A 55,500-nucleotide genomic window follows, 5' to 3' on the forward strand; every position below is an offset into this window, starting at 1 on the left:
GTGGCCGTAGAGGGCGTCGAGGCCGAGGCGGTCACGGTCGAGTTCGTGGGGCGCAACATGCCCATGGGACTGCACCGCTTTCCGCTCAAGGACGTGGGGCCCGGCACCTTCGTGGGAGAGGGGCAGATCGGCCTGTGCACCGAGGCGGTGATGCCCTGGCGGGCTCAGGTGGTGGTCGAGACCGACTCGGCACGCCTGGGCAGCTGGTTCGACTTCGAGGTGGCACGGAGGCGCTGACAGGACGCCTAGGGTGTAGCGCCCGAGAGGGCATCATCGCGGCGCCGCTGATCGAGGCCCTGCTGCTCGAGGTCTGGCATGGTGAGCCTGACAGCGGCCGAGGCCGCCCGAGCGATCGAGTGTTCGCCCTATGACGACGGGTCGCCCAGGGCGGCCCGTCGTCATTTCAGGTAGGCCATGGCAGCGTGCGGTTCAGCGCTCGGTTTCTGCGCTGTCGGTCTGGGCGGTACCGGAGTGGTCAGTCTCGGCCTGGCCGCTGAGCCGATGCACCATGCCCATCAGCCCCTGGAGCTGCTCGCCGGCTCGGCTGTCATGGCGAGGCTCGGGCTGCCAGAGACTCTCCTCGTAGCCCCACCAGTCCCAGCACCCCTGCGGGTTGGCGAGACTCGACGTGGCCTGGGGGTAGAGCACCACCAGACGGTTGGCCGCCGCCCAGCGGTTGAGCCCCGACCGGCGCACGAAGGCCTCCCCGATGGCCTCGGCGTGCATCTGGCAGCCGTGCAGTACCACCACCAGGCCACAGGGTGCGCCTTCCTCGCAGGCCTTGGGTACATAGAGGAAGCCCTGTTCGGCCATGTCGTCGTCGAACGCCGTCTGGTCGAACGTCCAAAGCATGCCGCTAGCGGTATCGTCGGGTGTCTTCAGGTCTTCATACAGCCAGGAGAGGGCCTCGCCGGCACCATCGATGCCGCAGTCGAGCAGGTAGGGCGCGCCTCCCTCCCGGCAGTCGGCGAGCGGGGGCAGTGCGTCCTCGGCGGTGACCTCGGGCAGCGTGCCGGCATCGACCGGCCAGCCGTGACCGGCCTCGTCCTGGCGCACGACCTTCAGCTGTGTTTCGGGGTCGGCCAGCCAGCCCCGGTACTGCGCGGCGAGCCTCTCGCCAAGGGCAGGAGCCACGGTGGCATCCGCCTCGCCATGCCAGAGATAGACCCGCTGCTCGCCTAGGGACGCGGCGCTGCCGACCAGGCTCTCCTCGCGGTAGGCCGCCAGGCGCTCCTCCAGCGCATCACGCTCGGGCAGGCCGCGCCGGGTGGCCATGCACTGGCCGAGGGCGCGACTCAGCTCGCCCCGGGCGCAGCCCCAGGGGCCGGCGGCGAACACGGCGAGACCCTGGAAGCGTTCGGGGTGCGCCACGGCGAGCTGGGTGGCCATGTAGCCGCCAGAGGAGATGCCCATTACGCTGATGGCGGCGGGATCGAGGGTGAGAACCGGAAGGGGAGAGGGGGAGTCGTTGGCGGCCAGCGCCGGGCCCGAGAGGCCCAGCGCCAGTGCGGCCGCGAGGGAGACCGTCTTCATCGCGCCATCAGGAGTCGGCGGCGTCGACGTCGAGCAGCTCGACCTTGAAGATCAGGGCCTCGTTGGGGCCGATGGGGCCCTGGCCGCGGCTGCCGTAGGCGAGATCGGCCGGGATGTAGACCATCCAGCTGTCGCCGACACTCATCATCTTCAGGGCTTCCTGCCAGCCCGGGATGACCTGGCCGACCTGGAAGCTGACCGGCTCGCCGCGCTCGTAGGAGCTGTCGAAGACGGTGTCGTCGAGCAGCTTGCCTTCGTAGTGCACCTTGACGGTATCACCGGCACTCGGGGTGGCGCCGTCACCGGCTTCCAGCACCTTGTACTGCAGGCCGGAGTCGGTGGTGGTGACGCCGTCCTTCTCGGCGTTCTCGGCCAGGAACTGCTGGCCGGCTTCCAGGTTGGCGGTGGCCGCGGCCTGGGCGGATTCCTGACGCTTGGCCATGGCCTGCTGCTGGAACTGCTGCAGCGACTGCGCCATCGCCTCCTCGCTCATGGCGAGATCGTCGCCGGCGTAGACATCCTCGAGGGCCTGGGTGAAGGCCTCGAGATCGAGATCCTCGACGTCCTGTACCAGGCTCTGGCCCAGGGTCACGCCCAGGCTGTAGCCGAGCTTGGCGTCGTCGGTCTCGGGGGCGGCCAGGGCATAGGGCGCGGCTGCGGTCAGCAGGGCGCCGAGCGTGGCGGCTTTCACCAGTGTCTTCATGAAGGGTCCTTGCAGTCTTGAGGATGGATACCGAACCCCTCGGACTCTACCAAGCCTGATCGGGTTCCGCATCCAGTGGAAGGGGCGGCGGGCGGCGGGCGGCGGCACAGGGGCAGGCCAGCCACCAGGTTAGGCCCGTCACTAGGTTAGGCCCGTCACCAGGTTAGGCCCGTCACCAGGTTAGGCCCGACGGCGTCAGACCACCAGGGTCGGGCAATGAGCCTGACTGGCCACCCGCTGGGAGACGCTGCCGAGGAAGGAGGCGCTCTTCTCGCCGCCGGTGCCCTGGGAGCCGATCACGATCAGGTCCACCTGGCGCTTCTTGGCGAAGCGCACGATGGTGCTAGACGGGCGCCCGCCCTTGACGAAGGCGCGGACCTCGCCGGCCCCCATCTCGAGGGCTCGGTTCTTGGCATCCACGGCGACCTCGGAGGCATATTCCTTAAGGGCATCGTCGGGCAGGTCCAGCCTGGCCGGGCGGACCATCGACAGCGACGCCTCGATCAGGCTGTGATGCTTGAACACGCACAGCACATAGAGCTCGGCGCCGGTGAGCTTGGCGAGCTCCACGGCCCTGACCAGCGCCTCGAGGGCGCCTCGCGAGCCGTCGACCGGGACCAGAATCTTCTTGAACATGGCGGTATTCCCTCCGTCAGGGTCAGTCGGCGAAGGCGATATCGCGCAGGAACAGGGCGATCTGCGGGAACATAATCAGCAGGGCCGCCGCCAGGATCAGGATGAAGATGAAGGGGGGCGTCCCCTTGATCACATCCAGATAGGGCCGCTTGAAGATGGCGATGGCGGTGAAGATGTCGCAGCCGAAGGGCGGTGTCGCCGAGCCGATGGCCACCTGCAGGGTGATCAGGATGCCGACCAGGACCGGGTCGAGGCCGGTGCTCTCGATCGCCGGGGCGAAGATCGGCGTCAACACCAGGATCACCACGATCGGGTCGACGAACATGCAGGCGACGAAGAAGGCGATGCAGATGGCGATCAGCACCCCGGTGGGGCCGGCCTCGTTGATGCCCACCGACTCGAGGATCGCCTGGGGAATCTGCGCGAAGGAGATGATCCAGGAGAAGCCGTTGCCGACCCCGACCAGGATGAACACCACGGCGGTGATCAGGCCGGTGGACTTGGCGATGGTGTAGATGTCGAAAAGCTTCAGCGAGCGGAAGATCACGAATTCCAGCAGCACCGCATAGAGCACACAGGCCGCAGCGGCCTCGGTGGGGCTGAAGACGCCACCATAGATGCCGCCGACGATGATCACCGGGAAGCCCAGCGGCCAGAGGGCCTGCTGAACGGCACTCAGCCGCTCGCGCCAGGTGGCGCGTGGCTCGGTGGGCACGTCCTTGATCACCGCATAGAGCACGCAGTAGAGCGAGAACATCAAAAGGATCAGCAGGCCCGGGCCGATGCCGGCGATAAACAGTTCACCGATCGAGGTACCCGAGATGACGCCGTAGATGATCATGCCGATGCTCGGCGGGATCAGGAAGGCGATGTCACTGGCGTTGATGATCAGGGCCAGGGTGAAGGAATCCGAGTAGCCGGCCTTGAGCATCTTGGGGCGCAGCGGCGAGCCGACCGCCACCACCGTGGCCTGGGTCGAGCCCGAGACGGCGCCGAAGAGCGTACAGGAGGCGGCGGTGCTGACCGCGAGCCCGCCCTTGATGTGGCCGATGAAGGACATGACCATGGCGATCAGCCGGTTCGCCGACTGCCCCCGGGTCATGATGTCGGCGGCCAGGATGAACATCGGCACGGCAATCAGCGAGGCCGGACGGATTCCCGCCAGCATCTGCTGGATGAAGGTCTCCATCTGCCCGAAACCGTTGAACATCATGAAGAAACCGATGACGGCCGCGGTAATCAGCGGGATCATCATCGGGAAGCCCAGCAATAGCAGGGCTATCATGGTCGATACCATTATTGTCGTCATCGCGCGCTCCTGCGAGTTAGCCCTGTGTCAGACTTCCGTTTCCGTGTCCTTGTACCCGTCCACCACCGAGGTCGAGAGGTAGACGTCCCGCGTGCGGAAGTTCTTGATGCCGGTCAGGAGATATTGGATGCCGGTGATCAGAAAGCCGATCGGCACCCAGATGTAGATGATGAAGATGGGAAAGCCCAGGGCGGGCAGGATGCGCCCCTTGCCGTAGAGATCGATGATGTAGAGCACCGAATAGTAGAGCAGGAAGAACATCACCAGGGCGGTGAAGAACGAGATGCCGATCATCAGCGCCTTGCGGCCGCCCACGGGCAGGGCGTCATAGATCGCCGACATGCGAATATGCCGGCCATGACGGGCCGCATAGCCGATCCCGGCGAAGGTGATCATGATGATCAGGATGCGATTGATCTCGCCGGAGAAGAAGATGCTCTCGCCGAACACGAAACGGCCGACCACGTTGGCCACGGTATTGATCGCCATCAGCAGGACGCCGAGGGCCAGGATGACGGCCTCCAGGCGGCTGATGCCGGTATCGATCAGGCCCAGTACTCCGGGAAGCCCGGAGGTATAGGCTCTTTCTTCCTCGTCGGACATGCACACACTCCCTTGAACGGGTTCCCCGAATCCAGGCGCCCCTTGCGTCAGGCTACAAGAAACCCGCCTCGGCGGTAGCGACCTGATCTCAACGCTGGGTGTACGTTGGGGAAGCGGAAACAACAAGGGGGCAGCCGTGGCCGCCCCCTTGGCGTGGTGAGATCTGATCTCTTATTCCTTGACGGCCTCGAGATCGGCGTGGAACTGCTCGAGCAGTGCCTTGCCGCCGTCGCCGGTCATCTTGATGAAGGCTTCCTCGACCTGCGGGGCGCGTTCCTTGAAGGCGGCGATTTCCTCATCGGTGAGGCGGGTCACGGTGACCTTGTCGGATGCGGCCTGAATCTTCTCGAGCGAGGCGTCGGCGAGGCCCTGAATGTGCTCGATGGTCTTGGCGTAGGCAGCGTCCTTGGCGTTCTGCACCAGGGTCTTGTCTTCTTCGGAGAGATCTTCGTAGAAGTCCTGGTTGGCCATCATGGCGGTAGTGAACCAGCCGTGACCGGTGAAGATCAGGTTCGGCGAGACCTCATACAGGCCACCGGACTCGATCCAGAAGATCGGGTTTTCCTGGCCGTCGATGATACCGGTCTGCAGGGCACCGTAGACCTCGCCCCAGGGCAGCGGCGTCGGCGTGGCGCCGAAGGCGCTGTAGGTCTCCGACAGCAGCGGGTTGGTCATCACGCGGATCTTCTTGTTGTCGAAGTCCTCCGGCGTGCGGATCGGCTCGTCGGCGGTGACCACCATCTCGCCTTCCGGGTACATCTGCAAAAGCTCGAGGCCCTGTTCGGCATAGAGCTCCGGGAACATCTCGTTGATGGCCTTGCTCTCGTCGAAGAACTCGAGCACCTGCCCCATGTCGGTGGGCATCAGGTAGGGGATGAAGAAGATCTGCGCTTCCGGGATCAGCGAGCCGGTGAAGCCGGGCGACTGGTTGACGAACTGCAGGATGCCGTTCTGGGTCTGCTCCATGATGTCGTCGGACTCGCCGAGCTCACCGAAGCGATAGATCTGCAGGCTGTGATCGGAATTGGCTTCGATGTAGTCCTTGAAGGCCACGGCGAAGACGTCCTGCACATCGCCTTCATATTCCTCGTGTGCATAGCGCCAGTTGTCGGCGAGGGCCGCGGTGGACAGCCCAAGCATCAGCGCGCCCACACTGGCAGTAGTCAGCAGTTGTTGCACCTTCATTGTTGTCATCCCCTTAGCCAAGGCTTGGCGTTGGATTGGTCGTAGCATTCGACCGTAACATTCAGCCGTAACACGGCGAATTTAATAAGGTCTTCCTACTAAAACACTAGTCCGATGGAGTGGGGGGGTCAAGCCGTGCCTGCAGGCGGCACAGGGCCCGCAGGTGGGGAAACGTCGGGGCCGGCAGCCAGGCGCCGAGGCGTCTGGCGAGGCCCGGGTCCCCCTCGCCCAAGGGCCTGATGCCCTGTCCCGCGGAGGCGATGGCCTCCAGTCGCGCAAGCGCCTCGCGCTCGGAGAGCAGCTCGGCATGCTTGATCGTCTCGCGTAGCTCGGCGATGGCGGGGTTGGCGAGGGCTTGCTTCTTGAGGGCTCGGCGCTGGCGGCGCAGGGGGAGGGTGATCTCGCGTTGCCAGGCCCTTAGCTCGGTCCACAGGGGATGATCGTCGTTGGCAAGCTCTGCCTCGGGCGTCAGGTCATGGGCATCGAGCCAGCAGGCCCACAGCAGGGCGTTGACGTCCAGGCCGGCGCCGTCCTGCAGCGTGAGGCAGGCGGCCTCGATGCCGGGCCGGGCGTAGAAGGCCAGGGCGAAGTCCCATAACGACAGCCGCCAAGGGGGCGTGGCGTCATCGTGTCCATTTGGGGCCCGCAAGTGTCGGCGCAATTCGGTAGAATTCATGCTCATGGTGTCGTCGCCGCCTGAGGGGTTGACCGAAGGGTGGGGCGCAAATTTTTTGAGACTCCGGAGTCAGGCATGATTGCACTGCGTCAACTCAGTCTGCAACGCGGGACCCAGACGCTGGTCGAGGATGCCGACCTGACCCTGCACGACGGCCACAAGGCCGGCATCGTCGGCGCCAACGGCGCCGGCAAGTCGAGCCTGTTCAAGCTGCTGCTCGGCGAGCTGGCCCCCGACAAGGGGCAGCTGGAGATGTCCGGCGGCCAGCGTATCGCTCACATGGATCAGGAGATCGAGTCGTTGGACGGCGCTATCGTCGACTATGTGCTCGATGGCGATCATGAGCTGCGCTCCACCGAGCGGGCCCTGGCCGCGGCTCAGGAAAGCGGGGATGTCCATCGTGAGGCCGAGCTGCACGGCACCATCGAGGCGCTGGACGGCTATAGCGCCCGGGCACGGGCTTCACAGCTGCTGGTCGGTCTCGGCTTCGATCAGGGCGATCTGGAGCGTCCGCTGTCGGATTTCTCGGGCGGCTGGCGGATGCGGGTGAACCTGGCCCGTACCCTGTTCATGCCCTCCGATCTGCTGCTGCTCGATGAGCCGACCAACCACCTGGACCTCGATGCCCTGCTGTGGCTCGAGCAGTGGCTCGCCCGCTACCCCGGCACCCTGTTGCTGATTTCCCACGACCGGGACTTTCTGGACGCGGTCTGCGATCACATCGTGCACTTCTACCAGCAGCGGCTGACCCTGTATCGCGGCAACTACTCGACCTTCGAGCGCACCCGTGCCGAAAAGCTCGCCCAACAGCAGGCCGAGGCCGCCAAGCTCCAGGCCCGCCGCGCGGAGATCGAGCGGTTCGTGGCGCGCTTTCGCGCCCAGGCCACCAAGGCCCGTCAGGCCCAGAGCCGGCTGAAGATGCTCGAGCGCATGGGCACCGTGGCTCAGGCGCATGTGGATTCGCCCTTCCACTTCACCCTGCCCGCCGCCGACAAGACCTCGCACCCGCTGCTGGTGCTCGACGAGGCGCGGCTGGGTTATCGCACCGAGGACGGCGAGCGGGTCCAGCTCGACGACGTCAAGCTGACCCTGCTGCCGGGGCAGCGCATCGGCCTGCTGGGGCCCAACGGCGCCGGCAAGTCGACCCTGATCAAGTCGCTGACCGGCGAGCTTGCACCACTCGCCGGCAAGCGCGTCGCCGGCGAGCACCTGGCCATCGGCTACTTCGCCCAGCATCAGCTCGAGGGGCTGGATCTCGCCGCCACGCCCTTCCTGCACGTGCAGCGGCTTTCGCCCACCGCCAGCGACCAGGAGATTCGCAACTTCCTCGGTGGCTTCGGCTTTCGTGGCGATGACATCTTCGCCCGGGTCGGCAGCTTCTCCGGGGGCGAGAAGGCGCGGCTGGCGCTGTCGCTGGTGGCCTGGCAGAAGCCCAACCTGCTGTTGCTCGACGAGCCCACCAACCACCTGGATCTCGAGATGCGGGAGGCCCTGACCGAGGCCCTGGCGGGCTTCGAGGGCACGGTGATTATCGTCTCTCACGATCGCCACCTGTTGCGGGCCACCGTCGATGAATTCTGGCGGGTGGCTGACCATCGCGTGACGCCCTTCGATGGTGATCTCGACGACTATCGCGCCTGGCTGAAGCAGCGCCTCGAGGACGATCGCCGCGAGGCCCGGGCCGACAAGGCCGAGGACAGTGCCACCAGAGCCGCCTCAAACGGCGTGCAGAAGGATGACCGCAAGGCGCAGCGTCGCGCCGCGGCGGAGCTGCGCGAGAAGCTGCGCCCGCTCAAGCGCGAGTGCGATAAGGCCGAGAAGGAGCTCAATCAGGTCGTCGAGGCACTCACGGCGCTCGAGGCGGAGCTTGCCGATGCCGAGCTCTATACCGATCCCGCACGCAAGGATGAACTGGCCCGGAAGCTTTCCCGTCAGGCCGAGCTGACCAGCCGTCAGCAAGACCTGGAGGAGCGCTGGATGGAGGCGGCAGAAGCCATGGAAGCCCAGGAGCAGGCACTGCTGGCCGATGCCTGAGCACTCGGCCGCGATCAGGTTTCCAGCAGGAAGGTCACCGGCCCGTCGTTGGTGAGCTCGACCTGCATGTCGGCGCCGAACTCGCCGCAGGCGACCCTCGGCCAGCGCGTGCGGGCCGCCTCGACCAGGTAGTGGTAAAGGCGCTCGCCCTCGGCGGGGGGCGCGGCGCGGGAGAAGCTCGGCCGCAGCCCCTTGCCCGTGTCGGCGGCCAGGGTGAACTGGGAGACCAGCAGGAGCCCACCCTCGACCTGTTGCAGGTTGAGGTTCATCTTGTCGTCGGCGTCGCCGAAGACCCGGTAGTGCAGCAGCTTGTGCAGCAGCTTGTCGGCCCGCGCCTCGTCGTCGTCGCGCTCGACGCCGACCAGCACGGCAAGGCCCTGGTCGATGCTCCCGGTCTCGCGACCGGCCACGCTGACGCGAGCGTGGCTGACGCGCTGAATCAAGGCTCTCATGGCGGTTTCCCCCTTGGCTTGATGAACGAGGGGCAGCCTAGCATGGCGCCGGTTCAGCGCCCCAGCAGGGCGTCGCGGAAGTCATTCCCGAGCGGCGCGTCGCCGAGCCAGATGCCGAACAGGGCATTGGCCAGGGGCAGATCGCCGTCCCTAAAGAGCGTCTCGCCATTGAGCGCCAGGCCGAGGGTCTCGCCATCCCAGCTGAGGGTGTAGCGATCGCCCGGGGCGACGTCCCGATACTCACGGCTGAAGGCCTCGACCCGGCGGCGAATCTGTTGATAGGCGTCGTTGCCCAGGGTGTCGCGCAGGGTGTCCTTGGTGACCTCGGCGAAGTCCTCGGCGTCGATGGCATGGAAGTAGTGAAGCTCCAGGCGTCGCGGTACCTCCGATTGAGGCGCCGGCGTGAGGGCATCGCTGGCCTGGTAATAGGCGCCGGCGTAGGCATCCCAGATCAGGTAGCGAAACAGGCCGCTGCCGACCAGCCGATACGCCTGTCCCTGCTGCTCGAGCTGCAGGGGAAAGGCGACGCCTTCTACCTCGACCTGCTCCTGGGCAAGGGCGGCAGGGGCGAGGGCGACAGGAGCAATGGCTATGGCCAGCAGCCATGCCGTCAGGGGGCCAGATCGGGACAGGGGGCGTGGCATGCGACTCTCTCCAGCAGGGTGTTCACCCTGTACAGACACGAGGACCCTGGAAAGGTTCTGTCACAGGCCGAGGGCGGGCCGACGCACCTGGTAGCCGTACTGACGGTCTTGCGTGCTTCCGTACGTATGAACGTAGGCGCTTACCAGGCGCGACAGACCATCACGTCGCAGTGGGGCTCGGCCATCAGCCGTTCGCTGAGCTGGCCCCTGGCCTGCCACTCCCCGCGGCTGCCCAGCGCCAGCAGGTCGGGCGGCTGGCGGCGCAGGCGGTTCATCAGCACCTCCTGGGGGCTGCCCTGCTCGAGCTCCAACTCCAGCTCCGGCACGTCGTCGAGCTCCGCCATCAGGGTCTCGATCTCGGCCTGCAGCTGGCGGTGCAGCTGGCGCACGCGGGTATCGCGCCACTGGGCGTAGTTCGGCGTCGAGCCGAGCTCACGCTCGCCGGGCAACTCCCAGGCATGCAAAAGGGTCAGGTGCGCAGAGGGAAAGCGCCTGAGGGTCTCGCGAAGGGCGTTGCGACAGGTCAGGGAGAAGTCCACCGGCACCAGGATGTCGCGCCAGGTCTGGGTGGGCGGATGGCTGACCGAGACCACCGGGCAGGGCGCGCCGCGCAGCACCCGGGCCAGGGTGGTGCCGACGACCAGATCGGGCTGGCCACGCTTGCGATGGGCGCCCATCACGATCATCTCGACCTCGCGCTCGTGCGCCTCGCGGATGATCTCGGCATAGGGCGCGCCGGTCACCGTCTGGATCAGGCACTCCGGAGCGGGGAGCGCGTAATCCTCGCGGATGTCGGTGAGCATGCGCTCCATCTCGGCGATCACCGCCTGCTCCAGGTCGTGCAGGGCCGCATGGGGCAGGTAGGGGTCGAGGACATGGATCACGTCGAGGCGGGCGCCGGTCTCCAGCGCCAGGCGGATGGCCCGGCCGAAAGCGGCGCGGTTCTCGGCGGACAGGTCACAGGCGAACAGCAGGGTGTGAGTCATGGTCTCCCTCCCTCATCGTCTCGCGCATCGACCGGCGCGGGGCAGGCAGGTTTCAGCATGGTGGTAGTTGCTGGTCCCTGCAAGGCGGATCAGGGCGCCTGCCGCTGATCTTGCCGCTGCCGCGCGTGCGCTCGGCAGCGGCTGCCCTCGCCTCACCACCAGGCGTGGAAATGGTGCACCGGGCCGCGCCCCTTTCCGACCTGCAGGCGATGGCTGGCCGCCAGCGCGGCATGCAGCCAGCGCTTGGCCTCGCCGATGGCCTCGACGATATCGGCCTCGGGCGCGCCGCCCGGCAGACGCGCCAGCCGGGCGGCGATCGCCGAGGAGAGCGTGCAGCCGGTACCGTGCAGGTTGTCGGTGGCAAGCCTGGGAGCCGGTAGCCAGGCGCTGCCGGTGGGGGTGGCCAGCAGGTCCGGACAGTCGGTGCCATCGAGATGCCCGCCCTTGAGCAGCACATAGGGCGCCTTGAGCGCCTTGAGGCCGGGCAGCATCGCCTCCATGGCGTCGGGGCTCTTGGGCACCTCACCATCGAGCAGCACCGCGGCCTCGGGCAGGTTGGGGGTGATCACGTCGGACAGCGGCACCAGCACCTCGCGCACCGCCTGGATGCCGGCGGCATCGACCAGGGGGTCGCCGCTCTTGGCCACCATCACCGGGTCTAGCACGATCCAGCGCGGCCGGTGGCGCCTGAGCGCCGCGGCGATGGTCTCGGCGACCTCCCGGTCGGCGACCATGCCGATCTTGACCGCGTCGATATGCACGTCGTCGAGCAGGGTCGCCAGCTGCTCGGCGATCACCGGCGCCGGCACCGGATGCACCCCGGTGACGCCCCGGGTGCTCTGGGCGGTGAGAGCGGTGACCACGCTGGTGCCGTAGGCACCCAGCGCGGAGAAGGTCTTGAGGTCGGCCTGCAGGCCGGCGCCACCGCTGGGATCGGAGCCGGCGATGGTCAACACATGGGGAATCGAGGGCACGGCAGAGGAGTCGGTCATGGCGGTACAGACAACATCGGAGTGGACGGGAGCGCCTAGCCTACTGCACGGGCGGGGCGGGGCGCCATGCTAGGGCTCTTCCTGGTGGCGCTGGCCAGCGCCACCCTGCTGCCCGGGGGCTCCGAGCTGTGGCTGGCCCGGCTGTGGTGCCAGGGTGATCCGCCACTGGCCTTGTGGAGCCTGGCGACCGCCGGCAATACCCTGGGCAGCCTGATCAACGTGGCTCTGGGGCGCTATGCCCGCCACTATCAACACCGGCGCTGGTTTCCGGCCTCCCCCAAGGCACTGGCCCGGGCTGAACGGGGGTATCGGCGTCTCGGCGAGGCGAGCCTGCTACTGGCCTGGATGCCGGTGATCGGCGACCCGCTGACGGTGCTGGCCGGCCTCTTCCGGCTGCCCTGGTGGCGGGCCACGCTGTGGATACTCCTCGCCAAGGGCGGGCGTTACGCCCTGCTGCTATGGCTGGCGGAGCGCTTCCTGGCGCCGCTGTGTGCGGGATGAACGAGGCATGAGGCGAGCTGCCGAGCACAAAAAAGGGCCACCCGTGGGTGGCCCTGATCGATCCGGCGCTCGCCTTACTCGGTGGTGTCGCCCTCGGGATTGCGGGCGTTGTAGTAGGCCTGCTCGGAGATGGCGTGGTAGTTCACGACCTTATCCTGGAAGCTGGTGTAGGAGTCGTAAATCTTCTTGGCCATGTCGCTGGACTCGCCAAGCTCCGCGACCACCCCGGCGGACAGCTCCTTGGCCTTGGCCAGGACATCGTCCGGCAGGCGACGCAGTTCGACGTCATGCTCGTTGAGCAGTGTCTCGAGGGCGTCGTTGTTGCGCGCGGTGTACTCGTCGAGCATGTCGCCGTTGACGTCACGAATCGCGGTCTTGAGGATCGCCTGCAGGTCGGCCGGCAGTGAGGCCATGGCCTCCTCGTTGACGATCGCCTCGAACATCACGGTCGGCTCGTGCCAGCCCGGGTAGTAGTAGTAGTCGGCGGCCTGATAGAGGCCGAAGGCCAGATCGTTGTACGGGCCGATCCACTCGGTGGCATCGATGGCGCCGGACTGCAGCGAGGTGAAGATCTCGCCGCCCGGCATGTTGACGATGGCCACGCCCATCTGGTCCATGACCTCGCCGCCGAGGCCCGGCATGCGCATCTTCAGGCCCTCGAGGTCGGCGGTGGAGTTGATCTCCTTGTTGAACCAGCCGCCCATCTGCACGCCGGAGGCGCCAGCGACCATCACATCGACCCCGAACGGCTCGTAGAGCTCGTTCCACAGTTCCATGCCGCCGCCGTAGTGCAGCCAGGCGTTCATTTCCTGGGCGTTCATGCCGAACGGCACGGCGGCGAAGAACTGGGCGGCCGGCGCCTTGCCCTTCCAGTAGTAGGAGGCGGAGTGGCCCAGTTCGGCGGTGCCTTCGGACACGGCATCGAACACCTCGAAGCCCGGCACCAGCTGGCCGGCGCCGAAGACGTTGATGGTCAGGCGGCCGTTGGACATTTCATCCACCAGCTTGGCGAGGCGCTCCGGCCCCTGGCCGACGCCCGGGAAGTTCTTCGGCCAGGAGGTGACCATCTTCCATTCGAAGGTTTCCTGAGCCTTTGCGGTGTTGTCCACGCCGGAGACCAGGAACAGGCCGGAGGCAGCGGTGCCGAGTGCCACGGCGGCGACGAGTGACTTGAGTTTCATGCGACTTCCTCTCGTTGTTGTGCGCATCGTTGTGCGAATTGTGTTGCGAGAGGCCCGCCGAGGCGGACCGGCATGCGAATCGGGCCGGGGCCCGAAGCCGGCACCCGAGGGTGCCGGGGAGACTTCATGATCTTCTTATATGGTGTTAAGCATCGGTCAGAATTGCGCCGGCAGCCAGGTGGCGAGCTCCGGGAAGAAGGCCAGGGCGACCAGCATGGCCAACTGCAAGGCGATGAACGGCATGACCCCGCGATAGATGGCCGAGGTCGGCACCGACTCCGGCGCCACGCCGCGCAGGTAGAAGAGCGCGAAGCCGAAGGGTGGCGTCAGGAACGAGGTCTGCAGGTTGATGGCGATCATGATGCCGAGCCAGATCGGGTCGAGGCCCATGGCCAGCAGGATCGGCCCCACGATCGGCACCACCACGAAGGTGATCTCGATGAAGTCGAGGATGAAGCCGAGCAGGAAGATCACCACCATCACCACCAGAGTGGCGCCCACCACGCCGCCGGGCATGTTGTTGAAGACCTCGTGGATCAGTTCCTCGCCGCCGAAGGCGCGGAACACCAGCGAGAACAGCGCCGCGCCGATCAGGATCAGGAACACCATGGTGGTGACATGCGCGGTGGAGCGCAGGGCATCCTTGAGGGTCTCGAAGTCCAGCTGCCGGTAGGCCAGGGCCAGCACCAGGGCGCCGAAGGCACCCACCGCCGAGGCCTCGGTGGGGGTGGCGAAGCCGCCGAGGATCGAACCCAGCACCGCGATGATCAGCACGATCGGCGGTACCAGCCCCTTGAGCAGCAGCGTGAACAGGCTGCCCTGGTGGCCCAGCTCCGCCATCAGCTCCTCGCGATCGGCGGGCGGCGCCGCCTCGGGCTTGAGCCAGGCGATGAAGGTGACATAGGCGATATAGAGCGCCACCAGGATCAGGCCGGGCACCAGGGCACCCATGAACAGATCGCCCACCGAGACGGTCTTGGGGCTGAAGATGCCCATCGACAGCTGCGCCTGCTGGTAGGCGGACGACAGCACGTCGCCGAGCAGCACCAGGGCGATCGAGGGCGGGATGATCTGGCCCAGGGTGCCGGTGGCGCAGATGGTGCCGGTGGCCAGCGGCATGCTATAGCCGCGCTTGAGCATGGTCGGCAGCGACAGCAGACCCATGGTCACCACGGTGGCGCCGACGATGCCGGTGGAGGCCGCCAGCAGCATGCCGACCAGGGTCACCGAGATGCCCAGCCCACCGCGCATCGAGCCGAACAGCAGCGCCATGGCGTCGAGCAGGGTCTCGGCGACCTTCGACTTCTCGAGCAGGACCCCCATCAGCACGAACAGCGGCACCGCCAGCAGGGTCTGGTTGGTCATGATGCCGTAGAGGCGGTTGGGGAAGGCCGAGAGGAAGCCGCCATCGAAATGGGCATCGATGCCGACTGCCTCGAGGCCCATGCCGAGCCCGGCGAAGGCCAGGGCGGTGCCGGCGAGAGACAGGGCGACCGGGAAGCCGAACATCAGCACCACGCAGATGACGGCGAACAGGATCAGGGGCATGAATTCCAGCATTACAGCAGTTCCTCGGCGTCGTCATCGTGGGTCGGCGCCAGGCGCCCGGTGAAGATCATGGCGTTGCGCACCACCTCGACGAGCCCTTGCATCAGCATCAGGCCGGCGAATAGCGGAATCAGCGTCTTGAGCAGGAAGATGCCTGGGATGCCGCCGGACTCCGGTGAGCCCTCGAGGATCGCCCAGGACTTGCCGACATAGCCCAGGCTGGTCAGGATCACGAAGACCATCACCGGGACCAGCAGGAAGAGGGTGCCGAGCAGGTCAACGAGCGCCTTCTTCCGCGCCGTCATGGCGCGATAGAAGATATCCACCCGCACATGGCCGTCGTGCTTCAGGGTATAGCCCGCGGCCAGCATGAAGACGGTGGCGTGCATGTACATCACCGATTCCTGCATGGGGATGCTGTTGAAGTTGAAGGCGTAGCGCAGCACCACGATCAGGAACTGGATCAGCATCATGATCAGGATCAGCCAGGACAGGCTTCGGCCCAGCCAGTCCGAGGCCTGGTCGAGCCTGGCAACGATGCCCGGCAGCGTGGATGAAGAGGGCATGGGAGTCTCGCTCTGGGTGTCCAACGGGAGTCATCGCCATGGGCGCGCCAGCGAGGTCGGCCATGGCGGGTGGTCGGTACCACTATGGTCGGTGAGTGTACGTGATTTGCGCAAGCGCTGTTATGCCAAGGACTTATCCATTGGTCGAACGCATTGGTCTTACCTATTGCCCAGTGAGGCGAAACAGGCTTCCGGCAGGCGCACATCGACGGCGATGGGCAGGTGGTCGGAGAAGAGGCGGTCGAGGACGCGGACCTCGTCGGCCTTGAGGGAGGTGGACAGCAGGATATGGTCCAGTGCCCGGCGGGGCTGCCAGGAGGGATAGCTCAGCGGGGGGCGCACCGGATGCAGCGGCAGGGACGAGCAGAACCGCGAGTGGGCATGCAGCTGGTCGGGTGTGCAGTTGAGATCCCCCATCACCACCACATGGCGCAGCGGCGTGATGATATCGCTCAGATAATCCAGCTGACGGGCACGGGTCCGATAGCCGAGCGCCAGGTGGGCGACGAACAGGTGCAGGGCATCGGGCCCCGCGCCGAACTGGGCATGGATGGCGCCCCGCCCGGGCAGGGTGCCGGGCAGGCGATGTTCCTCGAGGCGCGTGGGGGAGAGCCGCGAGAGCAGCCCATTGCTGTGCTGGGCGACCCGGCCCAGGTTGCGGTTGAGCTGCTGATAGTGATGGGGAAAGCCGGCCTGCTGAGCCAGGTATTCGACCTGATTGACGTGGCCGGAGCGAAAGCTGCCGCCGTCGACCTCTTGCAGGCCGACGAGGTCGAAGTCCCTTAAGACCTCGCTCATCATCGCCAGGCGGTCGAGGCGACGCGGGTGTGGCAGCAGGTGCTGCCAGCTGCGGGTCAGGTAGTGGTGGTAGGCCGAGGTCTGGATGCCGACCTGCAGGTTGAAGGTCAGCAGGCGCAGGTGATGGCCACCCGAGTGCGGCGGGTGGCCCTCGGCGCTGGACAGGGCACGACGCTGAGCAAGGGTCATCGCAGGGCTCTTCGCCAGGTCATCGTGTGCCATGACACTGCCTTCTCGCTCATGAGGCGTCGTCGCGTGCCTCGCGGACCTGATCGACCAGGGCGCCGGCGATCTGCGGCATGTTCTCGAGGCTGCCGGCGCTGGACGGGGTGATCACGTAGCGACCGTCGACGATCAGGGCCGGGACCCCCATCAGGCGCATGGCGCGCATGCGGGCGTGTGCCTGGTTGACCTGGCTCTTGACCCCGAAGGAGGTCAGCGCGCTCTGGGCTTCCTCCTCGCTGACACCATAATCGCTGAAGAAGTCGGCGATCTCGTCGGTATCGGTCAGTTGCTGGCCACCCTCGTGGATCGCATCGAAGAAGTCGTCATGAATCTCCTCCTGGATGCCCAGCTGCTCGGCGGCGTAGAAGGCCACCGCATGACGATTCCAGGTGCCGCCCATGGTGGCCGGCATGCGCTGGAAGCTGACGTCATCGGGCAGTTCGGCGACCCAGGCGTTGAGCGGGTCCTCGAGCTTGTAGCAATGCGGGCAGCCATACCAGAAGGCCTCGGTGACCTCGATCTGGCCATCCTCGACGCGGGTCGGTACCGGCTCATCCAGTACCTCGTAGTGTTCGCCGGCGACCGGTGGGGCCGCCAGGGCCAGCGTGGACATGCTAAGGCCTAAGAGGGCAACGCTGAGGGTCTTGAACATGCGAAAAAATCTCCGTGAAAGGCTGGCTCGGATCGCGAATCCGACCGTAATAGCCACAAAGGTAACAGGAAATGCCGGTGGGGTGAGCCCCGGCCACTGGCTTTGAACCCGACCGGTCGACAGGGTTCCATTAGCGATGCCCCCTGAAGTGCTGCCCTTGAGATGAAGCCTCGAACCGCCGTCCCCTGACATGCAGAGGACGGCCCGAGGGCCGCCCTCAGTATATCCGCTTTCGGGGCAGGTGGTGGGCGGCAGCTCAGTGGAGGCCCAGCACGTACTGGGAGACCGCCTGCATGTCGCGATCGCTCATCTTGGCGGCGATGGTGCGCATGATGGCGCTGGGGTCGTTGGCGCGCTCGCCGGCCGCGAAGTCCTGTAGGGTGGAGACGAGATAGTCGGTCTTCTGGCCCGACAGCGCCGGATAGACCGCCGTGCCGATGCCCTGGCCGGTGGGGCTGTGACAGGCGGCACAGGCGGGAATGCCCTTGGCCATGTCGCCGGCCCGGTACAGTTCCTCGCCCCGGGCGATCACCTCGTCGTCGGCCTCGACCTGACCGAGATTCGGCGTCATGTTGGCGAAGTAGGCGGCCACGTCGGCGGCGTCCTGATCGGAATAGTTGTCGACCTGCCCGGCCATCTGGGCCACGACGCGCTCGCCGTCGCGAATGTTCATGATCTGCTTGGTCAGGTAGGAGGCCTGCTGGCCGGCGAGGTTCGGGAACATGCCCACGGCACTGATGCCTTCGGCACCATGACAGGCGGCGCAGCTCTGCGCCATCTCGCGGCCCGCGGCCGGATCGCCCTCGAGGTCGGCGTGAGCGACGCCGATGGCGCCCAGGGTCAGTGCCAAGCTTGCCAGTAACTTTCTCATCGCGTATCCACTATGCCGGTACATGATTGGCCGGTACGACCCCTGAGGGAACGCCACGACGCGGGCGCGGCCTTGCAGGGCACGGCTCGCGATCGGCGAGAGCGCGGTGGTACACTAGCCTGCCCCAGGACGCAGTCATAAGCCACTGCAGTATATCCCCTTCCATTGACAACTTGAATTGACCGATCGTCGCCGTCAAGCCTCAGGACACCCATCGCCCATGCCGCGTCTCAACTATCAGACTGCCCGCTTTCTCACCAGTGCGCCGACGCTGGCCAAGTGCCCGCCGGACACGGGGGTGGAAGTGGCCTTCGCCGGCCGCTCCAACGCCGGCAAGTCCAGCGCCATCAACGCCCTGACGCAACAGAAGGCACTGGCGCGAACCTCCAAGACGCCGGGACGTACGCAGCTGATCAACTTCTTCGGCCTCGCCAATGGCGAGGAACGCCGTCTGGTGGACCTTCCCGGTTATGGATATGCCAAGGTGCCGGAGCAGGTCAAGCTCGAGTGGCAGCGCCACCTGGCCGAGTACCTGCAGGAGCGCGGCTCGCTCAAGGGCCTGGTGCTGCTGATGGACGTGCGTCATCCGTTGACCGAATTCGATGAAATGATGCTGGGCTGGGCCGACGACAAGGACATGCCGGTACGCATCCTGCTGACCAAGGCCGACAAGCTGAAGCCCGGCGTGGCCAAGAACGCCCTGCACAATGTGCGCGGCCGGCTGCGGGAGTGGGAAGATCTGGTGACGGTGCAGCTGTTCTCCGCCCTCAAGCGGCAGGGCGTCGATGAGGTGCATCAGCAGCTGGATGATTGGCTGGTGGGCGACGAGACGGACTGATCCGACTCAATGCGCACCGCGGGCCTCGTCCGGTCGTGCGTCGTTGTGTGCCTTCTCGCCGTGGGGCGAGTCAGCCCCCTGACCAGAAGCCCCCTAGCTAGAACTCTAGGTTAGAACACCCAGATCGGGGCCGCCTCGCGGTGATGCTCCAGCAGCTGCAGGCGCAGCCGCTTCAGGCACTCGTGACCGCAGGCGGCGGCTTCGGCCGGGTCGCGCTCGGCCTGACCGTGCCAGCTGCCATCCCCTTCCGCCTGCCCATGCCGCCAGACGCTTGACCCCTGCGTGGTGTCTGCCGGGTCAGTCGCCGGGCGCAGCGAAGCCGATATCGGCGCGATACTGGACGCCTGCCCGGCCAGGGACGTCGGGTAGAGGGAAGGGGCTCCTGCCGGGCTCCCGCCCAGCGTCAGGGCAATGACGAGGCTCGGGGCCAGGGCGGCCCTGGGCCAGGTGCCGCAATCTCGCAGGTGCATGAGGGCTGCCTCCTGTACATATGCTGTACAGGAGTATGGTGTCGAGTCGTGATTTGTACAAGGCGGTCGCGGCCTTTCACCACACTAGCGGCTCGGCGCTTCTCAGTGCCCCCTCAGCGATCTCCCGTCGCCAGGCGTTCGATCAGCGCCTGCAACTCCCGTACATGCGTCAGCCGGTACACGCCTGACAGGCTCGCCGGTAGCCCCACGTCACGTTTGTCGATCCAGGCCACCCGCATGCCCAGGCGCTGAGCCGGCAGTACGTCTTCATCCCAGGAATCTCCCACATGCAGCGCCTGGGCGGGCGTCGCCTGCAGGCGTGACAGGGCGGCCAGGAAGGGTCGGGCATCGGGCTTGGGGGCCTGCAGCTCGCCGGCGGCGATGCGCACCGGGAAGTGATGCGCCAGGGGCAGCCGGTCCAGATCGACATTGCCGTTGGTCACGGCGGCGAGGCGAAACTGCGTGCCCAGTCGCGTGAGCAGCGGCTCGACCTCGGGGTAGGGGGTCAGGCGATGACGCAGGGTCATGAACTCTTCCATGGCGGCGGTGGCCCAGCGCCGGGCCTCGGCCGCCTCCAGCCCATATTCGATCAGCAGCTCATAGAGGCTCTGCTGGCGAATCCAGGTGAAGTCGCCCCGCCGAAGCGGATTGCGCGTGGCCAGCTCGCCGCGGCGTTGCTGATAGGCGGTCAGCGGGAAGCGCTCGCCGAAGCGCCCCAGAGTGCCGAGCCGGGCGCCGTGCCAGGTGGTCAGGGCCGCGTCGAGCCAGGCGTAGTGGCCGGTCTCGGTATGGGCCATGACCTGGCCGTTGTCCCACAGGGTGTCATCGAGATCGAAGGTCAGGGCCGTGAGCGGCCGGGCATGGGTCATGGGAGTCCCTCGTCGGACGGCGGGCGGCGCCGCGCCCGCGGGTGAGCGGCATCATAGCTGGTGGCCAGGTGCTGCCAGTCGAGGCGGGTGTAGACCTGAGTTGTCGACAGGTGGGCGTGGCCGAGCAGCTCCTGCACCGCGCGCAGGTCCTGGCTGGATTCCAGCAGGTGACTGGCGAAGGAGTGGCGCAGCCGGTGCGGGTGCAGGTGCTCGGCGAGGCCGCGCTCCCGGGCGAGTGTCGCGAGACGTAGCTGAATGGCGCGATGACCGAGCCGCGCGCCTCGCCGGCTAACGAACAGGGCGGGCTCTCCGCCTGCGGCCCACTGACCGCGGACCTCGAGCCAGGCGGCCAGGGCCATGGCGGCGCGTCGCCCTACCGGTACCTGACGGGGCTTACCGCCCTTGCCGACCACCCGCACCCGGGCGGACTCGAGATCGGTGAGATCCAGCGCGGCCAGCTCGGCCAGGCGCAGGCCGCTGGAATACAAAAGCTCCAGCATGGCCTGGTCGCGCCGCGCCAGCGGGCTCTCGTCATGGGGGGTGTCCAGGAAGTGCGCCAGCTGGTCGACATCCACCGGGCGTGGCAGGTGCTGGGGCTGGCGCGGCGAGGCGGTCAACGCGACCGGGTTGTGGGCGAGCACGCCGTCGCGTCTCAGTGCCTCGGCGAAGCGCGACAGGGCCGCCCGGCGCCGGGCGAGGCTCCTCGGTGCCAGCCCACGACTGCGTTCCTGGCCAAGGAAGCGGCGCACCATGCCCGCATCCAGCGCCGACCAGGAGGCGAGCCCGGCGTCCTCGGCGAAGGCGCGAAAGCGGGCCAGGTCGCGCCGATAGGCATCCACGGTGGCCGGGCTTGCATGGCGTGCCAAGGTCTCGAGGAAGGCCGTCAGCGGCGCCTCGAGGCCCGGCTCAGGCATGGCGGGGCGGTTCATGAGGTGGTGGCGCGTGGCGGACCAGCAGTCGGGCCACCACCTCGCCCAGGTATTCGGTGAACAGGGTGTCGAGGCTCGCCTTGAAATGATCCGGGTCGGGGCTCGCCAGTACCAGGTAGCCCAGCGGCTCGCCCAGGGCCAGGCGGGCCAGGGCGCAGGAGCCGCCCTGGCCGGATGCCTGGGCATGGGGCAGCAGGCGCTTCCAGTCGGTGGCCGAGAGGCGCGTACAGCGGCTGGCGCGGCCATCGAGCAGCGCCGAGAGGCGCGCCTCGGCGGCGCTGTCGAGCACCTGGCGCGGCGCCTGGGGCGGGGTGGCTTCGCCGTCGCTCAGGCTCGCTGGGCTCCACAGCGCTACCGTCGGCGTCTGGAAGCGCTCGCTGAGCTCCCGGGCCAGTGCCTGGCCCAGGTCATCGTTGCTCTCGGTCTCCAGCAGCGCCAGCACCAGTTCCCGGGTGCGCCGGTACTGAGCCTCGTTGTGGCGCGCCGAGTCCAGCAGCGTCTCGAGGCGCCATTCGGCGGTCTCGGCGCGGCCGCGCAGGTCGTGAACCAGGCGCTCGAGCAGCGAGGTGGCACCCCGGGCCTCCGGGTGCGGCACCTTGAGCTGCTGCAACAGGCCCTCGCGCCCCTCGAAGAAGTCCGGGTGGCGCGCCAGCCAGTGGGCGACCATCTCCGGGTCCAGGGTCTGGCGCGGTTCGGGGATCTTGGCACCGGCCATGGGGCACTCCTTCTGTCGTCACGTTTCGCCATGCTCGTCTTGCCAGCCCATCGGGATGGCGGCGCGGGATCAGCTTAGCGCGACCCGTCCGTCGAAGACACGCACCGCCGGCCCGGTCATGACCAAAGGCGCATCAACGCTCGGCCAGGCGATGGTCAGGTCGCCGCCGGGCAGGTGCACGGTGACCGGGCTCTCGAGCCGGCCCTGGCGGATGCCGCAGGCCACCGCCGCGCAGGCGCCGGTGCCGCAGGCCAGGGTCTCGCCGCTGCCGCGCTCGAAGACCCGCAGGCGGATCTCGTGGGGCGAGACCACCTGCATGAAGCCTGCGTTGACTCGACGCGGGAAGCGCGGGTGGGCTTCGATCGCCGGCCCCAGGCGGGCAACTGGCGCCGTGTCGACGTCCTCGACCGCGAGCACCGCATGGGGGTTGCCCAACGAGGCCACACCGATCTCCAGCGTCTCGCCATCGACATCGAGGCGATGGCGCAGCCGGTCCTCGTCGGCCTCGAACGGCAGGCTCTGGGGTGTGAAGCGCGGCACGCCCATGTCGACGCTGACCCGGCCGTCGCTCTCGACCTTGAGGGTCAGGGGGCCGCCGCGGGTCTCGACCCGGATCTCGTGCTTGTGGGTCAGGCGCTGGTCGCGTACGAAGCGGGCGAAGCAGCGGGCGCCGTTGCCGCAGTTCTCCACCTCGCTGCCGTCGGCGTTGAAGATCCGGTAGCGGAAGTCCATGTCCGGGTCCAGCGGCGGTTCGACGATCAGCAGCTGATCGAAGCCGATGCCGAAGTGGCGATCGGCCAGCTCACGGATCTGCTCGTCGCGCAGCCGGGCCCGCTGGGTGATCAGGTCGACGACCATGAAGTCGTTGCCGAGCCCGTGCATCTTGGTGAAATGCAACAGCATCAGCATGCCTCCGGGCCATCGGGAAGCAGCGCCTCGCCGGTCCACAGCTCTTCGATGTGCTCGCGGCGGCGCACCAGGTGCATCGCCTCGCCGTCGACCATGACCTCGGCGGGGCGCGGACGGCTGTTGTAGTTCGAGGCCATCACGAAGCCGTAGGCGCCCGCCGAGCGCACTGCCAGCAGATCGCCCGGGGCGATGGCCAGCTCGCGCTCCTTGCCGAGGAAGTCGCCGGTCTCACAGACCGGGCCGACCACGTCATAGGTGGCGCTCTCGCGAGCCTGGCGGGTGTCCACCGGCAGGATCGCCTGCCAGGCCTGGTAGAGCGCCGGGCGGATCAGGTCGTTCATGGCCGCGTCGACGATGGCGAAGTTCTTGGTCTCGCCGGGCTTCAGGAACTCGACCCGGGTCAGCATCACCCCCGCGTTGGCGGCGATCGAACGGCCCGGCTCGAACAGCAGGGTCAGCGAGCGGCCGCCGTGGCTGGCCAGGCGCTCAAGCAGTGCGGAGGCATAGGCGAAGGGCTCGGGCGGACGCTCGCCCTGGTAGGGCACGCCGAGGCCGCCGCCGAGATCCAGGTGCTCGACTCGGATGCCACGCTCCTCGAGGCGACCCAGCAGGACCAGCAGGCGGTCGAGGGCATCGAGGAAGGGGGCGAGTTCGGTGAGCTGGGAGCCGATATGGCAGTCGACGCCGACCACCTCGAGGTGGGGCAGGGCGGCGGCGCGCTCGTAGGCGGCCAGGGCCTCGTCCACCGGGATGCCGAACTTGTTGTCCTTGAGACCGGTGGAGATATAGGGATGGGTGCCGGCGTCGACGTCGGGATTGACCCGCAGCGACACCGGCGCCACCTTGCCGAGCCGGCCGGCGACGGCGTTGAGGCGCTCGAGTTCGGGCAGCGATTCGACGTTGAAGCACTTGATGCCGAGTTCCAGGGCTCGGGCCATCTCGTCTTCCTGCTTGGCGACGCCGGAGAACACCACCTTGGCGGGGTCACCGCCGGCAGCGATCACGCGCTCGAGCTCGCCCCGGGAGACGATGTCGAACCCGGCGCCGAGGCGGGCCAGCACGTTGAGCACGGCCAGGTTGGAGTTGGCCTTGACCGCATAGCAGATCAGGTGCGGATGGCTGCCCAGCGCCTCGGCGTAGGCGCGGAAGTGCCGCTCCAGGGTGGCCCGGGAGTAGACGTAGCAGGGCGTGCCGAAGCGCTCGGCGACCGTGGCCAGGGGCACGTCTTCTGCGTGCATCACGCCGTTGCGGTAGTCGAAATGATCCATGCTCAGCTCTCGTCTTCGGGTGCGTCGGGGGCGGCGTCGTCGCGAGTCTCGCCGCCGGGCGAGACGGCGGCGTCATTGGTGGCGCGGTCTGCGGGCAGGTACAGCGGGCCCTTCTGACCGCAGCCGGCGAGCAGCAGGGCCGCGAGCGCGAGGGTTGGCAGGGCGCGCATCTCGGTTCTCATCTCAGCCCTCGCTCCGTAGGGCGGCCAGGGCCTCGCGGGCACGCTGGGCGGCGGCGCGGACCTGATCCGGGGCGGTGCCGCCGATGTGGTTGCGGGCGGCCACCGAGCCCTCCAGGGTCAGCACCTCGAAGACGTCGTCGCCGATGATGTCGGAGAACTGCTTGAGCTCATCGAGGGTCATCTCGGACAGGTCCTTGCCTTCCTTGAGCCCGAAGGCCACCGACTGACCGACGATCTCGTGGGCATCGCGGAAGGCCACGCCCTTGCGCACCAGGTAGTCGGCGAGGTCGGTGGCGGTGGAGAAGCCCTTGCGCGCGGCTTCATACATGCTGTCGGCCTTGGCCTCGATGGCCGGCACCATGTCGGCGAAGGCCTTGAGGCAGCCCTGGACGGTGTCGAGGGTATCGAACAGCGGTTCCTTGTCTTCCTGGTTGTCCTTGTTGTAGGCCAGCGGCTGCGACTTCATCAGAGTCAGCAGGCTCATCAGGTGGCCGTAGACACGCCCGCTCTTGCCGCGTACCAGCTCCGGCACGTCCGGGTTCTTCTTCTGCGGCATGATCGAGGAGCCGGTGCAGAAGCGGTCGGGCAGGTCGATGAAGTCGAACTGGGCGCTGGTCCACAGCACCAGTTCCTCGCTCATGCGCGACAGGTGCATCAGCAGCAGGCTGGCGAAGGAGGTGAACTCGATGGCGAAGTCGCGATCGCTCACGGAATCCAGGCTGTTCTCGCTGGGCCGCTCGAAGCCGAGCAGCTCGGCGGTGACGTGACGGTCGATGGGGAAGGTGGTGCCGGCCAGTGCCGCGGCGCCCAGCGGCATCACGTTGACGCGCTTTCGGCAGTCGAGCAGGCGCTCGTGATCCCGGGCCAGCATCTCCTGCCAGGCCAGCAGATGGTGGCCGAAGGTCACCGGCTGAGCGGTCTGCAGGTGGGTGAAACCGGGCATGATGGTGTCGGCTTCACCGGCGGCCAGCTCGATCAGCCCTTCACGCAGGCGGCCAAGCTCGGCGCTCACCGCGTCGATCTCGTCGCGCAGGTAGAGGCGGATATCGGTGGCGATCTGGTCGTTGCGCGAGCGCCCGGTGTGCAGCTTCTTGCCGGTGATGCCGATCTTCTCGGTCAGTCGCGCCTCGATGTTCATGTGCACGTCCTCGAGCTTCACCGACCAGGCGAAGCGGCCCTCGGCGATTTCCTGCTCGATCTCGCCAAGGCCCGCGAGAATGGCGTCGCGCTCCTCGGTCGTCAGCACGCCGACCCGCTCGAGCATGGTGGCGTGGGCGATGGAACCGCGGATATCGTGATGATAGAGGCGCTGGTCGAAATCCACCGAGGCGGTGAAACGCTCGACGAAGGCATCGGTGGGCTCGCTGAAGCGACCGCCCCAGGACTGATTGGTAGACGTCGTCATCGGACTGGCAATCCCGCTGTGAAGTAGCATGAGAGTATGACTCCGGAGTGTACCAGAGTCGGCGGGGCTGGCCACGCCGCCCCTCGCCCCCCGCCGGGTGCGCCGAGGGGCGCATTTTTCCTGCCCCGGCGGGTGCTTTATGATGTCGATATTGCCGGCGTGGGCCCCTCGCCCCGCCACCGCCCCGATTGGAGATCGCTGTGTCCGCCACGACATCCCTACGCATCGCCACCCGCAAGAGTCTCCTCGCCCTCTGGCAGGCCGAGCATGTGCGTGACCGCCTGATGGCCCTGCACCCCGGGCTCGAGGTCGAGCTGGTCGCCATGTCCACCCGCGGTGACAAGATCCTCGACACACCGCTGGCCAAGGTCGGCGGCAAGGGCCTGTTCGTCAAGGAGCTCGAGGACGCCATGCTCGACGGTCGCGCCGACATCGCCGTGCACTCGATGAAGGACGTTCCGATGCACTTCCCGGAGGGGCTGGGACTGTCGGTGATCCTCGAGGGCGCCGAGCCCACCGATGCCTTCGTCTCCAACCACTACGCCTCGCTTGCCGAGCTGCCCGAGGGCGCTCGCGTCGGCACCTCGAGCCTGCGGCGCGGCCTGCAGGTGCGCGAGGCGCGCCCGGACCTCGAGGTGCTGAGCCTGCGCGGCAACGTCCAGACGCGGTTGCGCAAGCTCGACGAGGGGCAGTTCGATGCCATCATTCTCGCCACCTCCGGCCTCAAGCGGCTGGGGCTTCAGGACCGCATCGCCCAGGACATGCCGCCCGAGATCAGCCTGCCGGCCTGCGGCCAGGGGGCGCTCGGCATCGAGTGTCGTACCGACGATGCCGAGCTGGTGCGGCTACTGGCGCCGCTGGACGACCCCGATACCGCCGCCCGGGTGCGCGCCGAGCGCGCCATGAACACCCGCCTCGAGGGCGGCTGCCAGGTACCGATCGGTGGTCATGCGGTCTTCGAGGACGGCGGCCGCACCCTGTGGCTGCGTGCCCTGGTGGGTAACCCCGAAGGCACCGAGGTGCTTCGCGCCGAGGGGCGGGGCTCGGCGGAAGAGCCCGAGGCGTTGGGCATCCGCGTCGCCGAGGACCTGCTCGAGCAGGGTGCCGGCGATATCCTCGCCCGAGTCTACGGCGACGCCTGATGACGATGCTGCCGCGGGTGCTGATCACCCGCCCCGGTGAGCGGGCCAGAAGCCTTGCCGCCTCGATCGAGGCCATCGGTGCTGTGCCCGAGCCCCTTGAGGTGATGCGGCTGGAGGCGCTGCCCGAGACGCCCGAGCAGCGCGGCGTCTGGTTGGACATCGACCAGTTCCGGCGCGTGGTGGTGGTCAGCCCCTTCGCCGCCGAATGTCTGGCCGAGGCACTCGATCGCTACTGGCCTCAACTGCCGGTGGGCGTCGATTTTTATGCGGTAGGCGCCGCCACCGCCGCTATCCTGCAGGAACGGCTCGGCGTTCGCGTCCACGTGCCGGTGAGAAACGAGGTCGGAGCAAGGCACGCATCAGGGGCGCAAGCGCAGGGCGATACCAGCGAGGCGCTGCTGGCGCTGCCTTCGCTGCAGGTGCTTAATGAGCAGAAGGTGCTGGTGGTGGCCGGCGAGGGCGGCCGGCCCCTGCTGGCGGAGACCCTGGCGGCGCGGGGCGCTCGCCTGACCCGCCTGGCGGTCTACCGGCGCCTGCTCCTGACGCCCGAGGCGAGCATGCAGCAGCGATTGGCCTCCGGCGACTACGCCGCGCTAGTGGTGAGTAGCGGCGAAATCCTCGAACATCTGGCAGGATGGTGCCAACCGGCAGCGTTGAACCAACCGCTAATCGTGTCCAGTCAGCGCTTGGTTACACTGGCAGGCAGCCTGGGTTTCGCGCGGTGCCGCGCGGCCGCGGGCGCCACGCCAGACGCTCTGGCGGCGGAAGTCGCCAGGGCCTGCCAACTGGATGGTGCCGATGTCGATCATGACGATCTTGAAAAGGGCTAGCGACAGATGAGCAAGCAATCACACGATCAGGACGAACCGCAGCAGGCGCCGGGCACTTCCGCCTCGGCCGCCGCTGCTCCGAATGACACCTCATCGTCGGGCGCCGCGTCGTCGACCGCAGAGGCGTCGGAGGCCGGCTCATCGGGCGCCTCCAGTGCGAGCGAGGCAGGCAAGCCCAGCAACCGGGGGCGGCCTCGCGGACGTCGCGGCGGCAAGGGGCGCCACCCGAGCCCTCGCGACAGTGCGTCGTCCGAGGCCGCGACCGACACGGCCGCGGCGAGTGCCGGTGCCGACCGGCCGGCCGCCAGCAAGAGCGCTGATAGCGGGCTCGCCGAGGCCAAGAGCCCGGAAAGCAGCAAGGGGGCTGAGAGCCAGAGCCCCGATAGTCAAAGCTCCGCTACTAAGAGCCCCGAGAGCAAGAGCCCTGAGAGCAAGGCGTCCGGTGACAAGAGCGCCGGCGCGAGTGGAGGGGCCAAGGCCTCGACCGGCGCGTCACCCTCAAGCGCGTCGGCCGCCACGTCATCGGCCTCCAAGACATCTTCTTCCAAGACATCCTCCGCCACCCCTTCCTCCGCAGGGAAGGGGGCGTCCGGTGGCGCGGCCGAGACGTCGACGTCGGACGGTAACGGTGGCGGACGCAAGGCAGGCATCGTCGCCCTGGTGCTGGTGATCCTGCTGGCCGTGGGCGTGGTGGTGGCCGGCTGGTTTGGCTGGCAGCGCCTCGAGCAGCAACAGCAGCGTCTGGCCCAGGTCGAGTCCAACCGCGAGGCGGTGAGCGCGCTAGAGACGCGCTTCGAAGAGGCCGAGCAGGCCCGCGCCTCGGCGCTGGATGAGGCCGTGGCGAGCGTCGAGGGGGAATTCTCCGACTATCGCAGCGAGGTCGACCAGACCCTGGATCGCGTGCTCGAGGAGCTCAACAGCCAGCAGCAGACCGACGAGCGGGAGTGGCTGCATGCCGAGGTCGCCTACCTGCTGCGCCTGGCCAACCAGCGGCTGCAGCTCGAGCGCGACGTGGGCGGCGCCATGGCCCTGCTCGAGACCGCCGATACGCGCCTCGGCGAGGCCAACAACCCGGCGCTGTTGCCGGTGCGCCGGGCCGTCGCCGAGGAGCTGGCCAAGCTGGATGCGGTGCCGAACGTCGATCGCACCGGCCTCTACCTGTCTCTCAACGCCCAGCAGGAGCAGCTGGCCGAGCTGCCGCTCAAGCAGGACGTGGCCGAGATCGCCGCCGAGGGCAGCATCGAGACGCCGCCCAGCGGCGACTGGCAGCAGCAGCTTGAGCGCTTCGGCAGCGAGCTCAAGGATCTGGTCACGGTGCGTCGCCATGAGCAGGCGCTGGAGGCCCTGATCACCCCCGAGCAGGAATCCTACCTGCGCCAGAACGTGCGCCTGGTGCTCGAGCAGGCACAGCTGGCGCTGCTCAAGGAAGAGCCCGAGCTTTACCGGGCCAGCCTCGACAAGGCCGTGACCCTGATCGAAGGCTACTACAATACCGAGCGCGAAGGCGTGCAGGCCTCCCTGGCGCGGCTTGGCGAGCTGCGCGAGGTCACCATCCGTCCCGAGCTGCCGGACATCAGCGGTTCCCAGCAGGCCATGGCGCATTTCATCGAGAAGCGCTTCGAGGCCGGTGCCCAGGGAGGTGACGCATGAGGAAGCTGATCCTGCTGATCGTCCTGGGGCTGGCCGTCGGCGCCCTGTTCGGCCAGCTGATGCAGTCGCTGCCCGGCTACTGGCTGGTGCGGGTCGGCGACACCTCGGTGCAGACCTCCTTCTGGTTCGGCCTGGTGCTGCTGCTGGCGGTCTTCCTGGTGCTGCACTTCGCCCTGCGCCTGCTGATGCGTATGCGTCGCCCGGTGAGTCGCCTCAAGCTGTGGAGCAGCCGCAATCGCAACCGCAACGCCATGCGCCGCACGGTGCGCGGCCTGGTGGCCCTGGCCGAGGGACGCTGGAAGCGGGCCGAGAAGTCGCTGGTCAAGGCGGCCGATGATTCCAGCACGCCGCTGGTGAATTACCTGTCCGCGGCTCTGGCGGCCCACTATCAGGGCCGCTACGAGCAGGCGGACACCTTGCTCAAGCGGGCCCATCTTTCCACCGAGGGCGCCGATACCGCGGTGGGCATGGTGCAGGCGCAGTTGATGCTCGATCGCCAGCACTACGAGGAAGCCCTGGCGACCCTGACGCGTCTCGACAAGCAGCTGCCCGACCATCCGCAGATCCTCAAGCTGCTCAAGCAGGCCTACCTGAGCGTCAGCGACTGGGACGGCCTGCGCCGGCTGATGCCGCGGCTCGCCAAGCACCAGCTGATCGCCGAGGACGAGCGTCAGCAACTCGAACAGCGTGCCTATCGCGAGCTGATCCTGCAGGCCTCGCGCAATCCCGATGACATCGAGCGGGTGCGCAACCTGTGGGCCGACATGCCCGATCATCTGCGCAGCAATATCGAGCTGGTGGGGCTGTATGCCGAGGCGCTGGTGCGCGGCGGCGAGGAAGGCATCGCCGAGCGCCTGTTGCGTCATTCGCTGAAGGATCACTGGGATTCGCGGCTGGTGATGCGCTACGGGTTGCTCAATGTCGATGCGTCCCGCCAGCTGGTGTATGCCGAGAAGTGGCTGCAGGAGCGTCCCAACGACCCCGACCTGCTGCTGACCCTGGGCCGGCTTTCGCTGCGCAACGCCTACTGGGGCAAGGCGCAGGAATACTTCGAGTCCAGCCAGCGCCAGCGCCCCAGCGGCGTGGTCTGCGCCGAACTGGCGAGGCTCTTCGCCAACCTTGGCGAGCACAACAAGAGCCAGCTCTACTATCGCCAGAGCGTCGAGCTGCTCGACCGCTCGCTGCCGGCCCTGCCCCAGCCGAGCGATGCCAATCGCTGAGGCGACGTCTGATTTGCTCTTCCGGGCGCCCTTGTGGCGCCCTTTTTTGTGTGCCTGACCCGTCCTGAATAGAGTTGGTGAGCGTCGAGGGCCCTACCGCGGGGGCGTGCCGAGGCTGTTCTCTTCCTGCCATGCACCGTGGGCCGGTTCCGCAAGGCGAGCACGCCGGTCGGCGGCGAACGGGGCGTCTGTGCGTACTTCGTTCCCCTTAGGCAGCGTCGAGAGGTGCCGCCAGGGCGGGTGCCGTCGAGGGGGAGGGGTCGAGTGGTCGGACACAAAAAAGGGCCGCCCGATGGCGGCCCTGAAGGGATCCGGGGACGTCGGCCCGCGGATCAGGTCTCGTCGTTCTCGCCCCGGTAGTCCACCGCCGGGATCGAGCGTTCGTCACTCTTCAGCGGCTCGGCGTCGTCGGCCGAGGCGTCCTGCGTCTGCGTGGCGCGCTGGCTGGCGCGGCCCTCGAGCACGCGGACGTTGCCGGCCGGCGCCGAGCCGTCCTTGTCCTCGCCGAAGTACAGCGTGGTGTGCGGGAAGGGAATCTCGATGCCTGCCGCGTCGAAGTGCATCTTGACCAGCCGGTTGTAGGCGCGACCGGTGGCCCACTGGGTGCCCGGTGTGGTCTTCAGACGCACGCGGATGTTCACCGAACTGTCGGCCAGGGCGACCACCCCGGCGACTTCCAGCGGAGCCAGCAGGTTCTGCTTGTGGTCGTCGCTGGCGGCCAGTTCCTCGAAGGCTTCCTTCAGGCACTCGATCGCCTCATCGATGCTCTCGCGGTAGGCGATGCCATATTCGCCGACGTGATAGGCGAACTCGCGCATGTAGTTGGACACGGTGTCGACGCTTGAGAAGGGCACGATGTGGTAGGTGCCGGACAGATCACGGATGCCCACCGAACGAATGCTCAGGCGCTCCGCGGTGCCGGTGACGCCGCCCACGGTGACCACGTCGCCGGTGTTCATGGCGTTCTCCACCTGGATGAACACCCCGGTGATGATGTCCTGCACCAGCTTCTGGGCACCGAAACCGATAGCCAGACCCAGCACACCGGCACCGGCGATCAGCGGGCCGATGTTGATGCCGATCTCGGACAGCACAACCATCACCGTCATGGCGATGATGGTAATGGCCAGGGCGTTGCGGAACAGGCTCAGCAGGGTCTGGGCGCGGGCCGTAGGCTCGCCGTCGCCGGTCTCCGGGTTGAGGCGATGCTCGATCAGGCTGGCCAGCCCCACCCACAGGGCCATGGCCATGGTCACGATCACCAGCACGCTGATCACCTTGGCGACCAGGCCGCGGCCCAGGTCGGTGGCGTACCAGCCGCCCAGGTCGAAGAGGCCCCAGGCGCCGGCGGTGATCATAACCACCACGATCAGGATCAGCGCGCGGATCACCCGCAGCAGGTTGGGCACATAGGCGTTGAGACGGGTCTCCAGAAGCGGCAGCTTGCGCTTGAGATCCTCGGACAGGTGGATGCGCCGGCCGATGGTCTGCGTCAGCAGGCGAGAGAGCAACATGCCGGCACCGACCACGGCTAGCGTCTGCAGGGTCGCCAGCATGACGAAGGGCAGGGCGTCCTCCGGGCGGGTGAAGGTCAGCACCAGCACCATCAGGAAGTAGGCGATCGCCAGCAGGTGCCAGATCCGCGCGAACAGCTTCAGGGACACCCGGGTGGCGGCCATGCTGGCCTTGGCGGCCTGGGCATCGAGGCCATCACGCAGGCGCTGGCGGTTCTTGAGCACCACGCCCACAGCATACACGAAGGCGCCGAGCATGATCAGGGTGCCCATGCCCTGACCCAGGGCGGGTGACAGGTAGTAGTTGAGTAGCGGGACCACCACCATCAGGCCGTAGCCCACCAGGCCGATCAGCCGGGCGAGCCAGCGGTTCCAGTAGCTGGCCTCGGTGGCCGTGATGGGCAGCAGGCGCAGGCCCTCGTAGCGTGAGGCGAACAACATGCGCACCCCGGCCTTGAGCAGCTCGATGATCAGGAAGGCATTCAGGAACAGCGAGGCCCGGGTCGAGAGCTCGCCGCTCTCGCCGATGGCGAAGGTGGCCAGCAGATTGCCACCCACGTAGGCCAGCGCGACCACCAGCACATCGATGACGGCGGCGATGGCCACCGCCACCACCAGGCGCAGCACGGGGGTCATGCCCTGGCCGCTCAGAGACCAGCGACTGGTGGCGTCGAAGGCCGGCCGTGCCAGGCGGCGGAAGACGAAGAACAGGGCAATGGTGGCAGCGATCACCAGGCCAAGGTTCAGGGCCGCCGAGGTGAAGGCGGCCATGTCGAAGGCCTGGCCGGGGCCTGTGCCCTTAAAGAGTCCGCCGAGGGCGCTTGCGAGCCCCTCGAGCTGGCTGCCGATCTGACTGGCGATGGTGCTGGTCAGTTCGGCCAGCTGGCGCGGCAGTGAGGCGGCGTCGGCCTGCTGGCCGCTCGGCGCCGCCTCGGCGGCCGACGACGTGGCGCTGTCTACGGTCGAGGCGGCAGCGGCCTGACCATTGGCCGCCAGGTCACGCAGCTGTCCTATCAGCTGGCTGCGGGAGGCCTCGTTCTCGAGCAGATCCGCGAGGGTCGAATAGGCGGGCCCGTCAGCGGGAGGGCCCTCTTGGGCCTGGGTCGGCAGGCCGACGAGCATTAGTGCCGTCAGCAGCCAGGCCATCAGGGGTAGCAGTCTCGATCTCTGCACACGTGCCTCCATGTCATGTTTTGGTCGGGGTGAAAGGCGCTCGGGGCGCTTTGCCTGGCATCACAGCATGCGGCGATCTCCTGCCACAAGTCCTTTCCTGTCATGCCGGGGCCATGTCGTTTCGGTACAAGGGGCTCGGGCATCGAGCCCCCCTAAAGCCGGCGGAGTCCTTCAGCGCTGCGCTTTAGTTGTACAGATATTGTACATGTAGTGCGTTATAGTGCACCATGCTAACAGAAGTCGTCGACGCAGGAAGCGTGCGGCAGGTCATCAGGAGGTAGGCGGTATGTTGGAGGTTCGACTGGAGCTGGAATGCTCGCTCTGTGGGGCCCAGCACTTTCGCATTCCCACCGGCGAGACGGATCAGGCGATGGTCAGCTGCGCGCGTTGCCATAGCGTCACGTGCCGGGCAGACGACCTGGAGTGGCGCATGGCCGAGGCCAGCGCGATGCGCCGGGAGGCCATCAGGCAGGCCGGCTGAGGACGTGAGCCGCCCCCGGCTACGGATGTTTGGCAAGCAGGCAGTACCCTAGCAGTATCTTTGACCACCCTTGGTCGGGTGGTCTTTTTATGGCTGTCAGTTTATGGCTGGCCCGGACCGTCGCGAGGCCAGCGACTGTGTACTGGCCCCGGCTATTTGATGTCCTCGTAGGGTACCGTCGACGAGTCTTCGTCGCAGACCGGGTCGGTCAGAAAGGTCTTGTCGACGTCCAGCACGCCGAGGTGGCTGATGGTGCGGCGACCGAGCAGCAGCGGATAGTTCATCTCGCTGCGATCGCGCAGGCTGAAGTCTTCCTCGTAGAGCGTGTCGCCCAGGCAGATCGTCATGATGACGGTGGGGCGGCGGGAGGTGCCGCCGGCGCCGCGCAGCAGCAGGTTGCGATTGACCGGCCGCTCGAGGCGCTTCTCGAGCATCTCGCCGGTGTCCTCGTCTTCGAGCGCGAGGCGAAAGCGCACCCATTCCTCGCCGTCCTTCTCGAAACGCTCGATGTCGCGGGCATCCAGCGACGAGGTCAGGGCGCCGCTGTCGAGCTTGGCCTTCACCTCGACGCCCCAGGGCTCGACGAGCGCCTTCTCGACCCAGCCGAAGACCGGCCTGTCGGTGGTGTCCTGCGCCAGGGCGGGTGTCAGGGTGGGAGTGGCCAGCAAGGCGACCAGGGACAGGCGACGGATCAATGCCAACATTGAGCCTCCTCGGTGGGGGTCTAGATGCGGTGAGAGTATTGGAACAGGAGATGGTTCCACTGACGGCGCCCGAGGGCAAGCCTCGGGCCCTGGCCGGCAAGCGGCCCACCCTCGGCAGGGGAAGGAAGCCAGGGCCTCGCTCTTGGAAGAACGGGCCCTGCCCGGTCTTGCCTAGACCGGTCTCGTGTGTAGCCCTTTCTCGCTAGGCGGAGGTCGTCAGAACGCCCTGCAACTGGTCCAGGGGCATGGGCCTGGCCAGCAAATAGCCTTGGAAGATGTCGCAGCCGAAGCGGGTCAGGTACTGCAACTGCTCCTCGGTTTCCACGCCTTCGGCGACTACCTCGAGCCCCATGTGGTGCGCCATCGAGAGCGTGCCCTGCACGATGGCGCGGTCGCTTTCATCCACCGCCAGGTCGCGGATGAAGCTGCGGTCGATCTTGATCTTGCTGACCGGCAGCTGCTTCAGGTAGCTCAGGCTGGAGAAGCCGGTGCCGAAATCATCGATGGCCACGCCGACGCCCAGCTCGCGCAGGGCATGCAGGATCGAGATGGCCACGTCCTGATCTTCCATCAGTACGCCCTCGGTGACCTCCAGTTCGAGCCAGTGGGGCGGAATCCGATGCGCCTCCAGACGCTGCTGCAATTGATTCAGGAAGTTCGGGCGCTGGAATTGCATGGGAGACAGGTTGATCGCCACGCGGCTGTTTCGGGCGCTGAGCTGACGCAGGCGCGGCAGATCCCGGCAGACCTGGGTCAGTACCCAGTCGCCGATGGGCACGATCTGGCCGGTGATCTCCGCCACCGGGATGAAGCTGGCCGGCGAGATCGGGCCCTTGACCGGATGCTGCCAGCGGATCAGGGCCTCGTAGCTCAGCACTTCACCGGCACGATTCATCAGGGGCTGATAGTGCAGCGAGAACTGCTCCTGCTCGATGGCCTCCTGGATATCCTTGCGCAACTCGACCCGCCCGGAGGACGACTGGCCGGGCTGATAGCGATACCAGTGGGCGGTGTTGCCGCCTTGTTTCTTGGCCGCGTACATGGCGCCGTCGGCCCGCACGATGAGCTGCTCCGGATGCTGTAGTGATATCTCGCGACTGGAGGCCATGCCGATGCTGGCCGAGAGGCGGAAGGCGTGATCGTCGATCTGATAGGGGCGCGAGAGCGCGGCCAGCACCCGCTCCACGATCGCCTGTGCCTGGCGCTCGTGCGCAAGGTCCGGTAGCAGCACCAGGAATTCGTCGCCACCGAAGCGTCCCAGGGTATCGTCGGGCCGCAGCGCCTCGCTAAGCCGCTCGGCGACGGCCATCAGCAGACGGTCGCCCATGGCATGCCCGAGGGTGTCATTGATCGGCTTGAAGTCGTCGAGATCGATGAACAGCACCACCAGCAGTGTGTCCCCCTGCCGGGCACGCTCGGCCTCATGGCACAGGCGCTGCTCGAACATGGTCCGGTTGTAGGCGCCGGTGAGGCTATCATGACTCGCCTGGTGAGCCAGCGTCGCCTGATCGGCGATGCGCTGAGAGACGTCGCTGATCACGCCGATGTAGTGGGTGAGCTCGCCCTGGTCGTTGCGGACCGGCGAGATGTGCAGGTCATTCCAGAACGGCTCGCCGTTCTTGCGGTAGTTGCAGAGGGTTACCTGCGTGTCCCGCTCGGCGGCCAGCCCGCGCCGAAGCTCCTCGACGGCCTCGGGGGCGGTATCGGGGCCCTGCAGGAAGCGGCAGTTGCGGCCCTTGATCTCCGCGTTACCGTAGCCGGTGATGCGACTGAAGGCATGGTTGGCGAAGATGATCGGCATGTCAGGCAGGGTCGCGTCGACGATGATCACGCCATTGACGCTGGCCTCGACGCTGCGTTCGAGGACCCGCAGCCGGGTTTCATCCGCCTTGTGCGCGGTGATGTCCTTGGCGATACCGAAGACCCCGGTGATACGGTCCCCCGTCAGCATGGGAATGGCGGTGACATCCAGCGCATGGCGCTCGCCCTGTGCATCCCGGCTCTGCAGTTCGTAGCGCAGGGCGTGGCCGTCCCGGGCACTCTCGAATAGCGCCTGCCCCTGAGACATGTCGGTGCTCTCGACGAAGCACGAGAAATGCTGGCCCAGCATCTCGTTGGTCGGCACCCCGGTGAGCTCGGCGGCCCGCGGGTTCAGGCTCAGGAAGGTGCCGTCCAGGTCCATCGAGAAGACCGCATCTGGATGGTGGGTGAACAGGGAGCGGTAGCGCTGCTCGCTGTCGACCAGGGCCTGACGGTCTCGGTGCCGTTCGATGGCCAGCACGACGAGGTCGGTGGCCTTGATGGCCAGCTGGCGCTCCTCGTCGTCGGGGACGCCGGGCGTGGTGCGGTAGAGCGCCATAGTGCCCAATACCTGCCCGCTGGACGCCACTAGGGGGAAGGACCAGCAGGCGGCAAGCCCGTGGCGTTGCACTAGCTCGCGATACTGCTCCCAACGCCGATCGGTCGCCAGTTCCTCGCAGATGACCGGCTTTCGCGTATGGGCGGCGGTGCCACAGGCGCCAATGCCCGGGCCGATCTCGACCGACTTGAGCTGTTCCAGGTAGCCGCGAGGCAAGCTGGGGGCGATGGCGTCCTTAAGGACGGTCTGGGTGTCATTGCACAACATGATCGAGCAGTAGACCCCCGGCAGCTGACGCTCCAGCATCCGGCAGACCGTCTCCAGGGATGTTTCACAGGCACTCTCCCTGGCGATCAGCGACTGCGCTCGATACTGCAGCTGAAGTTGCTGGTGGGTGTGATCCAGCTGGCGTGCCCGCGTCTGACTCAGTCGCATGAGGCCGAAGCTGAAGGCCAGCAGGTAGCTCAGGATCAGGCTGCCGGCCCCTACCCCGGTGGAGAGCAGCGCCGACGCCGACCAGGGAGATGGCGGGCCCCCGAAGAGGGTCATGCCCAGGACATGGCCACACGCAAAGTCGATGTCACGTGTGGCCAGCGGCTGCAGTGCCCCGGGGCTCGCCTCGTGCTCATGATCCCCGGGCGCCACCTCGGCCACGGTCACCCCATCCTGGCTCAGGTGCAGGTCATGGTCGAGCAGTTCGGGGTGCAGTGCCCCGGTCAGCAGGAGGTCGATATCCACTCGGGCGATCAGCCGACCCGGTGCCTGGGCCGGAAGCATGATCGAAATGAAGGCTTCCAGCGGTCGGGTCGGGTCGAGGAAGACCCACTTGATCGTTTCCTCTTGTGTCAGCAGCCGCTGCCGCATGTCATCGTCGAGGCTGGTTTCCAAGCGTGTCAGCGCCGCGACGTCTCGCGCCCGATGCCAGCTCAGTTCTCCCTGGCCGTCGATGAAGGCGAGCCCCTGCAGGCCCAGGTGATCCCGCAGGTAGCTGTCGGCCTCCTGAGTCTGCAGCGAGGCGTCGGGCAGGCCGCCCAGCACCGCCCAGCGCTCGGCCATGCGCTGCATCAGCTGTTCATGGCGACCGATGACCGTCTCACTGGTCAGCTCGATCACGTCCGCGACATGGCCGGCCTGCCGGGCTTCGACCCGGTGCTGCTGCCAGCCGATCAGCAGCCAGCCGAGCGCGCTCAGGGTGACGCCAATCACCGCCACATCCCGATGCCGCCGACTGAGCGCCAGGGGGAGGCGCGGCTGGTTGTCGGCCACATAGCGCATGGCCAGCCCGAAAGACAAAAGGAAACCGCTCGGCAGGGAGGCGCTCAGCTCCTTGAGCTCGCGCCAGAGGCCGTGGTGTTCGAGGGACAGGTCCACCAACAGAGTCACCAGCCCCACCCCGAAGAGGCCGCCACCGATGGCCTTGAAGAGGCCTCGCCGGAGAGTGCCTCGCACGCCAAGCCCCAGGCTGGCGGTGAGCATTAGCACCAGGACGGCCGGGGCAATGCCATGCATGGCATGTTCCGCGTCGAGGCGTGGCGCGGTGATGCCCATCGATTCCGCCAGCAGGGCCAGGGCGAACCCTGCCAGCAGTATCGACAGGCTTCGCCGCCACATCAGGTGCTGCTGGACGAGGGCCAGCAGGCCAAGCCCCGCCAGCAGGCTGAATAGCGCACTGCTCAGGGTGATGCGCAGACCGATCGGCAGATGAAGCTCCAGCCCCAGCAGGCTGAAGAGGGTCCCGAGCCCCCCGATGGCGATGCTGCCGGTGATCAGGACCACCAGTGCGGTATCCCCGGCGAGGTGATGGTGTTTGGTTGAGGAATCCATGACGAGGGCACCGATGAAAGATGAGCAGCGGAGGTTATTAATACTTTTTCGGCAATATTGCCATAACCTAAAGGAAGGAATAGCCGGTGTGGCACCAGAATAGGGCGATTTCGACCAAAGGAGAGGTCGTCTGCCTGCTCCCGGTCAGGGGGCGGGAGATCAAGGGGCTCGGCGAAGGCAGAAAATCGAGGTGTGAGTGACGCCGTCTTGGTCAGGGCGCTTTCAGCGTGGCAGGGTCGCATCGCGAATGCGATCAAGCGTCCAGACACAAGAAAGGGGCCCGAAGGCCCCTGTTCATGCGGTTTCTGGTACTTCTTGGAAGGTCCGGAAACCTGTTGTTGGTGGAGGCGGCGGGAATTGAACCCGCGTCCGCCGACACGCGCTCTTCGGCTCTACATGCTTAGATCCGTCTTTTGATTTAACGGGCCTGGCTCCGACGGGCAGGATCCAGTACCGCGATTCTTCTAAAGTTTAACGCTTGGCGGGAAGACGCCACCAACCGCGATCCCATTATTTTTGGCTCTTATCCCGTCCGTCACGAATGGGCACGTAACTTCTGGGCCAGGCTAACAACTAACAGCTATTAAGCTGCCAGTGCGCCCTGAGCGTAGTTGTCGTCGTTTGCGACTATTTAGTCGTGATGTTGGATTTACGAGATACATCACGCTCTCGGCATGCACCTAGGAGGTTGTCATCGGCGTCGAAGCCATGTCGCCCCCGTGGAACTCTTTCAGTTTAACAGGTGGGGCCGCCACTGCGCCAGTTCAAGGGCGGCTCGCCATGAAAAGAAGGTCGACCTACTTGGCGTCGCGCAGGATGCGCGCCTTCTGGCGGTTCCAGTCGCGCTCCTTCTCGGTGGCCCGCTTGTCATGCTGCTTCTTGCCCGTCACCAGTGCCAGCTCGCACTTGATCAGGTTCTGCTTCCAGTACAGCTTCAGGGGCACGCAGGTGTGGCCCTTGTCCTGGGTGCGCGAGAAGATCTTGGCGATCTCCTTGCGGTGCAGCAGCAGCTTGCGAGTCCGGGTCGGGTCGGCCAGCTCATGGGTGCTGATGGTATTGAGAGGCGTGATGTGACTGCCCAGCAGCCAGGCCTCGCTGTTTTTGATCAGGATGTAGGTGTCGGTGAGCTGAGCCTTGCCCGCGCGCAGACTTTTCACCTCCCAGCCAGACAGGGCCAGACCGGCCTCGAAGGTCTCATCGATGTGGTACTCGAAGCGTGCCTTCTTGTTCTGGGCGATGACGTTGCTGCTGGGGCCCTTGCTCTTGCCTTTCTTGTTGGCCATGGAACCTCTGTCTCGATATGCCTGGGTGTTCGCTTCACCGCTTTGGATGGTAGGTGGGGGGAAGCGTGATACCATTCAAGGCCTGACGAATTAACCGCTCATGATACGCCCAAGCCCCTGTAAAGTCAGCGGAGAGGTAGATGCCAACGGTCAATCGGTCCGCCCTGGTGCGGCACTCCCCCCAGGCGATGTTCGACCTGGTCAATGATTTCGAACGCTACCCGGAGTTCCTGCCGGGGTGTCGACGGGCCCGCCTGATCGAATCCGACGAGGCGCACCTGGTCGGCGAGCTGACCCTGGCCAAGGCCGGCGTCGAGCAGAGCTTCACCACCCGCAACGACTTGTACAGTCCCGAGCGCATCGAGCTGTCGCTGGTCCAGGGGCCGTTTCGCCGCCTGCGCGGACGCTGGCTGTTCACGCCGATGGGCGAGCAGGCCTGCAAGGTGAGCCTGGAGATGGAGTTCGAGTTCGCCAACCGGCTGCTGGGTATGGCCTTCGGTAAGCTCTTCCAGCAGGTGGCCGGGCAGCTGGTCGAGTCCTTCTCGCGTCGCGCCAACGACCTCTACGGCAGCGATGGACGCTACTGATATCACCGCGACGGGGGCCGCCCCGTCGATTCGGGTCGAGGTGGCCTACGCGCTGCCGAACCGCCAGAAGATCGTCACGCTTGAGGTGCCGGCCGGCACGAGTGCTCGCCAGGCGGTAACGATGGCGAAGCTTGAGCGCTACTTCCCAGAGGTGCCGGCTCAGGAATTTTCCGAGGCGGATCTCGGAATCTTCGGCAAGGCGCTGCGGGACCCGGAGGGGCAGGCGCTGCGGGAAGGCGACCGGGTCGAGGTCTATCGGCCGCTGAAGATCGATCCCAAGGCTGCCCGGGCCGCGCGGGCGGCCAAGGCCGCGAAGTCGCGTTGAGGCGCCGGGGTGGCCTTGGCTGATCAGGCCCGCCGGGTTACTCGATCGGCGTGCTCACCGTAGACGTTCCACCCGGCTTGAGCGGCGCCGCATCGGATTCCGACATCGTCTCGGGTTCCGACTTCTCAGGGCCCATGCCCGGTTGGGCGGTGAAGTCCAGCGGCTTGTCGAGATCGCCGCTCGCGCGGATGTCGGTCAGGCGATTGTTATCGAAGCTCAGGGTGACGCGGCGCTTGTCGATGCCGCCGTAGGCCTTGTCGAGGCGGAACAGGTAGTCCCACTCATCGCCGTCGAAGGGCGCCTCGAGCAGCGGGCTGCCCATGATGGCCTTGACCTGGCTGCGGCTCATGCCCGGCTGCAGTTGGCTCACCGCTTCCTGGGTGACCAGGTTGCCCTGCACCAGATCGCGCTTGTAGACGCCCAGATAGCTGCACCCGGTGACCAGCGTCAGGGTCAGCGAAAGGGTGACCATTTTCATCAACTTTTGCATTTGCGCCTGTTCTTCACTATCGTGGATTCGGTCGATCATACCCGACCCTACACGTTACTGCGAAGAGCAACCATGGCCGACCAGAACCATGAACTGCGCAAGGCTGGCCTCAAGGTCACACTGCCGCGCGTCAAGATCCTGCAGATCCTCGAGAATGCCCCCGAGCAGCATCACCTCAGCGCCGAAGACGTCTACAAGGCGTTGCTGGACGCAGGTGAAGATGTAGGGCTGGCCACCGTCTATCGCGTCCTGACTCAGTTCGAGTCCGCGGGCCTGGTGGTGCGCCATAACTTCGATGGTGGCCACGCCGTCTTCGAGCTTTCTCATGACGAACACCATGACCATATGGTGTGCCTGGAGAGCGGCGAGATCGTCGAGTTCTACGACGAGCAGATCGAGCGTCGCCAGCAGGAGATCGTCGATGAGCATGGCTACGAGCTCGTCGACCATGCGCTGGTGCTCTATGTGCGCCCCAAGGGCTCCAAGGCCACGCGCCAGGAAGGCAACAAGAAATAGTCCCGTAGGAATAGTCTCGCCTGCGCGCCTTGATGCGACAGATTCCACGACAACGCCGGCCCCTCGGGGCCGGCGTTGTCGTATCTGAGTGATGGGTCGTAACGGGGTGCTGGGTGGGGTCGTCTGGCGCTAGTGATGCGGGCGCTGGCTGGCATCGAGCATTTCCCGGGCGTGAGCCAGGGTGCGTTCGGACAGGTTGACGCCGCCGAGCATGCGGGCGAGTTCGCTGATGCGGCCCCCTTCATCCAGCAGCGCCATGCGCGTCTGGGTGGTATCGCGTTTGGCCTGCTTCTCGATATGCAGGTGCTGGTGCGCCTGGGCGGCGACCTGGGGCAGGTGCGTCACGGTCATCACCTGACCGCTGGCACCGAGCCGCTTGAGCAGCTGGCCGACGATCTCGGCGGTGGCGCCGGAGATGCCCACGTCGACCTCGTCGAAGACCAGGGTGGGGATCGTCGAGTGGCTGGCGGCCACCACCTGGATGGCCAGGCTGATACGCGACAGCTCACCACCGGAGGCGACCTTGGTCAGCGCCCGCGCCGGCTGCCCTGGGTTGGCGCTGATCAGGAACTGCACGCGATCGAGGCCATCCGGCGTCGGGTTGGTGCGCTCCTCGATGGCGACCTCGAAGCGGGCCTTGCCCATGGCCAGGAAGGCGAGCTGTCCCTGTACCTCCTTGCCGAAGCGCTTGGCCGCCTTGTGGCGCGCCTCGCTGACCTCCTTGGCCTGTGCCCGCCATTCCTCGCGCAGCGCCTCGACCTCGGCGGAGAGCGTCTCGATATCGTGCTCGCCCCCGTCCAATCCTTCTAATTCCTGGCGCAGCCGCTGATGCAGGGCGGTCAGTTCCTCGGGCATCACGTGGTGCTTGCGGGCGATGCGGTGCACCTCGCCGAGACGCTGGTCGACCTGGGCCAGGCGCTCGGGGTCGAGCTCGGTGGCGTCGGCGAAGCGGGCTAGTTCTCGGGCGGCTTCCTCGATCTGGATGCGCGCGCTGTCGAGCATGCCGAGGGCCTCGGCCAGGGCGCCCTTCTCGCTGCCGGGCAGGGGAGAGAGGTGGCTCATGGCCTGGTTGAGCAGGGTCAGGGCGCCGCCTTCGTCGTTCTCGCAGCATTGGCTTGCGAACTGACTCTCGCGCAGGTGTTCCTCGGCATGGGCGAGGCGCTCCTGTTCTTCCTCGAGCTCGGCAAGCTCGCCCTCGGCCAGCGCCAGCTGGTCGAGCTCCTCGACCTGATAGCGCAGCAGCTGGCGGCGGGCCTGGATCTCGTCGCCGTCTTCGGCGAGGCGCTTCAGGCGCCGACGGCTCGCCTGCCAGGCACGGAAGGTCTCGGCCAGTTGGGTCACGGCGGGACGGTGGCCGGCGAAGTCGTCGAGCAGGCGCAGGTGGGTGTCTTCGTTCAGCAGCGCCTGATGGGCGTGCTGACCGTGGATCTCGATCAGGTGCTCGCCGAGCGCCTTGAGATCGGCGACGGTGGCCGGCTGGCCATTGATCCAGGCCTTGGAGCGGCCTGCCTTGGTGATCACCCGGCGCAGCAGGCAGTCGTCGGCGGGCAGTTCGCGGGTTTCCAGCCAAGCGCGGGCCGCCGGCAGGGCGTTGATGTCGAAGCGGGCGCTCAGGTCGGCCCGCTCGGCGCCGTGGCGCACGCTGCCGGCATCGGCGCGCTCGCCGAGGCAGAGCCCCAGGGCGCCGAGTAGAATCGATTTGCCGGCGCCGGTCTCGCCGGTGATGGCGGTCATGCCGCCGGAAAGCTCCAGGTCGAGGCGCTCGACAATGGCAAAGTCCTGAATGGCAAGCTGCACCAGCATGGCTATCTCCCGCACGTGATGGGTTCTGTCCCGCCGTCTCGCGTCGTGGTCTGTGCGTTTATACAGTAGTCCATGCCCCCCTTCAATCGCCAGCGTCAACGTCGCCACGCCATGCCTTGAGTTCGCCGTGACCATCCCCATATAGGCGGGAGTTCACCCATCCAGTTGACCCATTCAGCTGCCAGGGCGGCCTTGGGCCGCCTTTCGACGTCAGGAGATGCTCATGGCCAAAGAACCCCAGACTCCGTTGGAAGAAGCCGAACTGGAGCAAGCCGCCGCCGAGGGCGAAGTCGAGCCGCAGGAGGCCTCCGAGAGCGCCGAAGTCCAGGCCGAGGCTCAGGCCGACGCCGAGGTCATCGAGAACGCCGAGGCCGACGTGCTGGCCGCGAAGGTCGAAGAGCTCGAGGAGAGCCTGAAGGAAGCCAAGGACCAGCAGCTGCGTGCCGCGGCCGAGGCCCAGAACGTGCGTCGCCGCGCCGAGCAGGATGTCGACAAGGCGCGCAAGTTCGCGCTGGAGAAGTTCGTCAAGGAGCTACTGCCGGTGGTCGACAGCCTCGAGAAGGCGCTGGAGGCCATGGAAGACGGCGCCAGCGACGCCCACCGCGAGGGCGTGTCCATGACCCTGAAGATGCAGATCGACGTGCTGGGCAAGTTCGGCGTCGAGCAGGTCGACCCGCAGGGCGAACCGTTCGACCCGCAGTTCCACGAGGCGCTGACCATGGTGCCTTCCCCCGATGTCGAGCCCAACTCCGTCATCGAGGTGATGCAGAAGGGCTACCTGCTCAACGGTCGCCTGGTGCGCCCGGCGATGGTCGTGGTCAGCCAGGCCGCCGGTTAAGGCCGGGCAGGCGCGCCATGCCGTGGTGCGCCGCCCCCCACGACAGCAAAACAGCACGCGTCGTCAAAAAAAGGGCTTGAAATGATTTCAGCGGCCCCCACATAGACGACAACCCCGCGGCATTTGCCGCGAGTAACGGATCAAAGCAACGACTTTTCGAGGATTTCCTATGGGACGCATCATCGGTATTGACCTGGGGACAACCAACTCCTGTGTCGCCGTTCTCGACGGCGACAGCGCCAAAGTCATCGAGAACGCCGAAGGTGGCCGCACCACGCCGTCCATCATCGCCTACACCGATGATGGCGAGACGCTGGTGGGTCAGGCGGCCAAGCGCCAGGCCGTCACCAACCCGCAGAACACCCTGTACGCGATCAAGCGCCTGATCGGCCGTCGCTTCAAGGACGATGTCGTCCAGAAGGACATCAAGATGGTGCCCTACACCATCACCGAAGCCGACAACGGCGACGCCTGGGTACAGGTCAAGGACAAGAAGCTGGCACCGCCGCAGGTCAGCGCCGAAGTCCTTAAGAAGATGAAGAAGACCGCCGAAGACTACCTGGGCGAGGAAGTGACCGAGGCGGTGATCACCGTGCCGGCCTACTTCAACGACTCCCAGCGTCAGGCCACCAAGGACGCGGGTCGCATCGCTGGCCTCGAGGTCAAGCGCATCATCAACGAGCCGACCGCGGCTGCCCTGGCCTACGGCATGGACAAGGCCCGCGGCGACAAGACCATCGCGGTCTATGACCTGGGTGGCGGTACCTTCGATATCTCCATCATTGAAGTGGCCGACGTCGACGGCGAGACCCAGTTCGAAGTGCTCGCCACCAACGGCGACACCTTCCTGGGTGGCGAAGACTTCGACATGCAGCTGATCAACTACCTGGTCGATCAGTTCAAGGCCGACAGCGGCATCGACCTCTCCGGCGACAACCTGGCCATGCAGCGCCTCAAGGAAGCCGCCGAGAAGGCCAAGATCGAGCTGTCCAGCGCTCAGCAGACCGACGTCAACCTGCCGTACGTCACTGCCGACAACACCGGTCCCAAGCACCTCAACGTCAAGGTGACCCGTGCCAAGCTCGAGTCGCTGGTCGAGGACCTGGTCAAGCGTTCCATGGCGCCCTGCAAGACCGCCCTGTCCGACGCCGGCCTGTCCGCGTCCGAGATCGACGACGTGATCCTGGTGGGCGGTCAGACTCGCATGCCGATGGTGCAGAAGCAGGTCGCCGAGTTCTTCGGCAAGGACGCCCGCAAGGACGTTAACCCGGACGAAGCCGTGGCCGTGGGTGCTGCCATCCAGGGCGGCGTACTGGGCGGCGACGTCAAGGACGTGCTGCTGCTCGACGTGACCCCGCTGACGCTGGGCATCGAGACCCTCGGCGGCGTGATGACCCCGCTGATCGAGAAGAACTCGACCATCCCGACCAAGAAGACCCAGACCTTCTCGACCGCGGATGACAACCAGACGGCCGTGACCATCCACGTCCAGCAGGGCGAGCGCAAGCAGTCCAGCGGCAACAAGTCTCTGGGTCGTTTCGACCTCAGCGACATTCCGCCGGCGCCGCGTGGCGTGCCGCAGATCGAAGTCGCCTTCGACCTCGACGCCAACGGCATCCTCAACGTGTCCGCCAAGGACAAGGCCACCGGCAAGGAACAGTCGATCGTCATCAAGGCCTCCAGCGGCCTGTCCGATGAAGAGATCGAGCAGATGGTCCAGGACGCCGAGGCTCACGCCGACGAGGACAAGAAGTTCGAGGAGCTGGTTCAGCTGCGCAACCAGGCCGACGGCATGGTCCACGCCGCCAAGAAGACCATCGAGGAAGCCGGTGACAAGGCGACCGACGATGAGAAGCAGAAGATCGAAACGGCCATCGCCGAGCTGGAAGAGGCGTCCAAGGGCGACGACCAGGAAGCCATCCAGGCCAAGCTGGATGCCCTGACCGAAGCCTCCGGCGCCCTGGCGCAGAAGATGTACGCCGAGCAGGCCGAAGGCGAGCAGGCCCAGGCCGGCGCCGAGGCGGGTGCCAAGCAGGAAGATGACGTGGTCGACGCCGAGTACGAAGAAGTCAACGACGACCAGAAAAAGCAGTAAACCACGACATCTGAATGATGGATGACGCCAGCGCGGGAGCCTGACTCCCGCGTTGGTGTTTCCGCACTGTCGCTACGGAGGCGGACAGACCCATGTCCAAACGTGATTACTACGAGGTCCTGGGCGTCGAGCGCGGGGCCGACCAGAAAGAGGTCAAGAAGGCCTACCGACGCCTCGCCCAGAAGTTTCACCCGGACCGCAATCCGGATGACGAGAGCGCTCAGCAGAAGTTCCAGGAAGTGTCCGAGGCCTACGAGGTCCTGAGCGACGCCGAGAAACGTGCGGCCTACGACCAGTTCGGTCACGCCGGCGTCGATGGTCAGGGCGGTGGCGGCTTCGGCGGCGCCGGGGCCGGCGGCTTCAGCGACATCTTCGGCGACGTGTTCGGCGATATCTTCGGCGGAGGCGGCGGTGGTCGTCGTCATCCCAACGCCCCGCAGCGCGGCTCCGACCTGCGCTACAACCTCGAGCTCGACCTCGAGGATGCGGTGGCCGGCACCTCGGTGGATATCCGCGTGCCGCGTCACGTCGAGTGCGGCCGCTGCGACGGCGGCGGCGCCGAGCCGGGTTCCACCAAGGAGACCTGCCCGACCTGTGCCGGTCACGGCCAGGTGCGCATGCAGCAGGGCTTCTTCGCCGTGCAGCAGACCTGTCCGACCTGTCATGGCTCCGGCCAGCAGATCAAGGTGCCCTGCCACGAGTGTCATGGCGAAGGGCGCGTGCGCGAGACCCGCACCCTGTCGGTGAAGATTCCGGCCGGTGTCGATACCGGCGATCGCATTCGCCTCAACGCCGAGGGCGAAGCCGGCCTCAACGGTGGCCCGCCCGGCGATCTCTATGTGCAGGTGGCGATCAAGCCGCACAAGATCTTCCGCCGCGACGGTCGCGACCTGCAGTGCGAAGTGCCGATCAACTTCGTCGATGCGGCGCTGGGCGGTGAGCTCGAAGTGCCGACCCTGAATGGCCGGGTCAAGCTGAAGATTCCCGCCGAGACCCAGACCGGCAAGCTGTTCCGCATGCGCGGCAAGGGCGTCAAGCCGGTTCGCGGCGGCCCCGCCGGCGACCTGCTGTGCAAGGTCGTGCTGGAGACCCCGGTCAATCTCAGCGACGAGCAGAAAGACCTGCTGCGCCGCTTCCAGGACAGCCTGGAGGGCAGCAACAGCCACCACTCGCCGAAGAAGACCAGCTTCTTCGACGGCGTGAAGAAGTTCTTCGAGGACATGAAGCCCTAGGGCCGATGTCTCTCGCAGGACGCCAAGGCCCCGCGCTCCGAGAGGAGGCGGGGCCTTCGTCTATCTGGCGTATGGTCTGGCGCTCACCAGGGGCATCGTCATAGGCTTGAGGCTCATGATCCAGGAACACGGAGCCCGCCATGCCCATTTCCCGCGCCGAGATTCCCACCGCCTCTGGCCGCAACTTGATCAAGCGCCTGTGCAAGCATTGGGCGCATAAGCTTAAGGTCGAGCATGACGAGGGCCGCGGCCGTGTCCACTTCGATGCCGGCACCTGCCTGATGGAGGCCGATGGCGAGCGGCTGGTGGTGGCCATCGAGGCGCTGCATGTGGAAGGCCTCGACGCCCTCGAGGGCGTGGTGGCAAGCCACCTGGAGCGCATGGCCGGCGATGAGCCGCTGACGATCGTCTGGGAGAACTGAGTACGTCTCGCTCGGCGATCCTCAAGGCTCACCTCGGCCTGCTGCTGTGGGCGCTACTGGTGGGGCTGTCGTTTCCGGCGGTGGGGCTGATCGATGCCGCCCTGCCGCCGATGCTGCTGACCGCCCTGCGTTTTGCTATCGCGGCGCTGGCTCTGTGGGTGCTGGTGCGGCACTCGCCGGATCGCTGGCCCGTTGGCGCCGCCTGGTGGCTCTATGCGGCGATGGGGTTGTGCCTGGCCGGCTTCTTCGCGGCGATGTTCTGGGCGGCGAGCCAGACAACGGCGCTCTCGATGGCCACGCTGTTCGTCAGCGTGCCGCTGCTGGCCTTCCTGCTGGGGTTGGTGGCGGGACTCGAGCGACGCCGCTGGCGGCTGCCGCTGATCCTTGGTCTGGGGGCGACCGGCGCGCTGTTGCTGGCCTGGGCCGAGGCCGGTGGCCGCGGGTTAGGGGGCGGTACAGGGCGTGCGACGGGGCTTGCGATGGGGCGCGGCGAGGCGGTCTTCTTCCTCGGCTGTCTGGCCAGTGCCGGCTATCCGGTGCTGTCCAAGTGGGGGCTGTCGCGTGGGCTGGTCTCGAGCTCGGCGGCGGTGCGCACCTTCTGGAGCCTGACGCTCGGCGGCGTGCTGATCGGGGCCCTGGGGCTCGCGATCGAACCCGCTATGGCGCTTTACTCAATGCGCCCCCGGGATGGCCTGGTGCTGTTCTACCTGGGGCTCTTCTCCAGCGCCCTGACCTTCTGGCTGCAGCAGCGGGCGACCGCGGTGCTGACGCCCGCGGCCGTCACCGCCTACGGCTACCTGGTGCCCTTCGTGTCGATGCTGCTGCTGTTTCTTCAAGCGCCCGGGCGACTTGACTGGCAATGGCTGCCCGGCAGTGTGCTGGTGCTGGCGGCGATCGTGTTGCTGTGGCGTGACGACGCCCAGGGTCGACGGGGCTGAAGGCAGGTGCCAGGGGGCATGGAGTAAGCGACGCGGCTGAGCGGGACGTCTGCAGGCGGCGAGAGGTGCGGGCGTGACAGACGCGCCGCGTCGGCCCTTGGTATACTTCCGCGACTTTTCACGCGACTCTTTACACGCCGTACTTAACGACGTGTGCCACGACTCTCGCCAACCGCTTGGAGACCGCATGTCCTCTCACGCTCCCCGCATTGCCATCGTCGGCGTCGCCGGCCGCATGGGCCGTACCCTGGTCAACGCCGTCACCCAGGACCCGGAGGCCACCCTGGCCGCGGGGATCGTCGAGTCGGGCAGTTCGCTCGCCGGCGCCGATCTGGGCGAGCTGGCGGGCCTCGGCAAGCTCGGCGTGGTGGCCAGTGACGATCTCGCCGCCGTGCTCGATGAGGTCGACGTGCTGATCGACTTCACCGCGCCCCGGGTGACGCTGGATAATCTGGCGCTGTGTGCCCAGCACGGCAAGGCGATCGTGATCGGCACCACCGGGCTCTCCGACGATGAGCTCGCCGAGCTCGACGGCTATCGCGACCGGGTGCCGATGGTCTTCGCGCCCAACATGAGCGTCGGCGTCAACCTGACCCTCAAGCTGCTCGAAACCGCCGCCAAGGCGCTCGGCGACGAAGGCTACGACATCGAGGTGATCGAGTCCCACCATCGCCACAAGGTCGATGCGCCCTCCGGCACGGCGCTGAAGATGGGCGAGGTGATGGCCGATGCTCTTAAGCGCCCCCTCAAGGAGTACGGCGTGTTCGAGCGGGTCGGCCAGTGTGGCCCACGCACCGACAAGGAGATCGGCTTCGCCACCGTGCGAGCCGGCGACATCGTCGGGGAGCACACGGTGATGTTCGCCACCGAAGGCGAGCGCATCGAGATCACCCACAAGGCCAGTAGCCGCATGACCTTCGCCAAGGGCGCGGTGCGCGCCGCGCGCTGGGTCGCCGCTCGCCCGGCGGGGCGCTATGACATGCAGGACGTGCTCGAACTCAAGTAACGCGAGCCTGCCCGTTGCCCGGCGTCCATTGGACCAAGAGGCTAGTCGGCGGGCGCCAATTCCGGTAACATTGTCCAAATTTTTTGGCCGGGCGTTATCTCTCGCTTGTAGCGAATCGCGCCAGCAGGCATTCGAGCGAATGACAACAAGCGGGATGAAACCGGTTTTCCGGGTTTCGTCCCGCTTTTTTACGAGCCGCCGATAGCGCCCGCCGCCAGAAAATCACACCAGTTGTCGGACGAAGAGGCCGTTGCCCCTGACGGTCTCCTGAGCATGGGAGGAAGTTGCGTTGAACAAACCCGCGATATTGGCCTTGGAAGATGGCAGCGTTTTCCATGGCATTGCGATCGGCGCCGATGGGCAAACCAGCGGTGAAGTGGTGTTCAATACCGCCATGACCGGTTACCAAGAGATTCTCACCGACCCCTCCTACACCCGACAGATCGTCACCCTCACCTATCCCCACATCGGCAACACCGGCATCAATTCTGAAGACGTCGAGTCTGGCGCCATCGCCGCCGCCGGCCTGGTGATCCGCGACCTGCCGCTGCTGGCCAGCAACTTCCGCAGCGAGCAGCGCCTCGACGACTACCTGAAGAGCCAGAACGTGCTCGGCATCGCCGATATCGATACGCGTCGCCTGACGCGGATCCTGCGCGACAAGGGGGCCCAGAACGGCGCCATCCTGGCGGGCCCGGATGCCGAAGGTGATGACGCCGTCGAGCGCGCCCTGGCCGCGGCTAAGGCCTTCCCGGGCCTCAAGGGCATGGATCTGGCCAAGGTGGTGTCCTGCCAGACCCCGTATGAGTGGAGCGAAGGCGAGTGGACCCTGGGTCAGGGCTATGCCGATACGACGACCAGCGAGCGCCCCTTCCATGTGGTCGCCTACGATTTCGGCGTCAAGCGCAACATCCTGCGCATGCTGGCCTCCCGCGGATGCCGCCTGACCGTGGTGCCGGCTCAGACCCCGGCCGCCGAGGTGCTGGCGCTGAACCCGGATGGCGTCTTCCTGGCCAACGGCCCGGGCGACCCCGAGCCCTGCGACTACGCGATCACCGCGATCCGCGAGATCCTCGACACCGAACTGCCGGTGTTCGGCATCTGCCTGGGCCATCAGCTGCTGGCGCTGGCCAGCGGCGCCAAGACCGCCAAGATGAAGTTTGGCCACCACGGCGCCAACCACCCGGTTCAGGATCTGGAGACTGGCCAGGTGATGATCACCAGCCAGAACCACGGCTTCGCCGCCGACGAGGCGAGCCTGCCGGCTACCCTGCGCGCCACCCATCGCTCGCTGTTCGATGGCTCGCTGCAGGGCATCGAGCGCACCGATCGTCCGGCGTTCGGCTTCCAGGGTCACCCCGAAGCGAGCCCCGGCCCGCGCGATGTGGCGCCGCTGTTCGACAAGTTCGTTGCCCTGATGCAGGCCCGCCGCTAGGCGGCCCCTGCTCGATCGCGCCGTCGTCTGTCACCTTTTTTCTGCGGGAAACGTCATGCCCAAGCGTACCGATATCCAGAGCATCCTGATCATTGGCGCTGGCCCGATCGTCATCGGCCAGGCCTGCGAATTCGACTATTCCGGCGCCCAGGCCTGCAAGGCCCTGCGCGAGGAGGGCTACCGGGTCATCCTGGTCAACTCCAATCCGGCGACCATCATGACCGACCCGGTGATGGCCGATGCCACCTACATCGAGCCGATCACCTGGGAAGCGGTGGAGAAGATCATCGAGGCCGAGCGCCCCGATGCGGTGCTGCCGACCATGGGCGGCCAGACCGCCCTGAACTGTGCCCTGGAGCTCGACAAGCACGGCGTGCTCGAGAAGTACGGTGTGGAGATGATCGGCGCCAACGCCGACACCATCGACAAGGCCGAGGATCGGGACCGCTTCGATCAGGCCATGAAGAAGATCGGCCTGGAGTGTCCGAAGGCCAAGGTCGCGCACTCCATGGACGAGGCCTGGGAGATTCAGGCCGAGCTCGGCTTCCCGACCATCATCCGTCCGTCCTTCACCATGGGCGGCTCCGGTGGCGGCGTGGCCTACAACAAGGAAGAGTTCGAGGAGATCTGCCATCGCGGTTTCGAACTCTCCACCAACCATGAGCTCCTGATCGACGAGTCGCTGCTCGGCTGGAAGGAGTACGAGATGGAGGTCGTGCGCGACAAGCACGACAACTGCATCATCGTCTGCGCCATCGAGAACTTCGACCCGATGGGCGTGCACACCGGCGACTCGATCACCGTGGCCCCGGCCCAGACGCTGACCGACAAGGAATACCAGATCATGCGCGACGCATCGCTTGCGGTGCTGCGTGAGATCGGCGTCGAGACCGGCGGTTCCAACGTGCAGTTCGGCGTCGACCCGAATACCGGGCGCATGGTCGTGATCGAGATGAACCCGCGGGTGTCGCGCTCCTCGGCGCTGGCCTCCAAGGCCACCGGCTTCCCGATCGCCAAGATCGCCGCCAAGCTGGCCGTCGGCTATACCCTCGACGAGCTCAACAACGACATTACCGGCGGTCGCACCCCGGCGTCCTTCGAGCCGGCGATCGACTACGTCGTGACCAAGATTCCGCGCTTCACCTTCGAGAAGTTCCCCCAGGCGAATGACCGCCTGACCACCCAGATGAAGTCGGTGGGCGAGGTGATGGCGATCGGCCGTACCTTCCAGGAGTCGCTGCAGAAGGCGCTGCGCGGCATGGAGACCGGCAAGGACGGTCTCGACCCGGTGGTCGAGGACTATTCGCCGGAGAGCATGGCGCACCTAAAGGGCGAGCTGCAGGCCGCCGGCGCCGAGCGCATCTTCTACATCGCCGATGCCATGCGCGCCGGCATGAGCGTCGACGAGATCTTCGCCCTCACCAACGTCGACCGCTGGTACCTGGTGCAGCTCGAGGAGCTGATTCGCCTCGAGGAAGACCTGAAGCGCCGTTCCCTGTCCGACTTGAGTGGCCGCGAGATCTTCGCGCTCAAGCGCAAGGGCTTCTCGGATGCCCGCCTGTCGAGCCTGCTCGGCGTGTCCGAGGGCGAGTTCCGCAAGGCACGCCAGAGTCACGACGTGCGCCCGGTCTACAAGCGCGTCGACACCTGCGCCGCCGAGTTCGCCTCCGACACCGCTTACATGTACTCCACCTACGAGGAGGAGTGCGAGGCCGAGGTCAGCGACAAGAAGAAGATCATGGTGCTGGGCGGCGGGCCCAACCGCATCGGCCAGGGCATCGAGTTCGACTACTGCTGCGTCCACGCCGCCCTCGCCATGCGCGAGGATGGATACGAGACCATCATGGTCAACTGCAACCCGGAGACCGTGTCCACCGACTACGACATCTCCGATCGCCTCTACTTCGAGCCGGTGACCCTCGAGGACGTGCTGGAGATCGCCGACAAGGAGCGCCCGGAGGGCGTGATCGTGCAGTTCGGCGGCCAGACGCCGCTCAAGCTGGCCCGGGCCCTTGAGGCCGCCGGCGTGCCGATCATCGGCACCACCCCGGACGCCATCGACCGCGCCGAGGACCGCGAGCGCTTCCAGCACATGATCGACAAGCTGGGTCTCAAGCAGCCGCCCAACGCCACCGCCAGAAGCTTCGAGGAGGCCTTCGCCAAGGCCGAGGCCATCGGCTACCCGCTGGTGGTGCGTCCATCCTACGTGCTGGGCGGCCGGGCCATGGAGATCGTCTACTCGGCCACCGAGCTCGAGCGCTACATGACGCACGCGGTCAAGGTCTCCAACGACTCTCCGGTGCTGCTGGATCACTTCCTCAAGGCGGCCGTGGAGGTCGACGTGGATGCGGTCAGCGACGGTGAGCAGGTGGTGATCGGCGGCATCATGCAGCACATCGAGCAGGCCGGCGTGCACTCCGGCGACTCCGCCTGTGCGCTGCCGCCGTATTCGCTGCCGGCCGACGTCCAGGACGAGATGCGCGACCAGATCAAGCGCATGGCCGTGGAGCTCAACGTGGTCGGCCTGATGAACGTGCAGCTCGCCTGGCAGGACGGCGAGATCTACGTCATCGAGGTCAACCCGCGGGCCTCGCGCACCGTGCCCTTCGTGTCGAAGTGCATCGGCACCTCGCTCGCTCAGATCGCGGCGCGCTGCATGGCCGGCCAGACCCTCGCCTCCCAGGGCTTCACCCGCGAGATCGTGCCGCACTTCTACAGCGTCAAGGAAGCGGTCTTCCCCTTCAACAAGTTCCCGGGGGTCGATCCGATCCTGGCGCCGGAGATGAAGTCCACCGGTGAGGTGATGGGCTCGGGCGAGACCTTCGCCGAGGCCTTCTACAAGGCGCAGCTGGGCGCCGGCGAGGCGATTCCGCGCCTGACCGGCGAGCGCAAGGCCTTCCTGTCGGTCCGTGAGCCCGACAAGGCAGGCGTTATCGAGGTCGCTCAATCTTTGGTAGAATTGGGCTTCACCCTTTGCGCTACCCGCGGCACCGCGCGCGCCCTCGAGGCCGCCGGCATCGCCGTCGAGTCCGTGAACAAGGTCAATGAAGGCAGGCCGCACATCGTCGATATGCTCAAGAACGACGAGGTGGCCTACATCGTCAATACCACCGAGGGGCGCCAGGCCATCACCGACTCCTCGGTCATCCGTCGCACCGCTCTCGCCCGCAAGGTCCCCTACGCCACCACGTTGGCGGGGGCGCAGGCCGTTTGTCTGGCGCTCGAGTATGGCAACCAGATCACGGTGCGGCGGCTTCAGGAACTGCATGCAGGAGCGACAAAATGAACAAGGTCCCGATGACCGTGGCCGGCGAGCAGAACCTGCGACAAGAGCTTGAACAGCTCAAGAGCGTGGAGCGCCCCCAGGTGATCGCCGCCATCGCCGAGGCTCGTGAGCACGGCGATCTCAAGGAGAACGCCGAATATCACGCCGCTCGCGAGCAGCAGGGTTTCATCGAAGGGCGCATCCAGGAGATCGAGGGCAAGCTCTCGAGCTCCCAGGTGATCGACGTCACCAAGCTGCCCAAGACCGGCAAGGTGATCTTCGGCGTGACCGTCGAGCTGATCAATCTGGAGAACGACGAGGAAGTACGTTACCGGATCGTCGGTGAGGACGAGGCCGACATCAAGTCAGGCAAGATCTCGGTCACCTCCCCGATCGCCCGTGCCCTGATCGGCAAGGAAGAAAGCGACGTGGTGGTGGTCAAGACTCCCGGCGGCGAGGTCGAGTACGAGATCGCAAGCGTCGAGCACCTCTGAGTCGGCGACCGCCAGGTCAAAAAAAACCCGCGACACTGTCGCGGGTTTTTTTGTGCGGCGGGCTGCGGCCTTCTCGTCAGGACTTGGCCTAGCGGCGGCCGTGATGTTCCTCGAAGCGCTTGACGTTGGAGAGCTTCGGGTTGGCCTTGGGGTTGGCGCGGTAGAGCAGCACCACCTTGCCGATGCTCTGCACG

53 protein-coding genes and 1 other RNA gene (2 of these 54 running past the window's edge) are annotated in these 55,500 nt (G+C 66.6%); 21 read left to right on the plus strand and 33 right to left on the minus strand.

Annotation, left to right across the window (positions count from 1 at the left end):
* Nucleotides 1-237: the 3' end of a hypothetical protein gene (locus IEJ03_RS00520; protein WP_192035826.1), read on the plus strand. Its footprint begins 273 nt before the window's first position; the window shows 237 of its 510 coding nt (coding positions 274-510); its start codon lies off the left edge, out of view; it ends in the stop codon at nt 235-237.
* A gap of 192 nt (nt 238-429) precedes the next feature.
* Here the strand turns inward: IEJ03_RS00520 and IEJ03_RS00525 are convergent, their stop codons facing one another.
* The 7 genes from IEJ03_RS00525 to IEJ03_RS00555 form a co-directional block, all read right to left on the minus strand.
* Complete coding sequence (locus tag IEJ03_RS00525) at nt 430-1,533, minus strand: PHB depolymerase family esterase (RefSeq protein ID WP_192035827.1); 1,104 nt, start codon at nt 1,531-1,533, stop codon at nt 430-432.
* A gap of 7 nt (nt 1,534-1,540) precedes the next feature.
* Nucleotides 1,541-2,236, minus strand: coding sequence for an FKBP-type peptidyl-prolyl cis-trans isomerase (locus tag IEJ03_RS00530; protein WP_192035828.1), 696 nt, complete (start codon nt 2,234-2,236; stop codon nt 1,541-1,543).
* Nucleotides 2,237-2,431: 195 nt separating this feature from the next.
* Entirely contained in the window at nt 2,432-2,872 is a 441-nt protein-coding gene (locus tag IEJ03_RS00535) for a universal stress protein (protein WP_192035829.1), read from the minus strand.
* Between the two features lie 22 nt (nt 2,873-2,894).
* A complete protein-coding gene (locus IEJ03_RS00540; protein ID WP_192035830.1) occupies nt 2,895-4,181 on the minus strand; it encodes a TRAP transporter large permease in 1,287 nt (428 codons plus the stop codon).
* Between the two features lie 27 nt (nt 4,182-4,208).
* Nucleotides 4,209-4,784, minus strand: a complete 576-nt coding sequence (locus IEJ03_RS00545; protein WP_192035831.1) for a TRAP transporter small permease — start codon at nt 4,782-4,784, stop codon at nt 4,209-4,211.
* A gap of 171 nt (nt 4,785-4,955) precedes the next feature.
* Nucleotides 4,956-5,969 (minus strand): TRAP transporter substrate-binding protein DctP, encoded by a 1,014-nt coding sequence (gene dctP / locus IEJ03_RS00550; RefSeq protein WP_192035832.1) that lies wholly within the window; start codon nt 5,967-5,969, stop codon nt 4,956-4,958.
* Between the two features lie 106 nt (nt 5,970-6,075).
* A complete protein-coding gene (locus IEJ03_RS00555) occupies nt 6,076-6,645 on the minus strand; it encodes a TIGR02444 family protein (protein WP_192035833.1) in 570 nt (189 codons plus the stop codon).
* A 75-nt stretch (nt 6,646-6,720) separates the two neighbouring features.
* On the opposite strand from IEJ03_RS00555, the gene IEJ03_RS00560 reads away from it, so the two are divergent.
* Nucleotides 6,721-8,679 (plus strand): ATP-binding cassette domain-containing protein, encoded by a 1,959-nt coding sequence (locus tag IEJ03_RS00560; RefSeq protein WP_192035834.1) that lies wholly within the window; start codon nt 6,721-6,723, stop codon nt 8,677-8,679.
* Nucleotides 8,680-8,693: 14 nt separating this feature from the next.
* Here IEJ03_RS00560 and dtd read toward each other — a convergent pair whose 3' ends face one another.
* From dtd to thiD, 4 genes are all read right to left on the minus strand, one after another.
* Complete coding sequence (gene dtd / locus IEJ03_RS00565; protein WP_192035835.1) at nt 8,694-9,131, minus strand: D-aminoacyl-tRNA deacylase; 438 nt, start codon at nt 9,129-9,131, stop codon at nt 8,694-8,696.
* Between the two features lie 53 nt (nt 9,132-9,184).
* Complete coding sequence (locus tag IEJ03_RS00570) at nt 9,185-9,775, minus strand: chalcone isomerase family protein (RefSeq protein WP_192035836.1); 591 nt, start codon at nt 9,773-9,775, stop codon at nt 9,185-9,187.
* Between the two features lie 140 nt (nt 9,776-9,915).
* A complete protein-coding gene (locus tag IEJ03_RS00575) occupies nt 9,916-10,761 on the minus strand; it encodes a universal stress protein (protein WP_192035837.1) in 846 nt (281 codons plus the stop codon).
* Between the two features lie 152 nt (nt 10,762-10,913).
* Nucleotides 10,914-11,753, minus strand: a complete 840-nt coding sequence (gene thiD / locus IEJ03_RS00580; protein WP_192035838.1) for a bifunctional hydroxymethylpyrimidine kinase/phosphomethylpyrimidine kinase — start codon at nt 11,751-11,753, stop codon at nt 10,914-10,916.
* Nucleotides 11,754-11,819: 66 nt separating this feature from the next.
* Between thiD and IEJ03_RS00585 the strand changes: the two genes are divergently transcribed.
* Nucleotides 11,820-12,254, plus strand: a complete 435-nt coding sequence (locus IEJ03_RS00585; protein ID WP_192035839.1) for a YqaA family protein — start codon at nt 11,820-11,822, stop codon at nt 12,252-12,254.
* A gap of 74 nt (nt 12,255-12,328) precedes the next feature.
* Here IEJ03_RS00585 and IEJ03_RS00590 read toward each other — a convergent pair whose 3' ends face one another.
* From IEJ03_RS00590 to IEJ03_RS00615, 6 genes are all read right to left on the minus strand, one after another.
* Nucleotides 12,329-13,435 (minus strand): TRAP transporter substrate-binding protein, encoded by a 1,107-nt coding sequence (locus tag IEJ03_RS00590; RefSeq protein ID WP_192035840.1) that lies wholly within the window; start codon nt 13,433-13,435, stop codon nt 12,329-12,331.
* A 156-nt stretch (nt 13,436-13,591) separates the two neighbouring features.
* On the minus strand, nt 13,592-14,995 hold the full coding sequence (locus IEJ03_RS00595) for a TRAP transporter large permease subunit (protein WP_192035841.1): 1,404 nt from the start codon (nt 14,993-14,995) through the stop codon (nt 13,592-13,594).
* Nucleotides 14,995-15,549, minus strand: a complete 555-nt coding sequence (locus IEJ03_RS00600) for a TRAP transporter small permease subunit (protein WP_192035842.1) — start codon at nt 15,547-15,549, stop codon at nt 14,995-14,997. Before IEJ03_RS00600 ends, IEJ03_RS00595 begins: the two co-directional genes overlap by 1 nt.
* A 159-nt stretch (nt 15,550-15,708) precedes the next feature.
* Nucleotides 15,709-16,569, minus strand: coding sequence for an endonuclease/exonuclease/phosphatase family protein (locus tag IEJ03_RS00605; RefSeq protein ID WP_242458006.1), 861 nt, complete (start codon nt 16,567-16,569; stop codon nt 15,709-15,711).
* 16 nt (nt 16,570-16,585) lie between these two features.
* On the minus strand, nt 16,586-17,224 hold the full coding sequence (locus tag IEJ03_RS00610) for a thiol:disulfide interchange protein DsbA/DsbL (RefSeq protein ID WP_192035843.1): 639 nt from the start codon (nt 17,222-17,224) through the stop codon (nt 16,586-16,588).
* 256 nt (nt 17,225-17,480) lie between these two features.
* Nucleotides 17,481-18,095, minus strand: a complete 615-nt coding sequence (locus IEJ03_RS00615; RefSeq protein ID WP_192035844.1) for a c-type cytochrome — start codon at nt 18,093-18,095, stop codon at nt 17,481-17,483.
* A gap of 220 nt (nt 18,096-18,315) precedes the next feature.
* Here IEJ03_RS00615 and yihA point away from each other — a divergent pair, with 220 nt between their 5' ends.
* Nucleotides 18,316-18,933, plus strand: coding sequence for a ribosome biogenesis GTP-binding protein YihA/YsxC (gene yihA, locus IEJ03_RS00620; protein ID WP_192035845.1), 618 nt, complete (start codon nt 18,316-18,318; stop codon nt 18,931-18,933).
* Nucleotides 18,934-19,043: 110 nt separating this feature from the next.
* Here the strand turns inward: yihA and IEJ03_RS00625 are convergent, their stop codons facing one another.
* The 8 genes from IEJ03_RS00625 to argH form a co-directional block, all read right to left on the minus strand.
* Nucleotides 19,044-19,403, minus strand: a complete 360-nt coding sequence (locus IEJ03_RS00625; protein WP_192035846.1) for a hypothetical protein — start codon at nt 19,401-19,403, stop codon at nt 19,044-19,046.
* Between the two features lie 113 nt (nt 19,404-19,516).
* Nucleotides 19,517-20,272 carry an HAD family hydrolase gene (locus IEJ03_RS00630; protein WP_192035847.1) on the minus strand — a complete coding sequence of 252 codons (756 nt, stop codon included), beginning with the start codon at nt 20,270-20,272 and terminating at the stop codon, nt 19,517-19,519.
* Nucleotides 20,269-21,201, minus strand: coding sequence for a tyrosine recombinase XerC (locus IEJ03_RS00635; RefSeq protein ID WP_242458007.1), 933 nt, complete (start codon nt 21,199-21,201; stop codon nt 20,269-20,271). Before IEJ03_RS00635 ends, IEJ03_RS00630 begins: the two co-directional genes overlap by 4 nt.
* A complete protein-coding gene (locus IEJ03_RS00640; protein WP_192035848.1) occupies nt 21,179-21,916 on the minus strand; it encodes a DUF484 family protein in 738 nt (245 codons plus the stop codon). The genes IEJ03_RS00635 and IEJ03_RS00640 overlap by 23 nt, the downstream gene beginning before the upstream one ends.
* A 69-nt stretch (nt 21,917-21,985) precedes the next feature.
* The gene (gene dapF, locus IEJ03_RS00645) at nt 21,986-22,819 is read right to left on the minus strand and encodes a diaminopimelate epimerase (RefSeq protein ID WP_192035849.1); all 834 of its coding nucleotides are present in this window, start codon (nt 22,817-22,819) and stop codon (nt 21,986-21,988) included.
* On the minus strand, nt 22,819-24,093 hold the full coding sequence (lysA, locus tag IEJ03_RS00650; protein ID WP_192035850.1) for a diaminopimelate decarboxylase: 1,275 nt from the start codon (nt 24,091-24,093) through the stop codon (nt 22,819-22,821). The genes dapF and lysA overlap by 1 nt, the downstream gene beginning before the upstream one ends.
* A 2-nt stretch (nt 24,094-24,095) precedes the next feature.
* Nucleotides 24,096-24,275 carry a lipoprotein gene (locus IEJ03_RS00655; RefSeq protein ID WP_242458008.1) on the minus strand — a complete coding sequence of 60 codons (180 nt, stop codon included), beginning with the start codon at nt 24,273-24,275 and terminating at the stop codon, nt 24,096-24,098.
* Nucleotide 24,276: 1 nt separating this feature from the next.
* Complete coding sequence (gene argH / locus IEJ03_RS00660; protein ID WP_192035851.1) at nt 24,277-25,680, minus strand: argininosuccinate lyase; 1,404 nt, start codon at nt 25,678-25,680, stop codon at nt 24,277-24,279.
* 200 nt (nt 25,681-25,880) lie between these two features.
* On the opposite strand from argH, the gene hemC reads away from it, so the two are divergent.
* The 4 genes from hemC to IEJ03_RS00680 are packed head-to-tail and all read left to right on the plus strand — an operon-like array spanning nt 25,881 to nt 30,522.
* Nucleotides 25,881-26,822: a hydroxymethylbilane synthase gene (hemC, locus tag IEJ03_RS00665; protein WP_192035852.1), complete on the plus strand. Its 942-nt coding sequence runs from the start codon at nt 25,881-25,883 to the stop codon at nt 26,820-26,822.
* 5 nt (nt 26,823-26,827) lie between these two features.
* Nucleotides 26,828-27,652, plus strand: coding sequence for a uroporphyrinogen-III synthase (locus IEJ03_RS00670; RefSeq protein WP_192037124.1), 825 nt, complete (start codon nt 26,828-26,830; stop codon nt 27,650-27,652).
* A 6-nt stretch (nt 27,653-27,658) separates the two neighbouring features.
* A complete protein-coding gene (locus tag IEJ03_RS00675) occupies nt 27,659-29,302 on the plus strand; it encodes a uroporphyrinogen-III C-methyltransferase (protein ID WP_192035853.1) in 1,644 nt (547 codons plus the stop codon).
* Nucleotides 29,299-30,522: a heme biosynthesis HemY N-terminal domain-containing protein gene (locus tag IEJ03_RS00680; RefSeq protein WP_192035854.1), complete on the plus strand. Its 1,224-nt coding sequence runs from the start codon at nt 29,299-29,301 to the stop codon at nt 30,520-30,522. The genes IEJ03_RS00675 and IEJ03_RS00680 overlap by 4 nt, the downstream gene beginning before the upstream one ends.
* Nucleotides 30,523-30,854: 332 nt before the next feature.
* Here IEJ03_RS00680 and ybiO read toward each other — a convergent pair whose 3' ends face one another.
* Nucleotides 30,855-33,209: a mechanosensitive channel protein gene (ybiO, locus tag IEJ03_RS00685; RefSeq protein ID WP_202884384.1), complete on the minus strand. Its 2,355-nt coding sequence runs from the start codon at nt 33,207-33,209 to the stop codon at nt 30,855-30,857.
* Between the two features lie 286 nt (nt 33,210-33,495).
* Between ybiO and IEJ03_RS00690 the strand changes: the two genes are divergently transcribed.
* Nucleotides 33,496-33,690: a hypothetical protein gene (locus IEJ03_RS00690; protein WP_192035856.1), complete on the plus strand. Its 195-nt coding sequence runs from the start codon at nt 33,496-33,498 to the stop codon at nt 33,688-33,690.
* 152 nt (nt 33,691-33,842) lie between these two features.
* Here the strand turns inward: IEJ03_RS00690 and IEJ03_RS00695 are convergent, their stop codons facing one another.
* The 4 genes from IEJ03_RS00695 to smpB form a co-directional block, all read right to left on the minus strand.
* Complete coding sequence (locus IEJ03_RS00695; protein WP_192035857.1) at nt 33,843-34,394, minus strand: ATP-dependent zinc protease; 552 nt, start codon at nt 34,392-34,394, stop codon at nt 33,843-33,845.
* 202 nt (nt 34,395-34,596) lie between these two features.
* Nucleotides 34,597-38,577 carry an EAL domain-containing protein gene (locus tag IEJ03_RS00700; protein ID WP_192035858.1) on the minus strand — a complete coding sequence of 1,327 codons (3,981 nt, stop codon included), beginning with the start codon at nt 38,575-38,577 and terminating at the stop codon, nt 34,597-34,599.
* Nucleotides 38,578-38,916: 339 nt separating this feature from the next.
* Nucleotides 38,917-39,296, minus strand: a transfer-messenger RNA (tmRNA) gene (gene ssrA / locus IEJ03_RS00705).
* Nucleotides 39,297-39,374: 78 nt separating this feature from the next.
* Entirely contained in the window at nt 39,375-39,860 is a 486-nt protein-coding gene (gene smpB, locus IEJ03_RS00710) for an SsrA-binding protein SmpB (RefSeq protein WP_192035859.1), read from the minus strand.
* Nucleotides 39,861-40,000: 140 nt separating this feature from the next.
* On the opposite strand from smpB, the gene IEJ03_RS00715 reads away from it, so the two are divergent.
* A complete protein-coding gene (locus IEJ03_RS00715) occupies nt 40,001-40,447 on the plus strand; it encodes a type II toxin-antitoxin system RatA family toxin (protein WP_192035860.1) in 447 nt (148 codons plus the stop codon).
* Nucleotides 40,434-40,772: an RnfH family protein gene (locus tag IEJ03_RS00720; protein ID WP_192035861.1), complete on the plus strand. Its 339-nt coding sequence runs from the start codon at nt 40,434-40,436 to the stop codon at nt 40,770-40,772. Before IEJ03_RS00715 ends, IEJ03_RS00720 begins: the two co-directional genes overlap by 14 nt.
* Nucleotides 40,773-40,809: 37 nt before the next feature.
* Here the strand turns inward: IEJ03_RS00720 and IEJ03_RS00725 are convergent, their stop codons facing one another.
* On the minus strand, nt 40,810-41,262 hold the full coding sequence (locus IEJ03_RS00725; RefSeq protein WP_202884385.1) for an outer membrane protein assembly factor BamE: 453 nt from the start codon (nt 41,260-41,262) through the stop codon (nt 40,810-40,812).
* 72 nt (nt 41,263-41,334) lie between these two features.
* On the opposite strand from IEJ03_RS00725, the gene fur reads away from it, so the two are divergent.
* Nucleotides 41,335-41,778: a ferric iron uptake transcriptional regulator gene (fur, locus tag IEJ03_RS00730; RefSeq protein WP_192035863.1), complete on the plus strand. Its 444-nt coding sequence runs from the start codon at nt 41,335-41,337 to the stop codon at nt 41,776-41,778.
* 129 nt (nt 41,779-41,907) lie between these two features.
* Here fur and recN read toward each other — a convergent pair whose 3' ends face one another.
* Nucleotides 41,908-43,581, minus strand: coding sequence for a DNA repair protein RecN (gene recN, locus IEJ03_RS00735; RefSeq protein ID WP_192035864.1), 1,674 nt, complete (start codon nt 43,579-43,581; stop codon nt 41,908-41,910).
* Between the two features lie 223 nt (nt 43,582-43,804).
* Between recN and grpE the strand changes: the two genes are divergently transcribed.
* From grpE to greA, 9 genes are all read left to right on the plus strand, one after another.
* Entirely contained in the window at nt 43,805-44,419 is a 615-nt protein-coding gene (gene grpE, locus IEJ03_RS00740) for a nucleotide exchange factor GrpE (protein WP_192035865.1), read from the plus strand.
* A 169-nt stretch (nt 44,420-44,588) separates the two neighbouring features.
* Nucleotides 44,589-46,514, plus strand: a complete 1,926-nt coding sequence (gene dnaK / locus IEJ03_RS00745; protein WP_192035866.1) for a molecular chaperone DnaK — start codon at nt 44,589-44,591, stop codon at nt 46,512-46,514.
* Between the two features lie 92 nt (nt 46,515-46,606).
* A complete protein-coding gene (gene dnaJ / locus IEJ03_RS00750) occupies nt 46,607-47,746 on the plus strand; it encodes a molecular chaperone DnaJ (RefSeq protein ID WP_192035867.1) in 1,140 nt (379 codons plus the stop codon).
* 140 nt (nt 47,747-47,886) lie between these two features.
* Nucleotides 47,887-48,168 (plus strand): DUF2218 domain-containing protein, encoded by a 282-nt coding sequence (locus IEJ03_RS00755; protein ID WP_192035868.1) that lies wholly within the window; start codon nt 47,887-47,889, stop codon nt 48,166-48,168.
* A gap of 17 nt (nt 48,169-48,185) precedes the next feature.
* Entirely contained in the window at nt 48,186-49,106 is a 921-nt protein-coding gene (locus IEJ03_RS00760; protein WP_347401007.1) for a DMT family transporter, read from the plus strand.
* Nucleotides 49,107-49,293: 187 nt separating this feature from the next.
* On the plus strand, nt 49,294-50,112 hold the full coding sequence (gene dapB / locus IEJ03_RS00765) for a 4-hydroxy-tetrahydrodipicolinate reductase (RefSeq protein WP_192035869.1): 819 nt from the start codon (nt 49,294-49,296) through the stop codon (nt 50,110-50,112).
* 289 nt (nt 50,113-50,401) lie between these two features.
* The gene (carA, locus tag IEJ03_RS00770) at nt 50,402-51,547 is read left to right on the plus strand and encodes a glutamine-hydrolyzing carbamoyl-phosphate synthase small subunit (RefSeq protein ID WP_192035870.1); all 1,146 of its coding nucleotides are present in this window, start codon (nt 50,402-50,404) and stop codon (nt 51,545-51,547) included.
* Nucleotides 51,548-51,602: 55 nt separating this feature from the next.
* Nucleotides 51,603-54,833 (plus strand): carbamoyl-phosphate synthase large subunit, encoded by a 3,231-nt coding sequence (carB, locus tag IEJ03_RS00775; protein ID WP_192035871.1) that lies wholly within the window; start codon nt 51,603-51,605, stop codon nt 54,831-54,833.
* Nucleotides 54,830-55,306 carry a transcription elongation factor GreA gene (gene greA, locus IEJ03_RS00780; protein WP_192035872.1) on the plus strand — a complete coding sequence of 159 codons (477 nt, stop codon included), beginning with the start codon at nt 54,830-54,832 and terminating at the stop codon, nt 55,304-55,306. Before carB ends, greA begins: the two co-directional genes overlap by 4 nt.
* 88 nt (nt 55,307-55,394) lie before the next feature.
* On the opposite strand, the gene yhbY is transcribed toward greA, so the two are convergent.
* Nucleotides 55,395-55,500, minus strand: partial view of a ribosome assembly RNA-binding protein YhbY gene (gene yhbY / locus IEJ03_RS00785; protein ID WP_192035873.1) — the 3' portion only. The gene runs 221 nt beyond the window's last position; only the last 106 of its 327 coding nucleotides appear in the window; its start codon lies beyond the right edge, outside the window; the stop codon is at nt 55,395-55,397.

It is taken from the genome of Halomonas sp. YLGW01 (assembly GCF_014840935.1).
In the GTDB taxonomy this organism is placed as follows: domain Bacteria; phylum Pseudomonadota; class Gammaproteobacteria; order Pseudomonadales; family Halomonadaceae; genus Onishia.

Bases quoted from the DNA above. Each gene is read 5' to 3' on its own strand.
- IEJ03_RS00525 (WP_192035827.1), bottom strand. From the start codon at position 1,533: ATGAAGACGGTCTCCCTCGCGGCCGCACTGGCGCTGGGCCTCTCGGGC.
- IEJ03_RS00530 (WP_192035828.1), bottom strand. From the start codon at position 2,236: ATGAAGACACTGGTGAAAGCCGCCACGCTCGGCGCCCTGCTGACCGCA.
- IEJ03_RS00535 (WP_192035829.1), bottom strand. From the start codon at position 2,872: ATGTTCAAGAAGATTCTGGTCCCGGTCGACGGCTCGCGAGGCGCCCTC.
- IEJ03_RS00540 (WP_192035830.1), bottom strand. From the start codon at position 4,181: ATGACGACAATAATGGTATCGACCATGATAGCCCTGCTATTGCTGGGC.
- IEJ03_RS00545 (WP_192035831.1), bottom strand. From the start codon at position 4,784: ATGTCCGACGAGGAAGAAAGAGCCTATACCTCCGGGCTTCCCGGAGTA.
- dctP (WP_192035832.1), bottom strand. From the start codon at position 5,969: ATGAAGGTGCAACAACTGCTGACTACTGCCAGTGTGGGCGCGCTGATG.
- IEJ03_RS00555 (WP_192035833.1), bottom strand. From the start codon at position 6,645: ATGAATTCTACCGAATTGCGCCGACACTTGCGGGCCCCAAATGGACAC.
- IEJ03_RS00560 (WP_192035834.1), top strand. From the start codon at position 6,721: ATGATTGCACTGCGTCAACTCAGTCTGCAACGCGGGACCCAGACGCTG.
- dtd (WP_192035835.1), bottom strand. From the start codon at position 9,131: ATGAGAGCCTTGATTCAGCGCGTCAGCCACGCTCGCGTCAGCGTGGCC.
- IEJ03_RS00570 (WP_192035836.1), bottom strand. From the start codon at position 9,775: ATGCCACGCCCCCTGTCCCGATCTGGCCCCCTGACGGCATGGCTGCTG.
- IEJ03_RS00575 (WP_192035837.1), bottom strand. From the start codon at position 10,761: ATGACTCACACCCTGCTGTTCGCCTGTGACCTGTCCGCCGAGAACCGC.
- thiD (WP_192035838.1), bottom strand. From the start codon at position 11,753: ATGACCGACTCCTCTGCCGTGCCCTCGATTCCCCATGTGTTGACCATC.
- IEJ03_RS00585 (WP_192035839.1), top strand. From the start codon at position 11,820: ATGCTAGGGCTCTTCCTGGTGGCGCTGGCCAGCGCCACCCTGCTGCCC.
- IEJ03_RS00590 (WP_192035840.1), bottom strand. From the start codon at position 13,435: ATGAAACTCAAGTCACTCGTCGCCGCCGTGGCACTCGGCACCGCTGCC.
- IEJ03_RS00595 (WP_192035841.1), bottom strand. From the start codon at position 14,995: ATGCTGGAATTCATGCCCCTGATCCTGTTCGCCGTCATCTGCGTGGTG.
- IEJ03_RS00600 (WP_192035842.1), bottom strand. From the start codon at position 15,549: ATGCCCTCTTCATCCACGCTGCCGGGCATCGTTGCCAGGCTCGACCAG.
- IEJ03_RS00605 (WP_242458006.1), bottom strand. From the start codon at position 16,569: ATGGCACACGATGACCTGGCGAAGAGCCCTGCGATGACCCTTGCTCAG.
- IEJ03_RS00610 (WP_192035843.1), bottom strand. From the start codon at position 17,224: ATGTTCAAGACCCTCAGCGTTGCCCTCTTAGGCCTTAGCATGTCCACG.
- IEJ03_RS00615 (WP_192035844.1), bottom strand. From the start codon at position 18,095: ATGAGAAAGTTACTGGCAAGCTTGGCACTGACCCTGGGCGCCATCGGC.
- yihA (WP_192035845.1), top strand. From the start codon at position 18,316: ATGCCGCGTCTCAACTATCAGACTGCCCGCTTTCTCACCAGTGCGCCG.
- IEJ03_RS00625 (WP_192035846.1), bottom strand. From the start codon at position 19,403: ATGCACCTGCGAGATTGCGGCACCTGGCCCAGGGCCGCCCTGGCCCCG.
- IEJ03_RS00630 (WP_192035847.1), bottom strand. From the start codon at position 20,272: ATGACCCATGCCCGGCCGCTCACGGCCCTGACCTTCGATCTCGATGAC.
- IEJ03_RS00635 (WP_242458007.1), bottom strand. From the start codon at position 21,201: ATGAACCGCCCCGCCATGCCTGAGCCGGGCCTCGAGGCGCCGCTGACG.
- IEJ03_RS00640 (WP_192035848.1), bottom strand. From the start codon at position 21,916: ATGGCCGGTGCCAAGATCCCCGAACCGCGCCAGACCCTGGACCCGGAG.
- dapF (WP_192035849.1), bottom strand. From the start codon at position 22,819: ATGCTGTTGCATTTCACCAAGATGCACGGGCTCGGCAACGACTTCATG.
- lysA (WP_192035850.1), bottom strand. From the start codon at position 24,093: ATGGATCATTTCGACTACCGCAACGGCGTGATGCACGCAGAAGACGTG.
- IEJ03_RS00655 (WP_242458008.1), bottom strand. From the start codon at position 24,275: ATGAGAACCGAGATGCGCGCCCTGCCAACCCTCGCGCTCGCGGCCCTG.
- argH (WP_192035851.1), bottom strand. From the start codon at position 25,680: ATGACGACGTCTACCAATCAGTCCTGGGGCGGTCGCTTCAGCGAGCCC.
- IEJ03_RS00670 (WP_192037124.1), top strand. From the start codon at position 26,828: ATGCTGCCGCGGGTGCTGATCACCCGCCCCGGTGAGCGGGCCAGAAGC.
- IEJ03_RS00675 (WP_192035853.1), top strand. From the start codon at position 27,659: ATGAGCAAGCAATCACACGATCAGGACGAACCGCAGCAGGCGCCGGGC.
- IEJ03_RS00680 (WP_192035854.1), top strand. From the start codon at position 29,299: ATGAGGAAGCTGATCCTGCTGATCGTCCTGGGGCTGGCCGTCGGCGCC.
- IEJ03_RS00690 (WP_192035856.1), top strand. From the start codon at position 33,496: ATGTTGGAGGTTCGACTGGAGCTGGAATGCTCGCTCTGTGGGGCCCAG.
- IEJ03_RS00695 (WP_192035857.1), bottom strand. From the start codon at position 34,394: ATGTTGGCATTGATCCGTCGCCTGTCCCTGGTCGCCTTGCTGGCCACT.
- IEJ03_RS00700 (WP_192035858.1), bottom strand. From the start codon at position 38,577: ATGGATTCCTCAACCAAACACCATCACCTCGCCGGGGATACCGCACTG.
- smpB (WP_192035859.1), bottom strand. From the start codon at position 39,860: ATGGCCAACAAGAAAGGCAAGAGCAAGGGCCCCAGCAGCAACGTCATC.
- IEJ03_RS00715 (WP_192035860.1), top strand. From the start codon at position 40,001: ATGCCAACGGTCAATCGGTCCGCCCTGGTGCGGCACTCCCCCCAGGCG.
- IEJ03_RS00720 (WP_192035861.1), top strand. From the start codon at position 40,434: ATGGACGCTACTGATATCACCGCGACGGGGGCCGCCCCGTCGATTCGG.
- IEJ03_RS00725 (WP_202884385.1), bottom strand. From the start codon at position 41,262: ATGCAAAAGTTGATGAAAATGGTCACCCTTTCGCTGACCCTGACGCTG.
- fur (WP_192035863.1), top strand. From the start codon at position 41,335: ATGGCCGACCAGAACCATGAACTGCGCAAGGCTGGCCTCAAGGTCACA.
- recN (WP_192035864.1), bottom strand. From the start codon at position 43,581: ATGCTGGTGCAGCTTGCCATTCAGGACTTTGCCATTGTCGAGCGCCTC.
- grpE (WP_192035865.1), top strand. From the start codon at position 43,805: ATGGCCAAAGAACCCCAGACTCCGTTGGAAGAAGCCGAACTGGAGCAA.
- dnaK (WP_192035866.1), top strand. From the start codon at position 44,589: ATGGGACGCATCATCGGTATTGACCTGGGGACAACCAACTCCTGTGTC.
- dnaJ (WP_192035867.1), top strand. From the start codon at position 46,607: ATGTCCAAACGTGATTACTACGAGGTCCTGGGCGTCGAGCGCGGGGCC.
- IEJ03_RS00755 (WP_192035868.1), top strand. From the start codon at position 47,887: ATGCCCATTTCCCGCGCCGAGATTCCCACCGCCTCTGGCCGCAACTTG.
- dapB (WP_192035869.1), top strand. From the start codon at position 49,294: ATGTCCTCTCACGCTCCCCGCATTGCCATCGTCGGCGTCGCCGGCCGC.
- carB (WP_192035871.1), top strand. From the start codon at position 51,603: ATGCCCAAGCGTACCGATATCCAGAGCATCCTGATCATTGGCGCTGGC.
- greA (WP_192035872.1), top strand. From the start codon at position 54,830: ATGAACAAGGTCCCGATGACCGTGGCCGGCGAGCAGAACCTGCGACAA.